This window comes from Klebsiella sp. CN_Kp104, assembly GCF_040064515.1.
In the GTDB taxonomy this organism is placed as follows: domain Bacteria; phylum Pseudomonadota; class Gammaproteobacteria; order Enterobacterales; family Enterobacteriaceae; genus Klebsiella; species Klebsiella aerogenes.
Map to the genome: position 1 here is coordinate 114976 of NZ_JBEAII010000029.1, position 57671 is coordinate 172646.

Here is a 57671-nt window from a genome sequence, read left to right on the forward strand (position 1 = left end):
AGGGCTGTTCGAACACGGAGGTTTTCGCGCGCTCAATAAAGGCAGCGTTGATTCCGCCTCTGCCGTGGTTATCCTCGAAAGCTATTTCGAACAGGGATACTGATCGGTAGCTCTGGGATGAAAGCGAAGCATAGATTCGCGTTTGCGCCGGGTGGCGGCTTCGCCTTACCCGGCCTACAAAACCCCCGCTGGAGTAACCCGTAGGCCCGCGCAAGCGTAGCGCCGCCGGGCAATCATGGCAGCGGATGCGGAGCCGCTTTTGCGCCGGGTGGCGGCTTCGCCTTACCCGGCCTACAACCCCCTCGCTGGCATAACCCGTAGGCCCGCGCAAGCGTAGCGCCGCCGGGCAATCAGTGACGCAGATGTTCATTCGCCCAGCTTACCGCCTGGGTACGGTTCTTCACGCTCAATTTGCGGAACACATTGTACAGATGAGTACGTACCGTGTTTTCGCTGATGAACAGCGCGCGGGCAATATCCATATTCGTTGCGCCGCAGCGCAGCTCGTTGAGGATCTCACATTCACGCTCGGTCAACGGTGAGTTCTCCGTCGGCGCCGTGACCTGATCCGCAGAATACAGCGCCGGGTGCATCACGCTCAATTCAGCCGTCTGCTCGCCATTTAATACGGCTTTGACGCCCTCAATTAAGCGCGATTGGTCATCGTCATGGCGGAATACGCCATATAACGCAGGCCATTGCGCCATTTCGTAAAGCTCATACTTTTGCGCGCTATTGATAATCAACAGACGCGGATTATCTGCCTGTACGCGAATAATATCTCGCCACACGCCATTCAATTTCTTATTAGAGACGGCAATATCAAACAATATTACAGAGTCTTTTGCCAGACGTTGAGTTAGCGGTTTGTTGATATTATGCAGAGTTACGTTTACGGATAGCTTCTCAGTCAACCACGTCGCAAATGCATTACTCTGAATGGACGGATGAGTAATGAAAGTCACCTGACGCGAATGCAGTAAATTCTCCGATAAATTAATCACTTGAAACTCTCCTTAGCAGTACCCCGCCATCTTAGCGGTTAAATTAACTGAAAATTAAACGTTCAATAATGTATTTATATTTTCAAATACACTTTGGATATTGAAACATCATTTCATGAGAATCTTCCTGTTCCCGTAAACAGCATAAATCGAACCCCGCAAAAGTGTCAAAAGGTAATCCCATTTTTTTCCTGGTTAAGCGGGGTAAATGTAAGCCCGCTGTCATAACATTCATTATTTCGGCTTAGGTCGTACCACTTATTTGTATTATGAAATCATTAATCAAAACATTAATTGAACACTGAATTAACAATTTAATGAATACCACCTTTGTTTCATCACGGCATGGGCTATAACTCACCTGCTAACGCACGTTGTTGAAAACTCTGCGCAAAGGTTTGCATTCCTGCCTGTTGACTGGTTTGCATCACGCCGGGTAGCTGATGCGTTTTTCCTTCGCGGATCAAATTTGCCACCGCTGGCGTGTTCACTAAAAGTTCGTATAGCGCAACCCGGCCACCGGAAGCATTTGGCAACAATTTTTGCGCCGCCACGGCGCATAAACTCCCCGCCAGCTGACTGCGAACCGGCTCTTTTTCCTCCGCCGGAAACACATCCACCAGCCGCTCGACGGCCTGCGCCGCGCTGCGGGTATGCAGCGTCGCCATCACCAGGTGCCCGGTTTCGGCCGCGGTCAGCGCCAGGCGGATGGTTTCGCTATCGCGCAGCTCGCCTAATAAGATGACGTCCGGGTCCTGACGCAGCGCCACACGTAGCGCCGCCGCGAAGGAGGAGCAATGGCGGCCGATTTCGCGCTGCTGGATCAGGCAGTTCCTGCTGGCGTGAATAAACTCCACGGGATCCTCAAGGGTTAAAATATGACCATGGCGATGTTGATTGAGGTAGTCCACCATCGCCGCCAGGGTGGTCGACTTGCCGCTACCGGTAGCGCCGGTAACCAGGATCAAACCACTCTCTTCATTTAACAGTTCGCTAAGCGCGGCGGGCGCGCCCAAATCACCCAACTGCGGGCATCGCTGCGGCAAAAGACGCAGCGCCAACGACAAGCCGCGCGCGTGGGCAAAAGCGCTGGCACGCAGCCGCGGCCCATCTGAGAGGGCCAGGGCAAAGTCCACCTGGCCATCGGCACGCCACTGCGCCAACTGTGGGTCGTTAAGCCAGCGAGTGAGGATTTCCTCAACATCCGGCGAAGTAAACGGTGCAGGCTCAAGCTTTCCCAAACGACGCCAGCGCGGCGGATACGCGCTGCACAGGTGTAGATCGGAGACGTTATGCTTTACACTAAGGGCCACGATTTCTTCCAGCTCCATAACTGATCCTCGGAATATGAACGATATTGCGCATAACCTGGCACAGGTCCGGGATAAAATCTCAGGCGCCGCCGCCCGCTGCGGCCGCGCTCCAGAAGAAGTTACGTTGCTTGCAGTGAGTAAAACCAAACCTGCGAGCGCTATCGAAGAAGCGATGGCCGCAGGACAGCGGGCATTCGGCGAAAACTACGTCCAGGAAGGGGTGGATAAAATCCGCTATTTCCAGCAGGCGGGCGCCAGCGGTCTGCAGTGGCACTTCATCGGCCCGCTGCAGTCCAACAAAAGCCGGCTGGTGGCCGAACATTTTGACTGGTGCCACACCGTCGACCGGTTGAAAATCGCCACCCGCCTGAGCGAGCAACGTCCGGCGGATTTACCGCCGCTGAACGTGCTGATTCAAATCAACATCAGCGATGAACAGAGTAAATCCGGGATCCCGCTGGCGGAGCTTGACGCTTTAGCCGCCGGTGTCGCCGCCTTACCGAACCTCCAGCTTCGCGGGTTAATGGCCATTCCGGCGCCAGAGTCAGAATATGAAAGGCAGTTTGCCGTCGCCCAACAAATGGCGGTAGCATTCGCGCAACTGAAAACGCTCTACCCTTCGGTTGATACGCTCTCTCTGGGCATGTCGGATGACATGGAAGCCGCTATCGCGGCGGGAAGCACTATGGTGCGCATCGGGACCGCAATCTTCGGCGCGCGCGACTACAGCAAAAAATAAGGAATCTGAGGAACGCCATGAAGACGTTGACCTTCCTGCTCTCAACGGTCATTGAGCTCTACACAATGGTCATGTTGTTACGCGTCTGGATGCAGTGGGCGCGCTGCGACTTTTACAATCCGTTTTCACAGTTCGTCGTGAAAGCGACCCAGCCAATCGTCGGGCCGCTGCGCCGGATTATCCCGGCAATGGGGCCGCTGGATAGCGCCTCCCTGCTGGTCGCCTTCGTGCTCTGCGTTATCAAGGCGATCGTGCTGTTTATGGTGGTCACCTTCCAGCCGATTATCTGGATTGCCGCGGTGCTGATCCTGCTGAAAACCATCGGTTCGCTGATTTTCTGGGTGCTGCTATTGATGGCGATCATGAGCTGGGTAAGCCAGGGCCGCAGCCCGGTGGAATACGTGCTGATGCAGTTGGCCGACCCACTGCTGCGCCCGATCCGCAACCTGCTGCCATCCATGGGCGGCATCGACTTTTCGCCGATGGTGCTGGTCCTGCTGCTATACGTGATTAACATGGGTATCGCCGAGCTGCTGCAAGCTACTGGCAATGTCCTGCTTCCGGGGCTGTGGATGGCGCTATGAGTGCCGTTGAAGTCTGCGCTGACGGGCTGGTGCTCAGGCTGTATATTCAGCCAAAGGCCAGCCGCGACAGCCTTGTTGGTCTGCATGGCGACGAGCTCAAAGTCGCCATCACCGCCCCACCCGTCGACGGCCAGGCAAATGCCCATCTGGTTAAATATCTCGCTAAACAGTTCCGCGTCGCGAAAAGCCAGGTGCTTATCGAAAAAGGCGAACTGGGCCGTCACAAACAGGTAAAAATCATTCACCCGCAGCAGATCCCGCCCGCCGTCGCGGCGCTGACTGACTAAACAGGATTGAATATGCAAAAAGTTGTACTCGCTACCGGCAACGCCGGTAAAGTTCGCGAGCTGGCCTCGCTGCTGGAAGATTTTGGGCTCGACGTCGTCGCCCAGACCGAGCTTGGGGTCGATTCCGCCGAAGAAACCGGCCTGACCTTTATCGAAAACGCGATCCTCAAAGCGCGTCACGCCGCGCAGGTCACCGGCCTGCCGGCCATCGCCGACGACTCGGGTCTGGCGGTGGATGCGCTGGGCGGCGCGCCGGGCATTTACTCCGCTCGCTACTCGGGTGAAAACGCCAGCGACCAGCAGAATCTGGAAAAGCTGCTGGATGCCCTGCAGGACGTGCCCGATGAGCAACGCCAGGCCCAGTTCCACTGCGTGCTGGTGTATCTGCGCCATGCCGAAGACCCGACACCGCTGGTGTGCCACGGCAGCTGGCCGGGCGTGATTACTCGCCAGGCGGCGGGTAGCGGCGGCTTTGGTTATGACCCGATTTTCTTTGTTCCGTCCGAGGGTAAAACCGCAGCGGAACTGAGCCGTGAAGAGAAAAGCGCCATTTCCCACCGTGGGCAGGCGCTGAAACTGTTACTGGAAGCATTACGTAATGGCTAATTTGCCGCCTCTCAGTCTTTATATTCATATCCCGTGGTGCGTGCAGAAATGCCCGTACTGCGATTTCAATTCGCATGCGTTAAAGGGCGAAGTGCCGCACGACGACTACGTCCAGCACCTGCTTGCCGATCTGCGCCACGATGCGCCATACGCACAAGGACGTGAAATTAAGACTATTTTTATCGGCGGCGGTACGCCGAGCCTGCTTTCCGGCTCGGCGATGCAAACCCTGCTGGATGGCGTGCGCGCCTGCCTGCCGCTGGCGGCGGATGCGGAGATCACCATGGAAGCCAATCCGGGGACCGTGGAGGCCGATCGCTTCGTTGAGTATCAGCGTGCCGGGGTCAACCGTATCTCCATCGGCGTACAGAGCTTTAGCGAGCCCAAATTGCAGCGTCTGGGACGTATTCACGGCCCGGAAGAGGCAAAACGCGCGGCGCGGCTGGCGAGCGGCCTCGGGCTGCGTAGCTTTAACCTCGATTTAATGCATGGCCTACCGGACCAGTCGCTGGATGAGGCGCTGGATGATTTGCGCCAGGCGATCGCGCTGAATCCGCCGCATCTGTCGTGGTATCAGTTGACTATTGAGCCGAACACGCTGTTTGGTTCGCGCCCGCCGGTGTTACCGGATGACGATGCGCTGTGGGATATTTTCGAACAGGGACATCAATTGCTGAGCGCCGCAGGTTATCAGCAATACGAGACCTCCGCTTACGCCAAACCAGGCTATCAGTGCCAGCACAATCTCAACTACTGGCGCTTTGGCGACTACCTCGGTATCGGCTGCGGCGCACACGGCAAAGTGACCTTCCCTGATGGCCGCATTCTGCGTACGGCAAAAACCCGTCACCCGCGCGGCTACATGGAAGGCCGTTACCTGGAGCGTCAGCACGACGTGGAGGCGGCGGATAAACCGTTCGAGTTCTTTATGAACCGCTTCCGCCTGCTGGAGGCCGCGCCGCGCGCGGAGTTCAGCTTGTATACCGGACTTGATGAGCAGGTTATCCGTCCGCAAATCGATGCCGCCATCGCCGAAGGCTATCTGCTGGAAGATACGCAAAACTGGCAGATTACCGAGCACGGTAAGCTGTTTTTAAATTCGCTGCTGGAGCTGTTCCTCAGCGAAGAGTAATCCCTGCGGGCGGCACGTCGTCGCCCGTATCTTTCCCCTTACATCCTCTCCCGCCACGGTCAAATAGACTGGCGTTTTTTTGTTCACTTATTTGCAGCGAATCACAAAATCCGATCGACTTTTTTCCTTTTCTTGACTCATTTTTTGCGCAGTGGTAATCCTGCTTCATCGGTTGAGCAAATGTAAAACCGACGTATCCTACATGTGAATTATTGGTAACTCTGATTAAAAAAAGTCTCTGTAACGTCGGCGCAACCCGGCGGGCTTAAGCCTATAAAAAAGAGGGTAACACAATGAATTACCGTAATATATTTATCACACTCGCCGCACTATCCGGCACCGTCACGGCTTCAGCCTGGTCTGCAGAGTCCGCCACCGTGGCCTTTTTAATGCCCGATCAGGCCTCTACCCGCTATGAGCAGCACGACTTCCCCGGTTTTAAGGCGGAAATGAGCAAGCTTTGCGCGGAATGTAAGGTCATCTATCAGAATGCCAACGCCAACGCGTCGCTCCAGCAGCAGCAGTTCAACTCGGTAATCGCCCAGGGAGCGAAAGTGATCGTCCTGGATCCGGTTGACTCTTCCGCCGCCGCCGCGCTGGTCGAAAACGCCCAGGCGCAGGGGGTCAAGGTCATCGCCTATGACCGCCCGGTGCCAAACAAACCGGCCGATTTTTATGTTTCGTTTGATAACGAGGGCATTGGCTACGCCATCGCGAAATCCCTCACCGACCACCTGAAAGCGAGCGGCGTGCCGCAGGATGCCGGCGTGCTGCAAATTAACGGTTCGCCAACCGATGCCGCCGCAGGGCTGATCCGCGACGGTATCCATCGCGGATTGAAAGAGTCCGGTTACAAAACGCTGGCCGAATTCGACACCCCGGAGTGGGCGCCGCCGAAAGCCCAGGAGTGGACCGCCGGGCAGGTTACCCGCTTTGGCGACAAAATTAAGGGCGTGGTCGCGGCGAACGACGGTACCGGCGGCGGGGCGATTGCCGCCTTTAAGGCTGCCGGCGTCCAGCCGCTGCCGCCGGTCACCGGCAATGACGCCACTATCGCCGCGCTGCAGCTGATCATCGCCGGCGACCAGTACAACACCATCTCCAAGCCATCGGAGATCGTTGCCGCAGCGGCGGCCAAAGTGGCGGTTGATTTTATTCAGGGCAAAAAACCGCAGGCCAGCACCACCCTGTACAACACCCCTTCCCAGCTATTTACCCCGGAAGTGGTGACCGCCAAAAACATCAAAGCGGAAATCTTCGATAAAAAAATCCAGACCTGGGATCAGGTGTGTAGCGGCGAATACGCCGCCGCCTGCCAGAAGTTAGGCATCAGCAAGTAACCTGTGACCCTGCGCCCGCCGCGGCGGGCGTGATTTCGCCATTATTGAGGTCGTTTTGTATGCCGCAACAACAACACAACTCCGCCGCCGGGCGGCCAATACTGCAACTGCGCAACGTCTCTAAACATTTTGGCGCGGTGTCGGCGCTGACGGATATCGAATTAGAAGTCCACGCCGGCGAGGTGGTCGCGCTGGTCGGCGACAACGGCGCGGGCAAATCCACGCTGGTGAAGATCCTCGCCGGCGTCCACCAGCCGACCTCCGGCACCATTGAGTTTGACGGCAACCCTGTCACCCTCGATAGCCCCGGCAAAGCGCTGGAATACGGTATTGCCACGGTGTTTCAGGATCTGGCGCTGTGTGAAAACCTTGATGTGGTAGCAAACCTGTTTCTGGGTCATGAAATTTCGCCGTTCCAGCTCGATGAAGTGGCGATGGAAGTGAAAGCCTGGACGCTGCTGCAGGAGCTGGCGGCACGTATTCCGTCGGTACGCGAACCGGTGGCATCGCTTTCCGGCGGCCAGCGGCAGACCGTCGCCATCGCCCGTTCGCTGCTGCTGAACCCTAAAATCATTATGCTCGATGAGCCCACCGCGGCGCTGGGCGTCGCGCAGACCGCGGAAGTGCTCAACCTGATTGAGCGCGTTCGCGAGCGCGGGCTTGGCGTCATCATCATCAGCCACAACATGGAAGACGTTCGCGCCGTCGCCGACCGTATCGTGGTGCTACGTCTCGGGCGCAACAAAGGGATCTTCACGCCCGATGCTTCCAATCAGGATCTGGTCGCCGCGATCACCGGCGCGACGGAAAACGCCGTTTCACGCCGGGTTGAACGTAAATCACAGCCAACAACTTCCGGAGCGATGTAATTTTATGAACAGTAAGACCGCATCCCACACCGCGCTGGATCGCAGCGATGAGCGCGTTCGTCACGACGAGGGGCTGTTTGGCGCCCTGCGCGCGCAGATAACCCGCATCAAAACCGGCGATCTCGGCACCGCGCCGGTGATAGCCGGGCTGATTGTGATTTCCCTGGTTTTCACCTTTCTCAACCCGGTCTATATCGCGCCGAATAACCTGGTGAACCTGCTGTTTGACTGCGCGACGGTCGGGTTTATCTCGCTCGGCATCGTCTGCGTGCTGATGCTTGGTGAGATAGACCTGTCGGTCGGCTCCATGAGCGGCCTGGCATCGGCTATCGTCGGCGTGCTGTGGGTGAACGCAGGATGGCCGCTGGCGGGAGCCATCGCCGTGGCGCTGGCCTGCGGCGTGGCCGTCGGGCTGGTCTACGCGCTACTGTATACCCGCGTCGGAATGCCAAGTTTCGTCGCCACTCTCGCCGGCCTGCTGGCGCTGCTGGGCATGCAGCTGTATATCCTCGGGCCGAGCGGCAGCATCAACCTGCCCTATACTTCGCCGCTGGTGCGCTTTGGCCAACTGCTGGTGATGCCCGGCTGGTTCTCACACCTGATGGCATTGCTGCCAGGACTGGCGATTATTGTCTTTGGTCTGAAAAAACGCTCGCGGCGGCTGGCGGCCAATCTTTCCGCCGAGGGAGTCAGCTCGCTACTGGCGCGCGCGATCGCGCTGACGATTATCTTCGAGGCCGCGGTGCTTTACCTCAATCAGGGGCGCGGTATTCCGTGGATTTTCGGTCTCTTTGTCGCCTGCGTGATGATCCTCAACTACGCGCTGAAACGGACAAAATGGGGTCGCTCGATGTTCGCGGTCGGCGGCAACCGTGAAGCGGCGCGCCGTTCGGGAATTAACGTGCGGGCGATTTATGTGAGCGCTTTTGTTCTGTGTACCACGCTTGCGACCTTCGGCGGCATTCTCGCGGCGTCGCGACTGGCTTCCGCCAGCCAGCAGGCCGGCACCGGCGACGTCAACCTCAACGCCATCGCCGCGGCGGTGATCGGCGGCACCAGCCTGTTCGGCGGACGCGGCAGCGCCTGGTCCGCGCTATTGGGGATCATCGTGATTCAGTCGATTTCAAATGGGCTGACGCTGTTGAACCTGCCGTCTTCGCTGCGCTATATCATTACCGGCGCGGTACTGGCGATTGCGGTAATCATTGATTCTCTGGCTCGCCGTTCACGCGTGTCGCACGGCCGCGCCTGAGTGGATAAGTGCGCGGCCCAAAGAAATGCGGGCCGCGAAATCTTGCTTACTTTAACGAACCAACCAGCGCTTTGCGGCTCTCTTCCAGCGAGACCACCCGGCTGCAAACATCTTTGCCGAACTGCTGGAAATCCGCTTCCTGGTTTTTCCACTCATCCTGGATTGCGGTTTGCAGGCCGCCAAGACTGCCGAGAATGCCCTGCAGCGGATTGCCGCCGCCTTTAAGCACCGCTTTGGCGCCCATCTCGTTAATGCTGTCCTGCAGAATGCCGCCCATCGCCTGATTCACCAGTTGTTGGCCATCGGCGCGAACCTGGTCGATGGCTTTATAGTGGAAAGTCAGGCCATCGCTGCGACGTTCGATAATGCGGTTCATCTGTTCTTTCAGCTGCGCGTCCAGCTTGGTCAGGCGGCTATGCATACTGCTGCTGGCGCCGACCTGTTCGGTGATGATTTTATCCAGCGCCTTGCGGCCCTTTTCGACCCGCGAACGCGCGCCATCATCAATCCACGGCAGACTGCTGCGCAGACCGGCCTGATAATCTTGCGCCTGTTCGCGCTGGGCGGCGCTAAGGGCATAGGCTTTACCGTTAAAGGTCAGATTACCGTCCGGCTTAATCACCAGATCGCCGTTTTCACCCTTCACCTGCACCTGCTGCGGGCTGAGGATCACATCGTCACGCGGCGTGACGCTACACTGGTAGTCCGCGTGGGCAGACAAAGCGGTGACGGAAAGCGCCACCGCCAGCAGCGTTTTGCGCATCATTTTACTCCCTTAAGACAAATCGGGCCGGCAATTGCCGACCCTTGTCAAACTTAGTCCCACCAGACGTCAAAAAGTTCGCTGGTGCGCACATCCGCTAATTTACGATCTTCCAGCCACTTACGAACGATGGCCTGATGCTCTTCGGTACATTTACCGATTTCCTGCATGCAGATGAGCCCTTCCCACGAGAGATAGCCGCTGCCGTCAAAGGCCAGTTTATTCGGCTCAATGACCTCTTCGATCAGATCGTTGACCGTCTGGTCGATCTGCTCTTCGCTGGTCCCTTCCGGGAAACGCCAGGCTACGGAGAAACCTAACTCCTGAAACTCGTCGATATGCATTTTTTTACGCAGACGACGGCTACGATTCTTGGCCATTATTTCACCCTCTCGAACATTAAGTCCCATACGCCGTGGCCAAGACGATGGCCACGTTGTTCAAATTTGGTTACCGGGCGCGATTCCGGGCGCGGTACGTAATCGTTACTTTCCGACCGGTTACGATAGCCTTCCAGCGAAGACATCACTTCCAGCATATGCTCAGCATAGGCTTCCCAGTCGGTCGCCATATGGAAGACACCGCCCAGCTTCAGTTTGCTTTTTACCAGCTCGGCGAAAGGCGGCTGCACGATACGACGTTTATTATGACGCGCTTTATGCCACGGGTCAGGGAAAAACAGCTGCACCATATTCAGCGAGTTATCCGGGATCATAGTGTGCAGCACTTCGACCGCATCGTGACACATTACGCGCAGGTTTTGTACGCCTTCTTCTTCCGCGGAAGCCAGGCACGCGCCGACGCCCGGCGAGTGCACTTCAATACCGAGGAAGTTTTGCTCCGGTTTAGCTTTCGCCATCGCCACCAGCGAGGCGCCCATACCGAAACCAATTTCTAAGGTGACCGGCGCTTCGCGGCCAAACAGAGCGGCGAAATCGAGCGGCGCATCGTTGAATTCAACGCCCATCACCGGCCAAATGTTATCCAGCGCATGCTGCTGCCCTTTCGTCAGGCGGCCCTGGCGACGGACGAAGCTACGAATACGGCGCAGCGGGCGACCGTTTTCATCGAATTCCGGAGAAATGACGTCGTTTTTCATAAAAGTTAAGTCTGCTTGTGAATGTGTTCGGAAAACGGGCATTATCCAAAGTTACCCGGCGGATGCAAGGGTTTACAGCCACTCGCCCTTGTGCTGCAATCTGCCACCCTGTAATCGCGATTCCGGAGCCGTAGCTTTGACTTTTCTCGCCGCGCAATTTTCAGCCCAGGTCCTGGACTGGTACGACAAATACGGCCGTAAAACCCTGCCCTGGCAAATCGCCAAGACGCCCTACAAAGTATGGCTCTCCGAAGTGATGTTGCAACAAACCCAGGTCACCACGGTTATTCCCTATTTTGAACGCTTTATGGCGCGTTTCCCAACGGTTGTTGATTTAGCCAACGCGCCGCTGGATGAAGTGCTGCATCTGTGGACCGGCCTTGGCTACTACGCACGGGCGCGCAACTTACATAAAGCCGCGCAGCAGGTTGCCACGCAACACGGCGGCGTGTTCCCGCAAACCTTTGAAGAGGTGGCCGCGCTTCCCGGCGTCGGGCGCTCGACGGCGGGGGCGATTTTATCCCTTTCGCTCGGTCAGCATTATCCGATTCTCGACGGCAACGTGAAGCGGGTACTCGCCCGCTGCTATGCTGTGAGCGGCTGGCCGGGGAAAAAAGAGGTGGAAAAACGGCTGTGGGAAATAAGCGAAGAGGTGACGCCGGCGCAGGGCGTAGAACGCTTCAACCAGGCGATGATGGATCTCGGCGCCATGGTTTGTACCCGCTCGAAGCCGAAGTGCGAACTGTGCCCGCTGAGTAACGGCTGCGTGGCCTACGCTAACCATTCATGGGCGGAATATCCGGGGAAAAAACCGAAGCAGACCATCCCGGAACGCACCGGCTACTTCCTGCTGATGCAGCACGGCGACGAGGTATTTCTTTCCCAACGTCCGCCGGTGGGTTTATGGGGCGGGTTGTTCTGTTTTCCGCAATTTGAGGATGAAGCCGGGCTGCGTGAGTGGCTGGCGCAACGTCAGATAAAGGCCGATAATCTGACGCAATTAACCGCCTTCCGCCACACTTTCAGCCATTTCCACCTGGATATTGTGCCGATGTGGCTTACAGTGCACTCATCTGGCGCATGCATGGATGAAGGTAACGCACTCTGGTATAACTTAGCGCAGCCGCCATCGGTCGGACTGGCGGCCCCCGTGGAGCGCTTGTTACAACAGTTGAAAGCCGGAACGCCGGTCTAGTTTTTTCGGCTATAAAAGAGGATTGATTATGAGCAGAACGATTTTTTGTACTTTCCTGCAGCGTGAAGCGGACGGCCAGGATTTCCAGCTCTATCCGGGCGAGCTCGGTAAGCGCATTTACAACGAAATCTCCAAAGAGGCCTGGGCGCAGTGGCAGCATAAGCAGACCATGCTGATCAACGAGAAAAAACTCAGCATGATGAACCCGGAGCACCGCAAGCTGCTGGAACAGGAGATGGTGCAGTTCCTGTTTGAAGGGAAAGACGTTCACATCGAAGGCTACACGCCGCCGGAAAAACAGTAAGGGCCTCACGGCCTTTACCAAACAAACACAACACGCACTCCCGGAATGATGAAAAAATACTTAGCGCTCGCGCTGATTGCGCCACTGCTCGTGTCCTGTTCCAGTTCCAATAAAAAAGGCGCCGAATATAACGAGGCCTGGGTCAAGGACACTAACGGATTCGATATCCTGATGGGCCAGTTTGCCCATAACATCGAGAACATTTGGGGGTATAACGAAGTTCTGCTCGCCGGGCCGAAGGACTACGTAAAATATACCGATCAATATCAAACCCGCAGCCACATCAACTTTGATGCCGGTACGATTACCGTCGAGACCATCGCCGGAACCGATCCGCAAGGACGGTTACGCCAGGCGATTATCAAAACTCTGTTGATGGGCGATGACCCCAACTCTATCGACCTCTATTCCGATGTCGATGATATTCAGATTTCCAAAGAACCGTTCCTCTACGGCCAGGTCGTCGATAACACCGGCGAATCCATCCGCTGGGAGTGGCGCGCCGCGCGCTATGCCGATTATCTGCTGCAAACCCGTCTGAAGAGCCGCAGCAATGGCCTGCGCGTGGTCTATAGCATCACTATCAACCTGGTGCCTAACCACCTCGATAAACGTGCGCATAAATATCTCGGCATGGTGCGCCAGGCCTCGCGTAAATATGGCGTTGATGAGTCGCTGATCCTTGCGATTATGCAAACAGAATCATCGTTTAACCCCTATGCGGTGAGCCACGCGGATGCCATGGGGCTGATGCAGGTCGTACAGCATAGCGCGGGGAAAGACGTCTTCCGCTCGCAGGGCAAATCCGGCCTGCCGAGCCGCAGCTATCTGTTTGACCCGGCGAATAACATCGATACCGGTACCGCCTATCTGGCGATGCTGAACAACGTTTATCTCGCCGGCATCGATAACCCCACCTCGCGTCGCTACGCGGTGATCACCGCCTATAACGGCGGCGCCGGCAGCGTACTGCGCGTCTTCTCCAGCGATAAAGTCCAGGCGGCGAACATCATTAACAGCATGGCGCCAGGCGACGTCTACCAGACGCTCACCACCCGCCATCCGTCTGCCGAATCGCGCCGTTATCTGTATAAAGTGAATACCGCGCAGAAAAGCTACCGCCGTAAGTAACGCTTCTTTCACCCAGGCCCGGACATCTCGCCGGGCCTCTCTTTTTTACGACATACTTCGTAATATCTTTCGATTTTCTGCGGCAGTTAACAGAAGCCTTCAACCGGTGAATGATAGAATCGCATCAAAATAACGGCGGTTATGTTATTTAAAAAACATCACCAGCCCACATTCGTGAGGATAAATACATGAATCTTAAGCTGCAGTTAAAAATACTGTCGTTCCTGCAGTTCTGCCTTTGGGGGAGTTGGCTAACCACGCTCGGCTCGTACATGTTCGTCACCCTGAAGTTTGACGGCGCGGCCATCGGCGCGGTGTATAGCTCGCTCGGTATCGCCGCCGTTCTGATGCCAACGCTGCTCGGGATCGTCGCCGATAAATGGATCAGCGCCAAATGGGTGTATGCCATCTGCCACCTGGTCGGCGCGTTAACGCTGTACCTCGCGGCGCAGGTCACTACGCCAGGCGAGATGTTCCTCGTGATCTTGCTTAACTCGCTGGCCTATATGCCGACGCTTGGCTTGATCAACACCATCTCCTACTACCGCCTGCAGTCGGCGGGGCTGGATATCGTGACCGATTTCCCGCCAATTCGTATCTGGGGCACCATCGGCTTTATCCTCGCCATGTGGGGCGTCAGCTTCTCGGGCTTCGAGCTTAGCCATATGCAGCTTTATATCGGCGCGACGCTGTCGGTCTTGCTGGCGCTGTTCACCCTGACGCTGCCGCATATTCCGGTCGCCAACGCCCAGCGCAACCAGAGCTGGACCGAGATGCTCGGCCTGAACGCCTTTGCGCTGTTTAAAAACAAGCGTATGGCAATCTTCTTTATCTTCTCTATGATGCTCGGCGCCGAACTGCAGATCACCAATATGTTTGGCAACACTTTCCTGCACAGCTTCGATAAAGACCCGCTGTTCTCCGGCAGCTTTATCGTCGAGCACGCGTCGGTATTGATGTCGATTTCGCAGATCTCCGAAACGCTGTTTATCCTGACCATCCCGTTCTTCCTTAGCCGCTACGGCATTAAGAACGTGATGCTGATTAGTATCGTGGCGTGGATGCTGCGCTTCGGCCTGTTCGCCTTCGGCGACCCGACGCCGTTCGGTACCGTGCTGCTGGTACTGTCGATGATCGTCTACGGCTGCGCCTTCGATTTCTTCAACATCTCCGGTTCAGTGTTCGTTGAGAAAGAGGTGCGTCCGGAAATCCGCGCCAGCGCCCAGGGAATGTTCCTGATGATGACCAACGGCTTCGGCTGTATCCTTGGTGGGATGGTGAGCGGCAAAGTTGTCGAGCACTTTACCATTGAGGGGATCACTAACTGGCAAAGCGTGTGGCTGATTTTCGCCGCCTACTCGCTGGTGCTGGCCGTCGCTTTCGTGGCGCTGTTCAAGTATCAACACGTCAGACAGCCTGCCGCCGCGCGCCAGAACGCCTGATCGTCATTGCCCGGTGACGGCTGACGCCTTACCGGGCCTACAGAATTTGTAGATACTGTTATCGGTTTGCAACGGTTTTGTCGCACAGGGGTTTTCCCGGAGGCGGCGCGTTGCGCCTTCTCCGGGCTACCAAACCGCACAGCGCTGTAGCCCCGGTAAGCGGCAGCGCCACCGGGGTTTTGAGGCCATTGCTACCGGCAGTTTCAGCCAGCACGATGATTAAATTAAAGGCAGGCCGCACGGACCGTAGGCCGGATAAGGCGCCAGCCGCCATCCGGCAAAATACGCGCACAATGCCTGGTCCCGGTTTACGCTTTCAACACATACCCATACAACCGCTTAATACCATCGGCATCCGTTTCGCTATAAACCCCCTGCAGCTCCGGCGAAAAGCCCGGCAGCATATTGACCCCCTCTTCCAGCGCGAGGAAGTAGCGCAGCACCGCGCCGCCCCAGATCTCGCCCGGCACCACGCACAGCACGCCCGGCGGATACGGTAGCGCCCCTTCCGCTGCGATGCGGCCTTCGGCCTCGCTCAGGCGCACCAGCTCAACGTTACCGCGGATAAATTCGCGGTTGGCGTCCTGCGGGTTCATCACCACCGGCGGGAAACTCTGCTTGCGGAACATCGCCTTTTGCAGGTCTTTAACATCAAAACTGACGTACAGATCGTGCATTTCCTGACACAGCTGGCGAATGGTGTAATCGCGGTAGCGAACCGGGTATTTGTTGTAAATAGTCGGCAGTACCTCGGCGAGCGGCGAATCCGCTTCGATATGCTGTTCGAACTGGGCCAGCATCGCCACCAGTCGCGCCAGTTTTTCCGCGCTTTCCGCCGGCGTCAGCAGGAACAAAATCGAGTTGAGATCGCACTTCTCCGGCACGATGCCGTTTTCGCGCAGGTAGTGCGCCAGGATGGTCGCCGGGATGCCAAACTCGGTATAGTCGCCGCTATCGGCATCGATGCCCGGCGTGGTCAGCAGCAGCTTACACGGATCGACAAAGTATTGATTGTCAGCATAACCGCTAAAGCCGTGCCAGCTCGCGCCCGGCTCGAAGCTAAAGAAGCGACGTTCGCTGGCGATAGTCGCCGTCGAATGCTCCTGCCACGGTTTCCCGCCGACCAGCGGCGGCACAAATGGCCGCAATAATTTACACTGCGCTAGTATCGCTTTACGCGCTTCGATACCCAGCTCCACGCACTCCGCCCACAGCCGCCGACCGCTCTCTCCTTCATGGATTTTGGCATTCACATCCAGCGAGGCGAACAGCGGATAAAACGGACTGGTGGAAGCATGCAACATAAAGGCGTTATTCAGCCGCTTATGCGGGCAGAAACGCGCCTGGCCGCGCAGATGGTTATCCTTCTTGTGAATTTGCGAGGTCTGCGAAAAACCGGCCTGTTGCTTATGCACCGATTGCGTCACAAAAATGCCCGGATCGTTTTCATTGAGATCCAACAGCAGCGGCGAGCAGTCAGCCATCATCGGGATAAACTGCTCGTAACCGACCCACGCCGAGTCAAACAGGATGTAATCGCAGAGATGGCCGATTTTATCGACCACCTGGCGCGCGTTATACACCGTGCCGTCATAGGTGCCCAGTTGGATCACCGCCAGGCGGAACGGGCGCGCCGCGTCGGCTTTTTCCGGCGCTGCTTCGCGGATCAGCTCGCGCAGGTAGGTTTCATCAAAGCAGTGGTCGTCGATGCCGCCGATAAAGCCGAACGGGTTGCGCGCGGCTTCCAGATAGACCGGCGTCGCCCCGGCCTGGATCAGCGCGCCATGGTGGTTTGATTTATGGTTGTTGCGATCGAACAGTACCAGATCGCCGCGGGTCAGCAGCGCATTGGTCACGACCTTGTTCGCCGCGGAAGTGCCGTTAAGCACGAAGTAGGTTTTATCGGCATTGAAGACTTTTGCCGCAAATTTCTGCGCGTGCTTCGCCGAACCTTCATGGATCAGCAGATCGCCGAGCTTGACGTCGGCGTTGCACATGTCAGCGCGAAAAACGTTCTCGCCGAAAAACTCGTAGAACTGGCGGCCCGCGGGATGCTTTTTAAAGAACGCGCCATGCTGATGGCCGGGACAGGCGAAAGTGCTGTTGTCCATCTCAACGTACTGGCTAAGCGTATTGAAAAATGGCGGCAGCAGTTTCTCTTCATAGCCGCAGGCGTCCGCTTCCAGCTCCAGCCACTCCTGCTCTTTGCCGCTAATCACCGCGACGACTCCTTCCGGTTTATCCGTTTGCGTTTCGCTAAATAGATAGACCGGCAGATTGAATCCGCTGCGCTTGAGCAGGGCCAGGATACCGCTGCGGCTATCCGCCGCGGTGATGACGACCGCTGCCGCATCGGTAAAATCAGTGCTGTCCAGCGCCACAACCTGACGATGGGTGGACAGACGGGAGACCAGCTCGCAGCTGGCGGCAATGTGCATAGATTTCATAAGCGCAAATGCCCGTATCGGGAGTGTAAAAATCTCAGGCAAAGGTGGAGCCTTGCCCAACGATGTGTCCGGGTCTGACGGAATTCAGCTCCGACCGCCGGACATCAGTAAAAGCAGACGCGTCCGATCTTACTGTTGTCCTACAGTGAGCATACGTGGCCTTCACCGCATGGTGAACAGGGAGAGTAAGGAACGAGGCATACCGCGCAGCAGTACGCAGCGGCAACGGCGATGTAATGGCGATGTCGTCATCCCGGCGGCCTCAGGGTAAAGAGGTGAAAATCCGCGCAATCATGGCACCTTTCCGAAAGTGGCGCAAGATGAAATCCATATGCATTATCCCCACGTATCCGCAAGCCTTAGCGGCGAAACAACGTCATAATAATGCGGACATCAGGAATACTTAACAGGAGTTTACTTTGGTTATAGGGCCATTTATTAACGCCAGCGCGGTGCTTGTCGGCGGCGTACTGGGCGCGCTGCTGAGCCAACGATTGCCGGAACGGATCCGCACCTCGATGACCTCGATTTTTGGGCTGGCATCACTAGGGATTGGTATTTTACTGGTCATCAAGTGCGCCAACCTGCCGGTGATGGTGCTGGCGACGCTGGTCGGCGCGCTGCTCGGTGAAGTGTGCAACATGGAGAAAGGCATCAATACTCTGGTGAGCAAACTCCAGCAACTATTGTCGCCAAAGGGCAGGAAAAAGGCCTCGGCCCACGAGTCTTATATTCAGAGCTACGTGGCGATCATCGTGCTGTTTTGCGCCAGCGGTACCGGTGTTTTTGGCGCCATGCGCGAAGGAATGACCGGCGACGCCAGCATCCTTATCGCCAAAGCGTTTCTCGACTTTTTCACCGCTACTATTTTCGCCTGCACGCTGGGGCTGGCGGTGTCGGCAATCTGTGTGCCGATGCTGCTGATTCAGCTGAGTCTGGCGGCCTGCGCCTCGCTTATCATGCCGCTGACCACGCCGATGATGATGGCCGACTTCAGCGCCGTCGGCGGTATGCTGCTGGTGGCGACCGGCCTGCGTATCTGCGGGATTAAGATGTTCGCGGTGGTCAATATGCTCCCCGCCCTGCTGCTGGCAATGCCGATTTCTGTCGCGTGGACGGCCTTTTTTGCCTGACGACGCGTGCTTTTACGGCAAAGTGGTGATAGATTGTGCAGTCTGCTGCGAAATTTATAAATTTCGTTGACGAGGCGCGGTGAATCAGGTTTAATGCGCCCCGTTGCCCGGATAGCTCAGTCGGTAGAGCAGGGGATTGAAAATCCCCGTGTCCTTGGTTCGATTCCGAGTCCGGGCACCACTATTCAAAGAACCCGCCCAAAAGGCGGGTTTTTGCTTTTCTGCAGCCGGACTCTTCATCTAGCTGCGTTCGATTATTCGCCGCAACGCGGCTCACCCCTTCGGGGCCAGCGCGACAAGCGCGCTGTTCAACGCCTGCGGCGTTAGTCCGAGTCCGGGCACCACTATTTAAAGAACCCGCCAAAAAGGCCAATACCGTTCAATTAAGCGGAGCGGCACGGGAGTTAACTGGATAGCGGTTTTTTGACATCTGAACCCGACTTCAATTTCCCATCAGGAGCGGTAAACCTCTACTACATCCTTTGCCTGGTACACGCCCACGTTAGCTACCAAATACATTTAGCCCTATTTTCTGTAATGATCTATAGTTTATATTTTATAAAAAATGTCGATTTATAATCGACAAATACGAAAATAACCAAACCGAATGTTGCGATAAAATCACTTCCGTTCTAAATTAGTTTAATAATTTACGTATTTGTCCACCCAGAGGCGACATTTGTCAAACTATCTAAACTGGCTGATGCAAAACACCCTACCCGGTCAGGTGTTGCTCCAGTCATGGCTTACCCGCAACGGCATAGATCGTAAGCTTTCATACCTCTATGTGCAGAATAGCTGGCTCAGGCGGATCGCGCACGGCGTATACTGCCGGACAGGCCGTGAACCAGACTGGGTGGACGCGGTTTATTGCCTGCAAACACAGTGGGAAAAACCGGTTCGCGTGGCGGGCCTTACCAGCCTTGCACTACAGGGCCATGCCCACTATACCGAACCGGGTAAACCTCAGGTCTGGCTCACACTTCCGGCCTACGCCAAACTGCCGGGATGGTTCGCCGCCTTTGAGCCATCCGCGACATTTGTCACGCTGTATACCTCTGGCCTCACCGTCGATGTAACACGATTTACGACAACACTGAATATCGGTGACCGACAGTTAATAGGTAGTGTCCCAGAACTGGCCGCGTATGAGATCGCCAGCGGCGTTCCTGCATTGATCTCATTCGAACATGCCGATGCCCTGTTTCAGGGGATGAACCTTCTCAGCCCGCGTAAATTACAGACACTGCTCTGCGCCAGCTATTCGGTTAAAACCAACCGGGTAATGCTCTATCTTGCCCGGCGCAATGAGCATCCTTATTTTCGGTATCTCGATCAAAGCGGTATAGAAATAGGTACGGGAAAGCGGCAAATCGTTCCCGGCGGCTGGCTGGAGCCGGATTATCAAATAACCGTTCCCCGCGCATTTAAACCGGAAGGAGTCGAAGATGGATCTGCGTGATAGTTATGCCCGACAGGTCAGGCTATTAATGGCTACCCTGCCGCATGTGGCAAAGGAGTCCTGTTTCGCCCTGAAAGGCGGCACGGCAATCAATTTGTTTGTACAGGATTTCCCTCGCCTGTCGGTAGATATCGATCTGGCGTATAAGACCTATACGGATCGCGATACCGATCTGGCTGCCATCAATGACGCCTTGATGCGTATTACTGAATCACTGAACGGCAGAGCGGGGATCACCGCTATCCGGCAGGAGAACAAAGCGGATGAAAAGCGCATCATCGTTAACACCGCTGATGCGAAGATAAAGATTGAAGTTAGTCCAGTCTGGCGTGGGCTGCTGTTGCCACCAACAGAAATGCCGGTATGTGAACAGGTGGAAATGGAATATGGCTTCACCACCATGAATGTCGTCTCGCAGGCGGATCTTTACGGCGGTAAAATCTGTGCCGCGCTCGACCGCCAGCATCCACGCGATCTGTTTGACGTACTGAATATGCTGGAGAAACCGGGCCTGACGCGCGAGATCTTTGACGGTTTTCTTTGCTATCTGGCTGGACATCCCCGCCCCATTGCCGAGCTGCTGTCACCGAACTGGGATACACCGCGGATCGCAACTCTTTACGCACAGGAATTTTCAGGAATGACACAGCAGGAAACGTCGCTGAAGTCCCTTTTATCAGTAACGACATTGCTGCCACAAGCGCTGCAATCGCATCTTACGAACAGAGATCGCCAGTTCTTGCTCAGCTATAAGCAAAATACCCCTGACTGGTCGCTGTATCGCTATCCTGAAATTCAACACCTACCGGCTATTCGCTGGAAGCTGCGTAATCTGGCGGTACTGAAGGAAAAGAACCCGGCCAAGTATGCGACGGCGGTGAGCAAGTTAGAAGGCGTTCTGGAGCAGTACTTTTAGCTCTGATTCTGAGGGAGTGAATTGAGCCATGATGTTTAGTTATCTCAACGGCCTCATAGTAATATCACTCACTAATTGCCGATTTTTCGTGAAAACCATCACAAAACTAAAGTGATTTTTTATGGTCCTTCGTGAGGGCTCAATTTGTAAGAAATACCAATAAAAAGAATGTTAATCGTAGATATGCTCCCGAGTCCGGCACCACTAATTCAGAGAACCCAGCCTATGGCTGGGTTTTTGCTTTTCTGCAACCGGACTCTCCATCGAACGTCGTCCCCTTCGCCGCCAACACAACCGCGTTAAAGCTGATGAACGACCTGCTGCAGAATGCCCATGTTAGCCTGGTCCAATACCCGTTCATCCCAACCCATTTCTGAGCTCGAAACCGCAACACTCCAGGCTGAATTTGTACCCTTCGGCAGAATTTTGGCTCTGATCTCGTGGTTTACGGTAACAAAGTCCTGAGTGACCAAACGTTGAATCGGGGCCAGGTTGGCATGTACTACCTGACTTCCTGAACCGACGCCAAAACGTAACGGATGTGACTTCATTTCATTGTTGAGCGCCGTTTCTGCTTTTGTCTTATCCGAATAGACCTTGTTGTTGAGGCCCTGGAAGAAATCATTCAGTTTGTTTCTTAGCTTGGCGATAGACTTGATGGTTTCGAGGAAATCTTTATTCGTCGCTACCTGAACATCGGAAAAATTATTACGGAGCAACGCCATCGCGCCAGCGGCCAGGCCGGTCGCGCCGACAGAAGATAACGCATAACGCGCCGCTATACCCGAAAGCGACGAACCCGCCTGCGAGGCGGCGATGGCGGCGGTACCTGCGCCAAAAGAAGCGAGACCGCCAATGCCTGCCAGTATTTTACCAGCCACATCGTAATAGCTTTTTGTCTGATCCCGGTAGACGTTGCCGCCGTAACCATACATATGCGCGGGCGTTGTTCTGAAGCGATCAAAAAACGCGGCATGATTGCTCATGGTGGTAGTACGACGACTGGCCCCCGTCAGAGATTCCAGTTCGTATTCTTCGTCGCGTTGTCTTCTGGCAGGCTCTTTACTGGCAGAAAGCAAGCGCTCATAGGTATCCATAATCGTGCGATCCGGAGCGTTCTCAAACTGACTCAAAGTTCCTTTATCCAGTTCATTGACGAATGAAATAATAATATCCAGCTGCTCTGCGTCAAACCGGGAATGATCGGAGAGAACCGCATTTATCTCGGAGGTAATATCTGGCATTGCAGGCGCTCCAGCGTCGATTAAATTTCTTTATTCTGTTTGATATCCCAACCCGATTTAGTTTCTGCGCCTTTGGTCCCTTGAGAAGACTGCTCCCAATAATGCAGATTAACTTTAGATGCCTGAAACAGGTAATTCACCATAATAGTGTCGGTATGACCCACACCGCTAAAACTGGTTTTCGTTACCAGAACATCTTCAAGAACAACACGCGAATACTCAATTTGCGAGCCGCCGGCTTTGCAAATTGATAGTTCGACTTTAGCGACATGTTTACCGCTAGCGCAAAACTTGAGAACTGCCGGCGTTGCTTTATCTATCAATGCTTGTACCGAAAGGTCCTGAAAATTAACTTTACCCGCCCCACCACCGCCGCCAACGCTCATATTCCCAGGTTGCTCAGCCGCCCAGCTAAATGACAAAACATCTATCCAATTTTTATGATTTGAGTCGTTAGATTCACCGGTTACCCCATCAACCTTCAGATACATATCAATAGCCATAACAGTCCCTATATTGCATGTTTTAAGAAAAGGAGCCCCCTAATAAGCTAGTTTAAATTTTGCAGATTTAAATGAAGAACACATTACACAAACAAAACCAGGAATAATCTCAGCATCAGTATTCGTTTTGCAAAAGGCTAACATTAACCTTAACGACTACCTTTTTAATCTCCTGCGGCAGTGTCGTAATACATCCAGGTTTATGCGGCTCACCAGGCATAAATATCACGAAATTACCAGGCCGTAGCGTAATGGCCTGCTGATTTTCAATCGCATTACACAACTGATAATCCTCTTCAACGTGTATCGCTTCGCACTGCTGTGCACAATTTACCATTCCCCACAGAATACGTTCTTCACCGCTTAGCAACAGTTGAATATCGATATATTGCGCATGCTGTTCCGATTTTTTACTTTCCGCTGGCTGGGTAGTAAATACCATGACGTTCATAAAAATATCGTCACCGCGTAGATTGAAACGTCCAGGAGATTTCTCCTGTGGACAAGCGGCTACCGCCAGCATCAACGCTTCGGCTAAAATGGGATGTATCCCGGAGGCGGTTAGCGTTCCAATATCACCTGCTATCATGAGTTATTCTCCCGAGCCAGTAACACCGCTCCCAGCAATCCCGCGTCATGTCGGTAATGCGCGGGTTGTAACATTACGTGATATACCGACGGTTCCTGCGCAAGGTAAGCTCTCACCATCTCCAGATAACCTTCCGCCAGGCCGATGCTGCCACCGACCACCACGCGCTGGCAATCCGTTGTCGCTTTTACATCAGCGATCAATCTCGCTAAGGTCTGTGCCGAACGGTGAATAAGCCCAATAGCCTGCTCATCATCCTGCCCGGCACGCATGAAAATCGTTTTCGCATCACATCCGCTGAGTTCTCCCTGAGCGGCGGCCGCCATTCCACGTCCGGAAGCAACAGCCTCTACGCAGCCGCGCCGACCACAACCGCATAGCGGTCCATTCGGGTCCGCTAACGTATGGCCCAGATGGCCGGCGAGACCGCCATTCCCGGTGATTAGCCGACCATTACTCACTACGCCGCCCCCTACACCTGTGGATACCGTGATGAAAACCATGTCGCGACATTCATCCCCCAGAGCATGGTATTCCGCCCATGCCGCAGCTTGCGCATCGTTAACCGCCAGTGTGGGTAGGCCGGTGATTTTTTCCAGGGTCTGCGTCAGCGGAAAATGCTGCAAACCGCCCAGATTGTGGGGATTGATGGCCGACAGCACGCCGCCGCTAATTATTCCGGTAGAGGCAATTGCCACTCGCTGGGCGCGAGCAAATAACGGCACGATCAGCTCTTGCAGCGCCGAACATAGCGCTTCCGGCATTTTGCTGGCGGGTGTCGGCAACTCACGGCGTTTAAGGAGGTTCAGGTCATCATCCACCAGCGCGGCGGCGAGTTTGGTTCCGCCGATATCAATAGCAAGCGTAGTCATGACACCGCCTTTTTTAACGCCGAGTTATACCACTGGCAGATATGCTCAAGACGAGTGATGGCAGAGCCAACGGTCACGGCCCATGCCCCCTGGCGCATCGCAGTTGCCGCCTGCGCCGGGGTATTGTAGCGCCCCTCCGCAATCACCCGGCATCCGGCCTCGCTGAGTGTTTTCACCAGAGCGAAATCGGGTTCTTCCGGCGTTTTTACCGTCGTGTAGCCAGAAAGCGTCGTCCCGATAATGTCGGCTCCCTGCTGCTGGCAAGCCATCCCATCTTCAAAAGTGGAACAGTCGGCCATCGCCAGCAAAGCATGCTGATGAATTCGCGCCAGCAGTGCCGCAACGGTAACCGGGCGCAGGCGATCGGTACCATCCACGGCGATAATATCCGCCCCGCCTTGCGCGAGCGCATCAACATCTTCAAGGAACGGGGTGATCCGGACTGGCGAATCGTCGAGATCGCGTTTCATAATCCCGATGATAGGAATAGAAACGACGGCGCGGGTGGCGCGTAAATTATCAATACCTTCAATACGCAGCGCGACCGCCCCTGCCTGCTCCGCCGCCAGGGCCATCGCAGCGACAATTTCAGGCTTATCCAGCGGGCTATTTGGTACAGGCTGGCAGGAAACTATCAAACCACCAGATTGCGCAATGTTTTGATTAAGCTGTTGAAGTAGAGACATCATCATATCCTTAGGCAAACATTCGTGATTGGCCGGGCGCCATGGTTAATTTTTACTTTTCGCTAATGTGCTTTTACCGCGACCAAACGGCCCTGCGCCGCTGAACGGTTTGCCATCGATCGCATCATGGGTACGCATGGCTTCCGGGCGGATCCACCGCTGGACGCGAGTTGGCATATCAAGCCCGATAAGTAAGATCACCACGAACGTCAGGCTAAAGGAGAGCGAACCCAGCGCGGTGCCTAAATCCAGGCGTTGAGCAATTAACGCCCCGAGAATCGGCGCTAACGCGCCGCCCAAAGCACCGACGTTGTAAGTAAATCCCAGACCCGCAGCACGCTGATCGGTTTCGAAATAACCGCCGATCAGCTTCGGTAAGATCCCTGAAATTCCTTGACCCAGCATTTGCTGGAAGAACAGTAACAAACCGAGCACCCAGACATTGGTGCCGCCTATCGCAAATACCGGAACGATCAGCAGTTGCGAAGCCAGTAAACTGCAAACGTAAGCTTTACGGGTCCCCAGCCAGTCGCCGAGGAAACCGCCGACGCAGCAGCCGACGGCTGCACCAAAACCGCTAAAGAACAATACGTTAGCAACAGTATGTGGATCATAGGCCAGTTCAGTTTTCAGATAAGTAGGCAGCAGCGCCTGAATCGGCCAAGAGTAGAGGAAAGCGAAGAGCACCACCACCATCAACATCACGCCGGTCGGCCAGCGTTTACCGCTGCTTTGCACCATGAAACTGATGAAAATAATGGCGCATACCAGGCCCAGCAGCGCAACCAACCCGGCGATACGCGCCTCGCCGGCAAAGCAGTACCATAACGACGCGCCGGCCACAAAGGTCATGATGATGTTTAGCACCCGATGCTGGCCGCGATAGAGAATATCGACCATCGTACGTACCGGCGCTTTACCTTCGTGCTTCTCTTTCCAGTCTTCCGCTTCCGGAATGTTTTTACGCAACCAGAGGGCAAAAACGATGGGGACAATGCCGATGAAAAAGAGCGCACGCCAGCCCCAAACGGGCACCACCAGACTATAAACCTGCGCGGCGACGACGGCGCCAACCGAGAAGCCAGAGATCAGAAATCCACTCGCCTTGTTCCGCAAGTGTTTCGGCCAACTTTCAATAACATAGGTGGCGCTGGAGCCATATTCTCCCGCCATGCCCATCCCAATAACCAGCCGGGCAATAAAGAGAGAGGTGTAGCCAGGGGCAAAACCGCAGGCCAGCGTACCCAACGAAAAAAGAACAATGCTGGTCACCATCGCCAGGCGGCGACCGTAGCGATCCCCCATTGCCCCGAGCATCAAGCCGCCAAACCAGCGAGAGATAAAAGCGGCGGAAATCAGGCTTGCCGCCTGTACCGTCGTCAAACCAAATTCCCCCTGAACCTCAGTGAGCACCAGGGCGATTAAGACAAAATCAAAACCATCAAGCAAATACCCTAACCAGGCGGCGGAAAATGCCCGCCACTGCGCCCGGTTAAGATGACGATACCACGGGATATTCTGGGTTGTTGTACTCATGGTGAGTCTCCCGCGATGGGCTGCGCCCACTCGCTTTGGTATGAATTGAATATCGTTGTTGCCGGATGACGCCCGCTTCAGATGTCTGATTAAATCTCTTATCGAAAGCGCAGTTTATGAGCGTCTCCGGCGAGAAATCAGCCACGCTCCTGCATTAACTGCTGCGCCAGCGCTTTCAATTCGGCCTGGAATTTATCCTCTACCGGCGCAAACGGTTTACGGCAGAGTGGTACGGAGAGCACATCCATATAGTGCAGCACCGTTTTCAGTCCACGGAATACGCCCACTTTGACTAACAGATCGATGACCTTATTACACTCATGCTGCAGCTGCTGCGCCTTCGCGGTGTCGCCCTCTTTCAGCGCCTGCACGATCCCCAGATAGCGCCAGGCCATAATGTTATAGGTACTACCGATCCCGCCGTCAGCGCCCGCCAGCAAGCCGGAAGCGAAAATTTCGTCATAGCCGTTGTAGAGCACCAGTTCCGGATGCGCGCGACGGATTTGCTCCATTTGATAGAGATCGCCAGACGTTTGTTTTAACGCGCCCACCCCCGGTAATGTCACCAGTTGGTTAATCTGCTCTAAGGTCAGTTTTACCCCACTCAGCGCCGGAATGTTGTAGACCACCATCGGTATCCCATCAGCAGAATCAATAATTGCGCGATAATGATCGCAGTGCTCTTCAAAGCTGAACGGGTAGTAGAACGGCGTTACCGCGGAAACCGCATCAAAACCATAGCGCTTAGCCGCCACCGCCAGCTGCTGGCTTTCCGCCGTACTGACGCAACCAACATGCGCAATTAAGGTAATTTTCCCTTTCGCCTCTTCCGCTACGATTTCAAGGACTTCTTCGCGCTCGGACAGGCTCTGAACGAAGGCCTCCCCGGTCGATCCGCCGACGTAAACCCCATCAACGCCCTGCTCAATATTGAAACGTACTAACCGACGCAGGCTCGCCCGATCGATGTTCTGCTGTGCGTCGAATGGGGTCAGAAGCGCGGGCATCACGCCACGTAAATGGCTAACCATATATACCTCGTAATGATATTTGACTGGATTAACTATGTACCTTTATACCTGTTATACCAGATCATTTTTAAAGCAGTACAATAGGGAAAGCTTATTGTGCGATCGAGTTCACTAAACCGATCGCGAAGCAGGGATCATTTAGCGGATTTTTTGGTTTTACCTAAGGCACGCCAGGTGGCGGAAACACTTTTGAGGTGGGTTTGCAACGCACGATCGGCTTCGTCCGGATCGCGATCGCGTATGGCGTTAAATATGGCGATATGCTCTTGAAAACTGACGTTATTGTGATGATGAAGCTCTTGCTCCGACACTTTCGGCCGCGCAGCGATTAGCCAGTCAAGCAAAGCAACATGCGTCGCCATAAAGATAGGGTTGCCGGGGATCTCCGCCAGCACGCGGTGGAAATCGACGTCTGAGCGAATAAATTGCGCGTTATCATCCAGCGACTGGCCGTTAATCTCCAGCGCCTTGCTTAACAGGGAAATCTGCTCATCCGTGGCGTTCTCAGCCGCATAGCGCACCAGGCTTGATTCGAAAAAAAGACGTAACTGCTCGAAATGCGCGATACCGCCAGGCGCGGAGAGAAAATCCTTCGCCAGCCCGGAAAGCTCGGAAATGATGGTGTCCGCCGACGGTCTCGAGACTCGCGCACGTTCGCCATTGTTGATTTGCACCAGGCCCTTACGCTTGAGCGCAGCCAGCGCTTCACGTACCGACGGGCGCCCGACGTTAAAAAACGCCATCAGCTCACGTTCGGAGGGAAGCTGTCCACCTTCGCCAAACTCGCCGCGACGAATCATCTGCTCCAACTCTTCTTCCACCATTTCAGACAACTTTTTGCGCGCCAGTGGGCGTCGGCGCAGGCTGTTGCCGATAGTTTCCTGGGTGTCATCTGACGAGTGATCGAACGCGCTCATAAGTATCGTTTAACCTGGAAAAAAGAGAAAAAGTTTCGCTTTTTCATCATATCACAAATCATACGCGGGTAATGAACAGCGGTAAGCAGCCGCTTTCCGCAATAAAAAAATAACCGATTGGCCTTTGTCCCAGCAGAACAACATCACTTACCGGAACCCATCGCCCCTCCTGAAAAGCTCACCTGCGATTTGTCCTATAAACGTTTACCCGTTCTATTAAGTTTTTACTTATCATTGCAATTTGCAAATGATATTGGTAATTATTCTCATTAGCATTTGCATTGGTGATTTCTTTGGCAAGGTATACCGAGGCCGTATGGGAACGAGCATCGCCTGAACAACGGCGCTTTGTCCCTTACCGACCCGCGAAGGCGACGCTATCAGGATGATGCGACACGGTGTCTTCAGGAATTACGGACATCGCCCAGCGCGTTGACCGGCCTCTCACCCGGCAAATGCGGTCTCACAAGCCGCCGTGGCAGTGCGGCGGCGCGTCAGGCCGTTCATCAGGACAATGACGCGCAAGCGTTAATGGAAGTCGGGACAGGGAATTCCCGATTCGTCAGCGTGCGCTACGGATTCACCGCCTGCGATAGGGTCGCCGGCGTTGCCGTGCGTCGCGCTGGCGAAACTAAAAAATGGCGCAGCGCCAGGCACAGCCGGGTTAACGATAGTTAACGTCGCGCTGGCCGGCATATTGACTGCGTCGACTTCCTGAATTAGTTCGTCAAGCGGAGAGGGATTTTCTCATGCGCATTCTGTTTGTTGGCCCACCACTCTATGGGCTGCTATACCCGGTGCTGTCTTTGGCGCAGGCATTTCGCGTTAACGGTCACGAAGTGCTGATCGCCAGTAGCGGTAAATTCGCCCAAAAGGCGGCCGAGGCAGGGCTGGTGGTGTTTGATGCCGCGCCCGGCTTCGATTCGGAGGCCGATTATCGCCGCCGCGAGGCGCAGCGGAAGGAAAGTAACATCGGCACCAAAATGGGCAACTTCTCGTTCTTCAGCGAAGAGATGGCCGACCAACTGGTGGAGTTTGCCGGACACTGGCGGCCCGACCTTATCGTCTATCCTCCCCTCGGCGTCGTCGGGCCGCTGATCGCCGCCAAATACGATATCCCGGTGGTCATGCAAACTGTCGGCTTCGGCCACACCCCCTGGCATATCAAAGGTGTGACGCGCTCGCTCGCTGACGCCTACCGCCGCCACGGCGTCGAAGCTCCGCCGCAGGATATGGCGTGGATCGACGTGACGCCGCCGAGTATGAGCATCCTGCAAAACGATGGCGAACCGATCATTCCCATGCAATACGTGCCGTATAACGGCGGTGCGGTTTGGGAAGAATGGTGGGAACGCACGCCCGATCGCAAACGGCTACTGGTCAGCCTGGGCACCGTCAAACCGATGGTCGATGGCCTCGATCTGATCTCCTGGGTGATGGATTCCGCCAGTGACGTCGATGCCGAGATCATTCTGCATCTCTCAGCCAATGCGCGCTCCGATCTACGCGCGTTGCCGTCAAACGTTCGCCTGGTTGACTGGATCCCGATGGGCGCCTTCCTCAACGGCGCCGATGGTTTTATCCATCACGGCGGCGCTGGCAACACCCTGACGGCGCTGCACGCGGGTATTCCACAGATCGTTTTTGGCCAGGGGGCCGATCGCCCAGTAAACGCCCGCGCGGTAGTCGATCGCGGCTGCGGGATCATCCCCGGCGACGGAGGTCTGTCGAGCAGCATGATCAATGCTTTCCTCGACGATCGCGCATTACGTACGGCCTCTGAAGAGGTGGCGGCGGAAATGGCGGCGCAGGCCTGCCCAACCGAGGTGGCGAAAGAACTGGCCGCCATGGCGCAAAAAGGGTAATGGCCGCCGTGGCGGATTTCATCTTTAAATTGACGGAGGAGGCTTAATGCCTGCGACTCACTCTCCCACACCCGCGCGGTCCTGGATAATCCGCCTTGCGCGCGTGTGCTGGGAACGTAAGAAACTTAGCGCTATCGTGGTGGTGGCGTCGGTGTCGACCATTCTGCTGGCCGCGCTGACGCCGCTACTGACGCGGCAGGCGGTAAATGATGCGCTGGCGGGAAATCCTACCCGCCTGCCGTGGCTGGCCTGCGGGCTGCTACTGATCGCCTTTTTTGATTTCATCGGTAACTATGTACGACGCGGCTATGCTGGCGAGCTATCGCTGTGGGTGCAGCACACCCTGCGAGGACGAGCGTTCGACAGTATTCAAAAGCTCGATGGCGCAGGCCAGGATGCGCTGCGTACCGGACAGGTGATTTCACGGACCAATAGCGATCTGCAGCAAATGCATACCCTATTGCAGATGGCTCCGGTACCGCTGGCGGTATTTACCTACTACATCGCCGGTATTGCCGTGATGCTGTGGATGTCGCCGGCCATGACGCTAATCGTGGTCTGCGTGCTGGCGTGTCTTGCCATTACCGCGCTGCGCGCCCGTCGTCGGGTATTCGCTCAGACGGGGCTGGCTTCAGACCGGCTGGCGAATCTGACCGAGCACATGCGCGAAGTTCTGGCGCAGATCTCGGTGGTGAAATCCTGCGTGGCGGAACTGCGCGAAACGCGCTGGCTGGATCGTCAGTCGCGGCAGATGGTGCGCGTGCGCATCGGCGCGGCCATTTCGCAGGCGATGCCTGGCGCTACCATGCTGGCGCTACCGGTACTCGGGCAAATCGTTCTACTGTGCTACGGCGGCTGGTCAGTGATGCACGGGCGAATTGACCTCGGGACCTTCGTGGCCTTTGCCAGTTTCCTCGCCATGTTGACCGGACCTACCCGTGTGCTGGCGTCGTTCCTGGTGATCGCCCAACGTACCCAGGCATCCGTAGAACGGGTATTCGCTCTGATCGACACCCGTTCGCAAATGGTTGACGGTAGCGAAGCGCTCAATGGTCGTGTTATTGGCCTGCAGCTAGAAAAAGTGAACTTCGGTTATGGCAGCGGCAGCCGTATCCTGAGCGATGTTTCCTTCTCCCTACAGGCGGGTGAAACGCTGGCGGTAGTCGGCGCGTCGGGCTCCGGTAAATCGACGCTGCTAATGCTGCTGGCGCGCTTTTACGATCCCAGCGCTGGCGATATTTGGCTAAACACCAGCACCGGTCGGCAGAACCTTCGCGATCTCAAGCTTGAGGCGTTACGCCGTCAGGTGGGGGTGGTATTTGAAGACGCCTTTCTGTTTGCCGGAACGGTCGCGGAAAATATCGCCTACGGCCACCCGCAGGCGACGATGGAAGATATTCGCCGCGCGGCGGCGGCGGCAGGCGCCAGCGAGTTTATCAATGCCTTACCGAAAGGCTTCGATACCCGCCTAACCGAGCGCGGCACTAACCTCTCCGGTGGACAGCGGCAACGCATCGCGCTGGCGCGGGCGCTGATTACCGCACCGGAACTGTTGATTCTCGATGACACCACATCGGCGGTAGATGCCGGCACCGAGGCGGAGATCAATGCCGCGCTGGGTCGTTACGCCGATGACCAGCACATGCTGCTGGTGATTGCCCGCCGCCGGGCAACGCTGCGGTTGGCCAGTCGAATTGTGGTGTTGGATAAAGGGCAAGTGGTGGACATCGGCAGCCAGGCTGAGCTTGAGTCTCGCTGCCCGGCGTTCCGCGCGCTGATGACCGGCGACGGGGATTTCCTCGAACCTGCCGCCGGCGGCTGCCGCGATCTTTGGCCAACAACGCCAGTGATGCATAACGAGGAGCCGCAAGCGTTGCCGGAAGTTGACGGCAACGGTTTTGTCGCCCGCATGACCCGCGTGCCGGAACAGGCGGTTCAACAGGCGCTGGCCGGAGAGGGACGTAGATTGACCTCGCTGCTGCGGCCGGTGGCGTGGATGTTCATCATCGCCGCCCTGCTGATCGCGCTGGATTCTGCCGCTGGCGTCGGCGTGTTAATACTGCTGCAGCGCGGTATTGACTCGGGGGTTGCCGCAGGCGATATGGCGACTATCGGCGTCTGCGCCCTGCTCGCCCTGTGCCTGGTGGTCATAAGCTGGTGTTGTTATTCACTACAAACCATCTTCGCCGCCAGAGCGGCGGAGTCGGTTCAACATACGGTACGCTTGCGCAGCTTCGGCCATATGCTGCGTCTTGCCCTCCCCTGGCATGAAAAGCACGTTGATTCACGCCTGACCCGGATGACCGTCGATGTCGACTCCCTCGCCCGCTTTCTGCAAAACGGCCTTGCCGGCGCGGCCACCAGCCTGGTCACGATGTTCGCCATCGCCGCGGCCATGTTCTGGCTCGACCCCATTCTGGCGTTGACGGCCTTAAGCGCAGTGCCGGTAGTCGCGCTGGCGACCTGGGTTTATCGTCGCCTGAGCTCTCCAGCCTATGCCCAGGCGCGCCTTGAAATCGGCAAGGTGAATAGCACTCTGCAGGAGAAAGTCTCCGGCCTGCGCGTCGTGCAATCCCATGGTCAACAGGAGCAAGAGGCCGCCCGGCTGCGCGCATTATCGGATCGCTTCCGCGCCACCCGCGTACGCGCGCAGAAATATCTTGCGGTCTACTTCCCCTTCCTGACCTTCTGTACCGAGGCCTCCTATGCCGCCGTGCTTCTGGTTGGCGCATCGAGGGTGGCCGAAGGCGAAATGACCGCCGGGGTGCTGGCGGCATTCTTCCTGTTGCTGGGGCAATTTTATGGCCCGGTACAGCAATTATCCGGGATTGTGGATTCCTTCCAGCAGGCGACGGCCAGCGGTAAACATATTGATGAACTGTTGGCGACCGAAGAGACAGAAAACGTCACCCCTTCCTCCACCCAGCCGGCCACGGGGGCATTACAGCTTGATGAAGTTACGTACCGTTATCCCGGCAGCGCTGAGCCCGCGCTGGACAAGCTCACCCTGACCATCCCCGAGGGCAGTGTCGTGGCGGTCGTTGGCCGCAGCGGCGCCGGGAAGTCGACATTGATTAAACTTATCGCCGGACTCTATTCGCCCACCAGCGGGACCATCGGCATTGGGGAACGACAGATGACGGCGACAACCCTTGCCGATTACCGCCGTCAGATCGGGCTGGTCGATCAAGATGTTGCGCTCTTTAGCGGCGATATTGCGGAGAATATACGTTATTCGCGGCCATCCAGCAGCAATGCCGAAGTTGAGATCGCTTCACGGCAGGCAGGCCTGTTTGAGCTGGTACGTCAGCTCCCGCAAGGTTTCCGCACGCCAGTCAATAACGGCGGCGCGGATTTATCCGCCGGACAACGTCAGTTGATTGCGCTGGCTCGCGCCCAGTTGGCGAATGCCCACGTCCTGCTGCTCGATGAAGCCACATCGCGCCTGGATCGCCGCGCGGAAGAGCGCCTCATGTCTTCGTTAACCGAAGTCGCCCGTGCCAGAAAACGCCTGGCGCTAATCGTGGCGCACCGCCTGACCACTGCCCAGCGCTGCGATCTGATCGCCGTTGTCGATAAAGGGCGGCTCGCAGAATACGGTACACACGAGCAATTACTTGCGGCAAACGGCCTCTACGCCCGCTTATGGCGCGATAGCGTCGGCCCGGCAGATGCACGCAACCAACACGACATAACGGGAGAAATCGTGGGATAGTGATGGTAAGCGTTAGACCTTAATCAACACGCCTAAAGCGGCTGTTCGCTGAACAGCCGCTTTAGCTATTTTTACTGGTAGCATGATTTTTCAAAGAGATAGAATGTTCAATATCAATCCACATCCGCCGGTTTCAGCGGCTATCGCCGGCCTGCGCCGCCAGTTGGCGACCGGCAACATTACCGATCTTTCTCATTTCTGGCAGCAGGCCACATCGCTGCCGGTACCGCTAGTAACAACGGTGGACGGCGCAGCCGATGAACGTGAAGTCACTTTTTTGTGGCGCGCCCGCCATCCGCTCAGAGGCGTTTATCTGCGATTAAACCGGGTAACCGACAAAGAAAAGGTGTCACAGGGATTGATGACGCCGGTTCCCGCAACGGATATCTGGACCCTGACGCTGCGCCTGCCGGCCAGCTATTGCGGCTCTTATTCACTGGTGGAGATCCCGCCCGGCACGCCGGAAGAGGTTGTTAACCAGCTTGGGAGCCGCTTTGCCGCTCTCGCCGGACAGGCCGATCCGCTCAATAAGACGCCGGGGATCGCTATTCGCGACGGCGTGCGGGAGTCGGTGCTGGCGCTTGATAACGCCCCCGCTCAATCCGAATGGCGCGGAGGCCGCCACGCCGGCACCTTGCTGACCTCAGAACGGATCGTTGCCGGGCAATCACGGCAGGTGCGTCTGTACCTGCCCGCGGTTGATAAGTCGCAGCCGTTGGGGCTGGTGGTGCTACCCGATGGCGAAACCTGGTTCGATCATCTTGGGGTGTGCGCAGCCATCGACGCCGCGATCGATAGCCGTCGCATTGTTCCCGTGGCGCTGCTGGGCATCGACAATATCGATGAGCGCGAGCGCACCACGATACTCGGCGGGCGCAGCGAACTAATACGGGACGTCGCGGAACATCTCCTGCCGACCATTCGCCGCGAACAGCCGCGACAAAAATGGGCGGATCGCTCACGCACCGTCCTGGCCGGGCAGAGCCTCGGCGGCGTCAGCGCGCTGATGGCCGCCCGCCATGCGCCGGAAACTTTCGGTCTGGTGCTCAGCCATTCGCCTTCCATGTGGTGGACGCCAGATGGCGGCAGTCGCCCCCATTTATTTAGCGCAACCGATACTTCTTGGGTCAGCGAACATGTGTTGTCTGCGCCGCCGCGTACTGTCCGTATCCGCCTGTGTGTGGGCTCACTGGAAGGTTCGACGGTGCCTCACGTCCAGCAGCTTCATCAGCAGCTACAGGCGTCCGGCGTTGATAGTCATTGCGCCATTTACACCGGCGGGCACGACTACGCCTGGTGGCGCGGCGCCTTGCTTGATGGGCTCGGCTTACTGCAGGGTTGACTTGACCAGCAAGCGCTTTCAGGCAACTGTATGTGCTTTCTGAATAACGAAAATTTCACCTGCGGAAAAGGAATAATCATCAGATGTATGCCCGCGAGTCTCGCTCTACGCGCCCGCGCAAGGCGCTTTTTGCCGTTCTTTCTTGCCTCACCCTCAGCTATAGCGCTTCAGGCTTAGCAAAACCGGATATGCAGCCGTTGGGGCCCAATATCGCCGATAAGGGTTCAGCGTTTTACCACTTCAGCGTCAATCAGTTCGATTCCGCCGACGGCGCTCGCCACTATCGGGTATGGACGGCCATACCGAATAAAGCCGCGCCACCAACGGGCTATCCCGTGCTATATATGCTTGATGGTAATGCGGTAATGGATCGCCTGTCTGACGAACTACTCAAGCAGCTGGCGGCGCAATCGCCGCCGGTGATCGTCGCGATCGGTTATCAGACCAACCTGCCATTCGATCTTAACGGCCGGGCCTACGACTATACGCCGGCAGTCAGAAAGAATAATGAAACATATGCTGGCCGCAAAAGCGGCGGCAGTGAAGACTTCCGTCAATTACTGGAAACGCGTATAGCCGCTAAGGCGGAGCAAGGGCTGAAAATCAACCCACAGCGCCGCGGCCTGTGGGGCCACTCATACGGCGGCCTGTTCACGCTCGACTCCTGGCTTTCGTCCTCGTTCTTCCATTCATATTACAGCGCCAGTCCTTCGCTTGGCCGGGACAACTTTGCCCTGCTGAACCGAATCACGGCGGTCGAGCCTGCATCATATTGCGCCAAAAGCCTGGCCATTATGGAGGGTTCGGCGACGCCGGGTGATAACCGGGCAACGCACGCCGCTGAAGTGCTAACTAAAGTACATGCCACCCTCGCCACGCTGAAAGAGAAAGGGGTTAATGCCGCCTTTTGGGATTTCCCTGGCCTGGGGCACGGGCCGATGTTTAACGCCTCATTCCACAGCGCGCTGCTGGATATGAGTCGCGAAAAAGCGTCCAACCAGCATAGTTGTCCTTAACCCAGCGTTGATACTGCCCGCGCGGTTGCGGGCAGTATACTGATGACGATGCGATCAGAATGTCGCCGTCACTCCGGCATAATAGGCCCGACCGGGTTCGTTATAGGTATTCGCCCCTTCGGATGAACGATAAATCTGTTTATCGAAGATATTGCTGACCCCCACGTTCAGACGCAGATTTTTATTAATATCGTAATTAAAGTTGGTACCAACCAGCGAATAAGCCCCCAGCTCTTTACCCGACAGGCCGCCGGTATCTTCGCTGCGCGACTCCGCATGGGTACGCGGTTTTTGTCTACCATACAGCGTCCAGTTGACGCTGGCGGAAAATGCCTGGGTAATCGTCCAGTCCAGGGAGTTGTTGATGGTGTATTTCGGAATAACCGAGAGCGGATTGCCGGTATCTTTTTGTTCCGAGGTAATCATGTAAGTGGCGTTGGTATTCCATTTCAGACGATCCTTCACCAGCGGGAACGCCATACTGGCTTCAATGCCGTCCACTAACGCTTTACCGCCGTTCTGCCACTGGAGGATATAAGCGCCGGAAGCGGTTTGCCCGATAATATCATCGCCGGCCACAATCTTATTCTGATAATCGTTACGGAAATAAGTCACGCTGGCATGATAATCGTCGAGGGCAAACTCCAGGCCGATCTCTTTATTCACGCTGATTTCCGGATCGAGATCTTTATTACCAATCAGGTAGCAGCCGCCTGAAGTAATATCTTTAGGGCAACCGTTGCCTTTCGAATAGAGCAGATAGCCTTCGCTGGATTGATAGAGGTTTGGCGCTTTAAAGGTTCTGGCAATCCCGGCTTTAATTTTGAAGTAATCACCTAATTCCTGCGACAGGTTCAGGCTGGGGCTAAAGTTGCCGCCGGACTCATTAAGATAATCAAAACGCAGGCCGGGAATAATATTGGTTCCGGGCGTCGGTTCAATATTATCTTCAAAATAGATGGCGCTAATTTGTGAATGATTTTTACTGCTGCGATCCGCCGCTGAACCGGGAATACCGCCAATGTTATTATCATTTACCGATAAACCAGTGGAAGAGGGATCGTCAAGCTCATCGCGGTTCCACTCCGCCCCAACGGTCAGAGTCTGATCGACCCATAGATCCAGCGGAATATTGAGTTCGCCGCTGGTGCGCCAGGAGGTCAGGCGGTTAGTGGTGAATTTCTCATCCGCCGAAATACGCCCTTCGCCGCCGCCGGATAAACCTTCATCCATACGGGTGTTATTGGTTTTTTCGTAATAGACTCCAAAGCGGCTTTGCCCCCAATCCCAGACCCCATTATGGGTAATACCGTAATTCTGCCGATACAGGCGGTTAGTCTCTGCGCCAGATTTCGCCAGGCTTTCGGTCACCGCGCTGGAAGAGCTATTTTGCGTATCGCCGGCGTAGATATTACCCTGACGGCTATATCCGGCTTCAAAATCGAGAATTTGCTGCGGATTCACCTTCCAGGAGACGACACCGTTAATATCTTTGTTGCGTACCCCTTCGTGGCCGGCGGCGTTTTTCGTCCCCGCGGAAGAGTTAATATCCCAGCTGTCGGCATCGGTTTTATTCAGGTTGCCGTACAAACGCATCGTCAACGCATCGCCGGCCAGCGGCCCGCTCAGGCTAAAGTTGGCGCGTCGGGTGGCCCCTTCATCGCTGCTTTCCGGTTGGTTGGTGTATAACGAGAGCGAGCCATGCCAGTCATTGGTTGGGCGTTTAGTAATGATATTCACCACCCCGCCCGCCGCGCCGGAGCCATAGCGCGCCGCCGCCGGGCCGCGAATGACTTCGATACGTTCAACCTGTTCCGGCGGTACCCAGTTAGTATCGCCGCGGGTATCACGCTCGCCGCGCCAGCTATAGCGTACGGAGTTACGCGAGGTCACCGGGACGCCATCAATGAGGATTAAGGTGTTTTCCGGCCCCATACCGCGAATATCGATTTGGCGGTTATTACCGCGGGTGCCTGACGCGCTGTTGCCGGTGAGGTTCACCCCCGGCATTTTGCGAATAATATCGGAGAGGTCGTTGACCGGAGGGTCCTTTTTAATATCTTCGCTGGTAATAATTGAAACGCCCGGCTGCTGCTTAAGTACTTGTTCTGCGGTGGCTTCAACGACCAGCGTTTCATCGCTATCATCGGAAGATTTGGCGGCGGATAGCGGGCTATTCAACCCTACCACTAGCGCGGTGAGCGGCCAGAGGATCTTGTTAATTCTCATACCTATTCCCTAATTCATGCCTAACTTAAAGTGGTTGTTCGTTAAGCTCACATCCTTGCCAGGTATTAATATTGTTATTATGTTTTTATTATGAGAATGATAATTAATATCATTTAAGTGAGATTAAGGCAATCCTTGACGCGCTAATAACCAGGCGACATGAGAGGGCGCTACAAAAGTAAAAGGCGCCACTAAGGCGCCTTTAGCAGTCACTGGCTATTTTCCTCTACCACGGATAATAAATATGTTCCGCCTGTTCGCGCGCCGGCGCTTCATCACCCTGTAACCGCGCCGCCAGGGTGAAAGCAAAATCAAATACCTTGCCCAACCCCCGGCCGCTGAGCAGATTGCCGTCTTCCACAACGTCGGCGTCCACGTACACGCCATCGCTCACCTGCTGCCAAAGATCGCCGGAACAGACATAGCGACGCCCCTTCAGCAGCCCATTGCCGCCCAGCACGCGGGCGGCGGCGGAGCAAATCGGGCAGATATATTTACCCGCTTCATCGTGGCGGCGAACGAAGGCAATGACCTCCGCGCTTTTCGCCAGATTAACACTGCCTTCCGGGCCTCCCGGCAACACCACGGCATCAAATGTTTGATCGAAGCTGGCCTTCAGGGTGCTATCCGCTATCATCGGGATAGCGTGGTAGCTCACCACTTCGCGACTCTCACCGCAGGCAATTGTCTGCACCGCAATATTCAGTCGGCGCAGGATATCGATAGTGACTATCGCTTCCCCCTCTTCAAATCCGGGGGCTAATAACACGGCTACGCTTTTCATCTCGCTCTCCATTCCTTGAGGGTTACCAGTACGGGTACCAAATCTGTCGCAGCCGCGCCAGCAGCTCAAGATAGAAATAGTCCCCCCAGCTACAGCATTGATCGACGCCCTTGCCGCTGCCCATGTGATATACCGAGTGCTGCAGCAACCCTTCGGTAGGGTCATCGTCGTGGGCCAGGTAGTTGTCGGTCAGCGACAGCGCAATGCGCAGCGCCATCTCTTCGTAATACGCGCGGTTGGCGTCGAGCGTTGGCAACGCCTTGACCAGCTCCAGCAGGCCGCAGGCGGCAATCGCCGCCGCCGAACTGTCGCGCACGGCATCGGTGCCCAGCAACGCCAGATCCCAATGGCAGACATCATCTTCCGGCAGGCGGTTGAGGAAGTAATGCGCCAGGCTGCGCGACAGCTCAACCATCTGCTTATCGCCGGTGTGCTGATAGCTCAGCAGGAAACCGTAAATGCCCCACGCCTGGCCGCGCGACCAGCATGAGGTATCGCTGTAGCCCTGATGAGTGTTACCAAAGCGCGGCTCGCCGGTCTGCACATCCATATAGTAGGTGTGATAAGTCGAAGCGTCTTCACGCACGATATAATTCGCCGCCTGCCCGGCGTGGGCCGTTGCCGCCTGCGCGTAGCGCGGGTCGCCGGTCTGCTCGCTGGCCCAGTACAGCAGCGGCAGGTTCATATTGCAGTCGATGATCATTCGCCCCTGCTGCTCCGGATCGTTTAAGTCGCCCCACGCCTGGATAATTTTGGCCGTCGGGTTAAAACGCTCCATCAGGCGCTCGGCAGCCAGCAGCGCCGACTGGCGAGCGGCTTCATTGCCGGTGAGCCGCCAGGCGCTGATGCAGGAGAGCGAATAAAGGAAGCCGAGGTCGTGAGTCGCGGTGTCGATACGCTGCTCAATACGCCGGGCGAACGACGGTAAATAGCGCTCGGCGGCTTCGCGGTAGTGCGCTTTGCCGGTCATCTCCCACGCCAGCCACAGCTGGCCCGGCCAAAAACTGGTGGTCCACTCTACGTTATCGGTACGCGGCCAGATGCCGTTTTCACAAGCTTCGCCGGGGAACTTATCGCCGAAGGCAACGATATTTTTGTCCAGCTTGCGCGTCACGCGGGCCAGCGCGTCTTCCAGCTTCTGGCTCAACGCCAGGCGGTCGACCTGATGCAGTTCTATCGGCCGCAGCGCTTCGGTGATAACAGATTTGGTCATAACAACTCCTGAATTAATGTTTGGCCGGTTCAACCGAGGCGGTATCTAAAGCCGGAGTAAAGGGTCGTGAGGCATCGCGCTTCGACTGGCAGCGCGATAGCGTAAAAGCGGAAATCAGCGTAAACGTCAGGGCGCAGCAGCCCATCAGCAGATAGGTATGCTCAAAGCCGATTTTGTCGTACAGGTAACCCGCCGGCGGCGCGACCACAATCGATCCGACGTAAATCATTGCCTGGTAACCCAGCAGGTACATCGTGGCGTTAACCCGACGATGGAAGTGTTCGGCGATGTATTTGAAAACTGAAATCAGCAGCAGCGCGATCTCAACACCGTAAAAAGGTTTGATAATGGAGATGACAATCGGGTCGTTGGTCAAGCCGGAGGCAATCAGCCGCGCCCCCACCACGCAGCCGCAGAACAGCAGGCCGCGCTTGGCGCCATAATGGTTCACCAGCCACGGGATAAACATCATCATCACGAACTCCATCCCCGACTGGACGGTACTGAGATAGCCGTACCAGGCGTTGCCCTGCTCTTTGGTGGCAAAGAACGAGACGAAATAGCGCGGGAACTGCTGCTCGGCGATGAACATCATCCACGCGACTCCGGCGACGTAGAGGCTGAACATCCAGAATTTGCGATTTTTCAGCAGCATCAACACATCGGCAAAGACGATCTTATTCGCGGAAATGACGTTGTTATTGCGCAGCTGTTCATCACCAATTTTGAGGCTAATCAGCACCAGCAGCATCAGTACCGAGGTGCCGCTGCTGAGCAAAAAGTTAGCCAGCGGCGTGAAGTTAAACAGCAGTCCGGAGACCGAAGCCGCCATCGCCCAGCCCAGCGAACCCCACATTCTGATACGGCCAAACTCCAGCCCGTACAGACGGCTAAAGCGGTCGGCATAAGATTCGGAAGCCGCCACCCCGGCGTACCAGCCAAGGCTCAAATACAGCGCGCCGATGATAATCCCCAGCGTCGCGTGGCTTTGCAGCAGCGGCTGGTACACCAGCGCGAAGAACGGCGCCATCAGCGCGGAAATGGCGCAGACAAAATAGAGCAGCCACTTGCTCATGCCGATTTTGTCCATGATGTAGCCGTACACCGGTTTCAGGACCACCGCGAAAACGCCATTAATGGCGAACACGCTGCCGATGGTAATGCTATCGAGACCTACCTTCTGGCTCAGCCACAGCGCGTACAGGCCAAAGCTGGATGACCAGGTGAAAAAATAGAGAAAAATAAAGGTACTCATTTTGTACTGCGCGGCGCGTACGGACGATGATGTGCTCATAGCGATGCCTCCGGGGCCAGAACGAGCGTCGTTTCTTGTCGTGCCGTCACGAAGCGTACCGCGTCATCGCTAATGAAGGCCTGTGGGCAGTGTTGCGGTTCGAAGTCGGCGGCATTCCCCGCCCATACCGCGCTTACCAGGCAATGCGTCCCCGCATCAAGCTCGCCGCGCAGCACTGGCACCGCCGCGCGTTCGGCGAACAACAGATTGCTGTTCGGCGGCGTCAGTACCGTCTCGCCACGGCGGGCGTGCGGATGTAAACAGAAAATTGCCGAGATATCGCGGGCGTTGCGTAAGCAGCTGGCGCCGTCACGCTCCTGCGCCTGCGGCAGCGGACGGTTCGCCAGGCTAAAGCCGCCTTCCGCGCAATCCAGCGCGCGCTGGGTAGTTATGCGATGGACGCGCAGCTGCCAGTCGCCCAGCGCCAGTAGCCAGCTATCAATCACCACGTCACGCCATGGCAGCCAGCGGCTGTAAATGGTGCCATCAGCGGTGACCACCTGCTGGCATTCGCGGCGGCCGCGCCAGTAATTATCCTTTTCGGCCAGCAGCAGCATCGAATCGGGGGCGGCATGGTTCAACCCGTAGCGCCCCCGCTCAATGGTGAAACCAAAGCGGGTGGAGTAGGCAAATTTGCAGTATTTCGCTTCGGTATTAACGAAGTTGTTCAGCTCCAGCTGGCCGGAAGTTAGCATCCACAGGTGATCGGCCTGATGTACCAGCACCTGATCCGCATGGGCTATTGTGTGCTGCGCGGGCAGCGGCGGCAGCGGCAACTCAGCCGCCTGCCAGAAGGCGTCGCCCTCGCCTAACGCCAGCACCAGCATGGTTTTCAGCCCCCAGTATGGTGAACCCGGCGCGTTGTAATCTTCCGCCATCGCCAGGTTCGGGTAGGTGTAGCCAACGCTCAGTACGCCGTCGCGGTCGAACATCGGCTGCTTCAGCCACCAGCGCAGGTGGCGCAACACGATGCCTTTCATCACGCCCGGCGAAAAGACTTCCAGCCCGGCGAAGGCCGCCGCGCTCCAGAACGCCGCTTCGGCAAAGCGATAGGTCAGACTACGGCCGAACGGGATCGCCGCGCCGTCATCGGCAAAGAAATGGATGAAGTCAGAGGAGAAACGCGCGGCCCGCTGACGCAGTTCCACACAGCGCTGCGGATCGACATCGGCCATCAGCTTCGCGTAAATCAGGCCATAGAAATGGAAGCCCATCGAGATGTAATAGTCGCGCGGGCGGCCCGGACCATCCGAATACCAGCCATCGCCGAGGTAATAACGTTCCATGGCGGCAAAATGATCTTCCAGCGCCTGCGGATTGGTCGGCATTCCGCAATAATGAAAGCCAACCTGTACCAGAATCGGAAAGAAGTGCCAGTTATTATCCGGGATATCCTGGGTCTCGCACTGCTTTAACCAGCGCCATAAGTTCTCTTTTTCCGCAGCAGTGAAGTGCGCCAGTACGGTTTCGCCCGCCAGCGCCAGCAATAGTCCGTAAGCCGCCATCTCGACAATGCGTTGATCGTAAGGCGCGACTTCGCCCCAATAATCGGCATGCTGCGGATTGGTGCCGTTTTTTATCGCCTGTAAATAGAAGGAGAAATGCTGCGGCTCGCTGCCACCAGCCAACAGCGGCGTCACGCCCCACAGCAGACGGGAAAAGGTTTCCATGCTCGCGACCTGCTGGCCGTAGTGAGCGGTGAAGTTCGCTAAATCAATGCGGCTGGCGTCGTTTTTAAAATAAGGCGCTACCGCATTCAGCATTTCATTGACCAGCCGTAGCACCTCTTCCCGGCTTGTCAGTGGGTTATCCAGATGAATATTTTCAGGTTGCACAGGGTCCTCCCGTATAACACGAGGGTAGAGGTAAGTTATTGTTATTAAGCTTTTATCAAGCCACGTGTGCGACGTCTGGATGAAGAGTAACCGCTTTTATTCCCGGCGCTGAGTGAGCAGACTCACAAAATTAAACCGCCATTTCATTTTTGCTGGATTTTGTCGACCGCGCGGAGGATAAATTGCAAATGATGGCGTAAAAATTTAAATCTGTTGTCCTGGAGGCAAAATGGGCGAAGCGCAACTGCTGGAACGTATTACGCTCGATCGGCAGGCCATTTCGTTTAATCGCATGTACACCACCAGCGTGCTTTACTACCACTGGCATCAATGCGTTGAATTGCTTTATATTTCCAGCGGCTATGGCATCGTGGTGGTGGATAACCAGCACTACACCGCCCGTCCGGGGCGATTATTTATCTTCCCGCCCTTCCGTTTGCACAAAGTGCAGGTCGATCATAGCGATAAAAATCCTTATCACCGCACCACCATGCACATTGAGCAGTCGGTCGTCGAGAGCGCGCTCAGCGCTTTCCCGCGCCATCAGGCCCAGTTCGCGGCGCTGGCCGCCAGCAATCTGCCGGCGCAAATTTACGACCTCAGCGAGCACGCGGCATTTATCGAAAGGATCCTTGAACAGTTTCAGCGTCTGGAGGATAACGAGCAGACCACCGCCTGTGAGGTGGCGTTTTTGATGATGCAGCTAATGACGTTTCTACCCGAGCAGCCGCAACGCTACCCGCCGCGCCAGCAGACCGTCGCCTCGCGGATTATGAACTGGATCGAAGCCCACTATGCCAGCAAGTTTTCCCTTGACCAGCTGGCTTGCGACCTCGGACTTTCGCGCAGCTACACCTCGCGGGTTTTTCGTCAGCAGACCGGCGGCAATATCCATGAATATTTGCTCACCCGGCGAATAAAACGCAGTTGCGATCTGCTACGTAATAGCGATGAGAGCGTTGATGCCATCGCAGTGGCGGTGGGATTTGGCGAGGTGACCTACTTCATTACCTGTTTTAAAAAGATGATGCGCCAGACGCCGCTGCAGTACCGTAAGGCCAGCCAGCGGCGCTCCGCTTTATAACTTAATCCATCGCCTGCTTGAGGCCAACCTGACGGCGACGCCAGGCGCTATCGCGGCTCGCCAGCCAGTAGTACAACGGCGAGGTCACCAGCAGGCCGACCAGCCAGGAGAGATCGGCGCCGTTAAACCACGCCGAGACCGGGCCAACGTACAGCGGGGTATTCATAAACGGGATCTGCACCAGGATGCCAATGGCGTAGGCCAGCAGTGCGTGCGGGTTATAACGACCATAGATACCGCCATCCACCTGAAATATCGAGTTAATATCGTAGTTGCCCTTGTGAATGGCGTAGAAGTCGATCAGGTTAATCGCGGTCCACGGCACCAGCACCACCAGCAGGGCCAGAACCAGATCGATAAAGTGGCTGATAAAGTCCGCCGAGGCGAAGATCGCCGCCGCCACGCAGCAAATAAGCACGATGACCGACAGCAGCGCACGACTACGACTGCCGGGGATCCAGCGCCACAGGAAGGTTTGCACCAGGGTTATCACCGACATCACCGCGCCATACAGATTAAGCGCGTTATGGCTGATGACGCTCAGCAGGAACAGCACCAGCATCAACGGGCCTATCGCGCCGGTCGCCAGCTTTACCGCATCCATGGTTTCCAGCCCCACCGGCGTTGCCAGCACCGCTACCGCGCCAAAAATAAACGACAGGCTGGAACCGAGCGTCGAGCCAAGGTAGGTGGTCCAGAACGTCGCGGCGACGGGCACATCCGCCGGCAGGTAGCGCGAATAATCAGAAACATACGGGGCGAAGGCAATCTGCCACAGCGCCGCCAGCGACACGGTGGCCAGCCAGCCCGAGAAGGAAAACCCGCCGCGAGTTAAGAAATCGGCGGTATGCAGATGAGTGAAGATGTAGCCAAAGCCGACCATAATGCCAATGCCCAGCACCCAGGTGCCGATCCGGTTGAGAATATGAATACATCGGTAGCCGATGATGCCAATCACGCAGGATCCCACCGCGCCGATCGCAATCCCCACCGGTAGCGGAACCGCGGGAGCGATGCCGTGCAGCGACTGCCCGGCCAGCACGATGTTCGAGGCAAAGAAACCGACGTACATCACCCCGGCGATCGCCACCACCAGCAGCGAACCAAAAGATCCAAACTGCGCGCGGCTCTGGATCATCTGCGGGATCCCCATCTGCGGCCCTTGCGCCGAGTGCAGCGCCATCAGCGCCCCGCCGACCAGATGGCCGACTAAAATCGCAGCGATCCCCCACAGCAGATTCAGGTGAAAGATCTGTACTCCCAGGGCGCCTGTAACGATCGGCAGCGGCGCGATGTTGCCGCCAAACCACAGGGTAAAGAGATCGCGGGTTTTACCGTGGCGATCTTCTGGCGGAATATAGCCAATGGTGTGCTTCTCAATAAGCGGCGGCGATGATTCTTTGGTCGGCATAGCATTCTCCAAAGTCAGGAACCATTAATAATGGTTGTGATGTGCAGGTGTTTTTATGTTTTGGAGATAATGCGCATTATTTAGCGAAAGGGTAAATTACTTTGTTTATGGCTACAGGAAATAAAAAAACTAATTAGCCAGGCAGAAAGCCGATAAATATCATAAAATTTTATCATAACCGTTCCGGTAAGATAAAATAATGATATTTTCAACGCAGCGGTAAATTGTCAATTAGGAATACAGAATAAATAATCGTGATGAGATGAATTTATGGCTGATAATAAAATACGGGCCGCTATTCAGGCCCGTATTATGTGATAAGTTAAAACTCAAACGGCTAGCGCTTAACTAAAAAACTTACCTTTCAGTAGATTAAGTCCTGCGGAGACCAGGTCGCCCTGGGCCGGCGCTTCGCCCTGCGGCGACAGGCCATCGACGATTTTTGGCAGGTATTCCGCAATCAGCGATGAGGCGGTTTGCGAATCAACGCCCAGTTTGGCGCCGAGTTCCTGCAGGGCAGGCGAGCCGAATACCGAGGTAATCTGATCGCTGTTCACCGACATATTACTCTGCTGGCTAAGCCACGACTCGACGATTTCACCTAAGCCGCCGCTGCGGAATTTTTCCAGGATTCCCTGGATACCGCCCTGCTGTTCAATCCAGGTCATGATCGCCTGAAGTTGTTCAGCTTTGCCAGCCTGCCCGCCAAGCACGCCGCCGATTTGATCTAATAATCCCATTACAATCTCCATCAAAACGTTGCTATTAATCCCTGATTCACGGCTTACTTCGCCGGGATAATCAGCACCTGCCCCGGATAGATCTTATCGGGATGCTTCAGCATCGGTTTATTGGCTTCAAAAATACGCTGATAGTCATTGGCGGAGCCATACATCGCTTTTGAGATGGCGCTGAGGGTATCACCGGATTTAACCGTATAGTAACGGCTTTCTGCCCCGCTCTGCGTCACAGTAACGCTATCGTTGACCTGGCCAATCCCGGTTACGTTACCTACCGCCACCAGAATTTTTTCCTTATCTTCCTGTGAACCGACATCGCCCGTTACCGTCGCGGTACCATCGTCCGCTACGGCAATATTGACCTTTTCGGCACCAGGCAGGTTAAGACTATCAATATGTTTTTTCAGCTTGTCGGCCTGATCTTCCTTGCTGGAGCCCGACACGGCATCCCAGATCTTCTCGCCCGCTTCTTTCACAAAACTTAATAATCCCATCTATCCATACCTCCATTACTGTTTCACGATGAATGCTTTCATCAGACACGATAATCATAGCTTATAAATACCGTTCACTTCCTTTAACAAATGCTCGACGAAACGGGTAAGTTTCGGTAAGGGGCGCAGATCCTGGCGCCACAGCAGGTGTATCGGCCTCGGTTCCGGCGTGTAATTTTGCAAAATACGCACCAGTCGGCCATTGGCTAAATCTTCCGCCAGCAGCACTTCCGGCTGCAATAACAGCCCGGCGCCGGCCACCGCCGCCATACGCAGCGCGTAGCCATCGTTGCAGCGCAGTACCGCGTCGCGCTTCCAGCGCACCTCTTCCGCAGCGCCCGGCAGCCGCCACTCGTTGCGCGCGGTCCATACCGTATGCGAAAGACACTGATGTCCGGCTAAATCAGCGGGCGTCTGCGGCGTGCCGTGGCGCGCCAGATAATCCGGCGCCGCGCAGATCGCCATACGATAGGGAGCGAGATACTTCGCCACCAGATCGGTACGCTGGATGTCACCGATACGAATCGCCAGATCGATTCCCTCATCCACCAGGTCCACCATGCGGTTCGTCAAATCAAGCTCGACGCGTACCTCCGGCCAGGCCTGCAGAAAGGAGGCGGTCAGCGGCGCGATAATGCTGGCGCCGAAAGAAACCGGCGCGCTCACCCGTAGCGTACCGGCAGGGGCCAGCCGTAACCGTTCAACCGAACGCTCGGCATTCGCCACCTGCTCCAGTACCCGCCGCGCCTCGTCAAAATAGACTCGCCCGGCATCGGTCAGGCTTTGCCGACGGGTATTTCGCTCCAGCAGGCGGGTGCCGAGCTGGCCTTCAATTAAGGCGATATATTTGCCGACCATCACCGCCGACATCTCAAGGCGCGTCGCCGCGCCGGTAAAACTGCCGCACTCTACCACCGCGACAAACGTCTCCATTCCACGCAGCTTATCCATATTGCAAACCTCTGGTTAGTAATCATCTAACTTTTAGCCAGTTTATCCGACAATCGATTAATTAAAGAATAGAGGCTCACTTCACTGAGGAGTTTGCGATGAAAATTATCGTTATTGGCGCCAGCGGTACCGTTGGCCGCGCGGTTGCGGAAGAACTGAGCCGCCAGCATGAAGTTATCCGCGTTGGCCGCACCCACGGCGACGAGCAGGTTGATATTACCTCGCAGCACAGCGTGCAGGCGTTGTTCGAGAAAGTTGGCCCGGTCGATGCCATTGTCTCAGCAGCCGGCAGCTTATACTTTGGCCCGCTAAGCACGATGACCGACCGCGATTTTGACCAGGGACTGCAGGATAAACTGTTGGGGCAGATTCGCCTCGCCCTCACCGGCCAGCATTATCTTAACGATGGCGGCTCCATCACCCTTATCAGCGGCATCGTCGCCGATGAACCGATCGCTCAAGGGGTGAATGCCACCACCGTCAATGCCGGGCTGGCAGGTTTCGTTCGCGCCGCCGCCTGCGAATTACCGCGCGGGATCCGCATTAACCTGATAAGCCCCACCGTGCTCAGTGAGTCTGTCGAGACCTATGATGGTTTCTTCCCCGGTTTCGCCAGCGTACCGGCCGCAGCGGTGGCGCAGGCCTATCGCCGCAGCGTCGAAGGGATCCAAAGCGGGCGGGTTTATAAAGTCGGTTATTAATTATTTTCGGGCAGGATGTCGTATTCCTGCCCTTATATTAAATATCTGTTGGTTATTGTGAAGCGCCTCGCATAACGCACTTCACCCTGTTATTTGTGCGCCTTTAGGATACACAACACGATAATACTAATGTCATGATGTATCAGCTAATTATTTTATTTCTCCATTATTTTATCGGGCCAATCATCTATCTCACTAAACCATAATAAAAACAGGGAATTGTTATTTCTCTCTACGGTTCATCATTCTAACCCCCTCGCAATATGGCAGAGTTTTATCTGCCCGATAAAAAACCATCAGCGGGTTTGCCAGTAAAAAATTAAGCACAAAGCATAAAACTCTAAAAATAGCGCAACGCACAAATGCAGCGTTTTTCCAGCGCCGGGTAAAGCATTTTTTTTATATCCAGCACCGATATTTTTTGTCATTTCGCAAATGATACGGAGTTGTAAAAATGGTGAATGAAATGTTGTGATGAGTAGATTAGCTGTACTCCTCATTGAAATATCACTCTTACGCTGATGAAGACCAAAATAATGAGAGAGCACCATGACAAAACATCAATCTGTTAATGTCGAGAATCTTGAAAGTAATACCATCAGACCTATCCCCTTAAATATGCGCCACGGCAAACCAGGCGATCTTTTTACCATTTGGTTTGGCTCCAACATTATGCTGTTAACGGTCATCACCGGCGCGATGTCGGTGACGATTTTCCACCTTTCCTTTTTATGGTCAGTGATTGCGCTATTTATCGGCAGCCTGGTCGGCGGGCTCTTTATGGCGCTGCATTCGGCGCAGGGGCCAAAACTCGGGGTACCGCAAATGGTCCAGACCAAGGGGCAATTTGGCTCCTATGGTTCGGTACTGGTGGTCTCCATCGTCGTACTGATGTATATCGGCTTTACCGCCTCCAGTCTGGTGCTTGGCGGGCAGTCGATGCACGCGATTTATCAGCCGATGAACTCGGACATTGGGATTATCGTGGTTGGCGCGCTAAGCCTGTTCGCCACCATCTTTGGCTATAAGATCATCCACTCCTACGCGCGGATCATGTCGTGGATTTCAGGCATTGTACTGGCGGCAACCTTCGTGTGGATTGTCTTCATCCATGGCCTGCCGGGCGACTTTGTCGACCGCGGCGGCTTCAACATCGTCGGCTTTCTCGGTGCCGTCTCTATCGCCGCGCTCTGGCAGCTGGCCTATGCGCCGTATGTCTCTGACTATTCCCGCTATATGCCCTACAGCACCAACGATAAAAGCGTCTTTTACGCCAGCTATTTTGGCTGCATTCTCGGCTCCTATCTGCCGATGGTGCTCGGGGTGCTGGTGGCGATTTGTATCGGTAATGACGATATCATTCAAGGGATTATGGATCTGACCGGCAGCATGGGGGCGATAGTGATTATCGTACTGGCGCTGGGGATCGCCGCCACCAACTCGATGATGCTGTACTGCGGCGTACTCTGTACCCTGACCCTCGGCCAGACTTTTATCGACGGCTGGTCGCCGATGGCGCGGGCACGCATTATCACCGCTATTTTGACCATGCTGCTGGAGATATTCCTCGCTATCTATGGCCAGGAAAATTTCCTGCTAATCTACACCAACTTTATTACCGTGCTGTTGTATGTGCTGGTGCCGTGGACGGCGATTAATCTGGTCGATTATTATTTAGTGGCCCACGGCGAATATCACGTTGAATCGTTCTTTAAACGCGATGGCGGTATTTACGGTTACTTTAATGCAACGGCGATATCCTGCTATATCCTCGGTATTCTGGTCGAAGTACCGTTTATGTCGACCTCAATTTATACCGGGCCAATCGCCCTCTCCTTTGGCGGCGCGGATCTCTCCTGGATTGTGGGTTTATTGGTGGTCTCGCCGGTCTATTATTATTTCTCGAAAGCGAAGAGTGTTAAAAGCATGGCTTTTGCAAAAGAGAAGGTTTAAGGCCTACAAGAAAGCGCGCCCCCTACGCCGCGCGCCGGCGGTTAAGCTGACATCCAGCGGCAGAGATTTTTCAACATCTGCTCGCACTTTTCCAACTGCGCCTCGCTAACAAACTCATCCGCCTTATGCCCCTGCTCCATGCTCCCCGGGCCACAAACAAGCGTGGCCACGCCGGCCTCATCAAACAATCCGCCTTCGGTGCCAAAAGCGACCGTTGAAAAATCCTCGCATTCGGCCCACTGCGCCAGCCAGCCGGCGAACGCCGACTGCGGGTCGCTCAACAGGCCGGGATACTGGCTGAGCGGTTGAAAGGTAATAGCCGATCCCGCCGCCGTCGCGCGCATTTTTGGCAGCAGTTCGCCTTCGGCATACGCCTGCAGCGAGGACAGGGTGTCATCGAGCGAAACATCCGGTAAATGGCGAATTTCAAAATCGAACTGACAGTGCTGAGGTACAATATTCAACGCCGCGCCACCCTTAATCACCCCCACCTGCAGGGTGCTGAAAGGCGGATCGAAACGCGTATCCTGGCGAAGCGCAAGCTGCTCGCCCAGCTCATCCAGGCGGCCAATCAGCTTTGCAGCCCAGGCAATCGCATTCACGCCATCGGGCGCGTAAGCGGAGTGGCAAGCGTGGCCGTGAACATCGCAGCGCATCGCCAGCTTCCCCTTGTGACCATAGACCGGGCGCATCTCCGTCGGCTCGCCGATAATGCACATCGCCGGTTTCTCTGTAGACGCCTGCAGATGGGCGACCAGGCTGCGTACGCCAAGACATCCCACCTCTTCATCGTAGGAAAAAGCCAGGTGCAGCGGCATGCGTAACGGTTGGGCGAGAAAATCAGGAATGGCGGCCAGTACGCAGGCGAGAAAGCCTTTCATATCGGCACTACCGCGGCCGTAGCAGCGGCCATCGCGTTGCGTGAGGGCAAAAGGGGGAACCGTCCATGGCTGGCCGTCAACCGGCACCACATCGGTATGGCCGGAGAGCATAACGCCGCCGGGCCCCGCAGGGCCCAGTCGTGCATAAAGATTAGCTTTTCTCCCTTGCGCATCATAAAAGCGCTGCGTTTCGATTGCGAAGCCGTGGAGATAATCGGCAATATCGTCGATCATCGCCAGGTTCGATTCGCGGCTGGTGGTGTCAAACGCCAGCAGCCGCGCCAGAATATCCTGTAATCGACTATTCATCACCGGGTACTCCGTAACTGGGAGCCTCCCGCGGGTCGAGGGCGCGCGTGACATAGGCCTGCATTTGCGGTTCATAGGCCTGCCACAGCGCCGCCAGCTCGCCAATCGGGTCCGTTTCACTCCAGTCGACGCGCAGATCCACCAGCGGCCAGGAGTAATCATCCACCACTTTCACCGCCGCCGAATGGACCGGCCCGGCCTCGCCGCCCTGGGCGACGCCAGCCTGCAGCGCGGCAACCAGCCGCGTCGCCAGCTCGCCTTCGGTTTGCGAAAACGTTGCCGCCATCGAGGCAATCACCTCTTCCGACGCCAGCATATTACCGCCGGCAATACAGTTATCGCCCTGCACAACATGCCAGGTCCCCAGCGTTTTATCGCCGCTGAACCACGCGGTCTGGCCGCTGGCGTCGATGGCGATAATCTGCCGATAGCGGCTAAAGTCGTCTTCCGCCAGCGCCCGACGCATCGCTTTCTCCGCCGTCAGCCCCTGCTCCATCTGCGCCAGAGTGAGTTGCCCCAGCGCCGGTAAGGTAATGTTCTGGCTCGATACCGCCCCTACCCCCGCCTGCAGCCACGGACAGCGGGCGCCGACGGCAATGCTTGAAGAACTAATCGCGATACCAAACTGCCCGCTTTCCGGGCAGCGTGCGGCAATCGAAAATGTCATCCTGCCTCCTTATTTCGCCGCGTCATCAGGGATGACGGCAATAACATCGATCTCCATTAGCCACTGCGGCTGCGCCAGCGCGGAAATGACCAGTCCGGTGGAGATCGGGAACACGCCTTTTAACCACTTGCCTACCTCTTGATAGACCGGTTCGCGATAGCGCGGGTCGATAATATAGGTGGTCGTTTTCACGATATGCGACAGGTCGCTCCCCGCCTCTTCCAGCAGCTGTTTGACGTTTTTCATCGCCTGTTCCGCCTGCGCCCGCGGGTCGCCAAGGCCTACCAGATTGCCTTCAAAATCCGTCCCTACCTGGCCGCGAACGTAGACGGTATTACCGGCGCGTACCGCCTGACATAAGTCATTGTCCAGCGTCTGATTAGGGTATGTCTCTTTGGTATTGAACATCCGAATACGAGTATGGGTAGGCATAAGGGTTATCCTGTTCAGTAAGTCATGATTAACGCTGGCTGGCGTCTTTGTACTGGCTGTATTTACGGCGGGTGGCGATATGGTCGGCGATATGCTTCGCGTCGTGCCAGACGCCCCAGATAAAGGTTGATCCCCGGCGCGATAACCACGGCAGGCCGAGGAAGTAGACGCCCGGTTCGCTGGAGACGCCGCGCTGATGCTGAGGACGGCCCTGTTCGTTGAAAGCGTTGACGTTGAGCCAGCTGTAGTCCACCGCATAGCCGGTAGCCCAGATAATGGTGTTAATCCCCGCCTGCACCAGATCGAGCGAGAGGATCGGCGACGTCATGCAGTCCGGGTCCGCTAAGAATTGCCGTGCGGCGGGCTCTTCCGGTAAATCCAGGCCATTGGCGGCGATGTAAGCATCGGCGGCATCCAGCAGCGCCAGATAGTTTTCATCGCCGAGGCGAATGTTTTCGACGAGATTATTTTTAAAGGAGACGGTTCCCCCGGCGAAGGATTCGGTGAGACCAACCAGCGTGATACCACGATGCGCCAGCTCGCGGAAATCAACCGTGTGGCCGCCGTGCGCGCCGCTAACCGCGATGGTGACGTGCTCTTTACCGGGTTCGCTGGCCGGGGCATCCCACAGGCCTAATACCCCCAGCCACCAGCAGAAATCCCGGTTACGATAGGCACGCGGCGGGCGATCATGGGCGCCGACCGACAGATAAACCTTGCGGCCCGCGCGCTGCAGTTCATCGGCGATTTGCACGCCGGACGAGCCCGCGCCCACCACCAGCACCGCGCCTTCCGGCAGTTGCTGCGGGTTGTAATATTTCGCCGAATGAATTTGATGGATGGCGCTGTCGCGCGGAGCGATCGGCGGGATAACCGGCTTCTGGAACGGCCCGGTCGCCGCGACAATATTCAGCGCTTCAATCACGCCGTCGGTGGTTTCAATGGTAAACCCCGGACGCCCGTGGTTACGCACCGCACTTTTGACTTCCACGCCGGTACGGACCGGAAGATTAAACTCGCGCACATAATCAACAAAGTATTGCGCAACATCATCCTTGGCAATAAAGGCATCGGGGTCGCCACCTTTAAACTCCATGCCCGGAAAACGGTCATGCCACGCCGGGCCGTTCGCCACCAGCGAATCCCAGCGGCCGGTACGCCAGGCTTCGGCAATGCGATTCTTTTCCACGACCAGATGCGAAATACCCTGTTTGCTCAGGTGCTCGCTCATGGCGATACCGGCCTGCCCCCCGCCAACAACCAGCGTCTCGATTTGTATTTTTTCTACGGTCATAAATATGTCCTTCGGTGATGTTCTGCTCATGACCGAGGTTAATAAACCGTTATGCACAGGTAAATTATTATAAATTTAGCACCTGAGAATAAAATAATGATGCAGCGGATTCGCCCCGCCGCCAGGCCATTTCCGCCACGCTAATACGCAGTATTTATTTTTCAGGCATGAGATTTTGAAAGGAAAAACAACCATGACTTTCGAGGCTCATAAAAATATCGTCAGAGCTTCGTTTTTTTATAGGCAATAAAACGCAGAAAATACCACATGAATATATTTACCCGCGCTAATCGCGGGTAAATTTTCTCATTCAGGCGACTTTCACTTCTTGCTGCGGCGGGCTCAACACCGCATTGCGGCAATATTCCATAAACAGTTTGGTGGGTTTAGTCGGTTCACTACTGCGCAGGTGCGCCATTACCAGCGCCGAATTCGCCATCTCATCCTGAATTTCCACACAGCGTACCTGCTGGCCGTCATAGGTCATGTCGTTCACCGGGCGCGTCACCAGCACCGAGAAGCCCAGCCCCTGGCCGACCATGCAGCGCACCATCTCAATCGAAGGCGAACTGTAGGCCACCTGCGGGTTGTAGCCCTTATCTTTGAAAATGCTGATGAAGTAGTTTTTGCTTGGCACCACATCCAACAGGATCATTGGCAGATTGCTCAGCTCGGACAGCCGTACGGCGTGCCGCTGGGCCAGTGGGTGGTCCGCCGGTAGCAACGCATAGGGTTTCTGCGGCGCGTTGAGGCTCTCGGTATAAATCGAGGTATCCAGTTCGAGGTCGTAGAGAAAAGCCAGGTCAAAACGCCCGCGGTGCAGACCGTGAGCAATCTCGTGCTGCTCGCCGTCGTAAATTTTAATGGTGATTTCGGGATAAATTTTCTTAAACCCGGCCATCAACGACGGCATATACAGCGGCGCGGCGGTCTCAAAACAACCGATGGAAATAATTCCGGAGACCAGCTCATTATCGGCTTTCGAGTTTTGTTCAAATTGATAAGAGAGCCGCAGCAGTTCTTTGGCTTTTTCATAAAAACGCTGCCCGCTCGGGGTCATTGATACCCCCTGGGCGTGGTGGCGAATAAAAAACTGCTGCTCAAACATATCTTCCAGCGTCTTCACGGCGATGGAAATTGACGGCTGCGCGATATGCAGCTGACGTGAGGCTTCAGCAATACTTTCCGCCTCGACGACGGCAACAAAGTATTTGAGCTGTTTCAGGGTGAAATGGGGCATGTGATACCTTATTTTTTTATCATCAAGGAGGCAGGCTGATTAGCTTTAAACGATGAACACCCTGGCCTGCAACCCTCTGCCGAGAAAAAGATCAACAATCCGACTGCGATCAGATTTTTACAGAAAATTAACAGATACCTGGCGAAAAAATTGCGAGCGCCGGAGGATAGTACTTCGGCCAGTATAAGCAGGATGAGAAAAAACAAGGCATATAACTACCTTATATTACAACGTATTAATCGTACTGCCGCTCACGAAAACAGGCTGATGAACTCGATCGTTTCACCGTTGTTCATTTCCCCTTAAGTAGTATTTATATTCTCAACGCCTTAATTTGAGAATATTTAATATCACCAAAAGCACGCAGGCTCCGGGGTTGTAGAAAACTGACCGCAAATAAAAACTCTTTGCATTACAGCCTATTGAAAAATTGCACGTCCCCGATTTTTGAACGCCATCACAACGCACGACCTCCCGCCCTGGATCACAGAAAATAGCCAATCCAGGCTAACAACGATTTTTATAGAGGTTGCCTAGATTTTTAGTCCTTTCTCGCCGCATTGGCCTACTGCATCATGAACTCAAAGAAACAAATAAATAACAATTACGCAACATGCGAAGGAGAAGGTTCATGTCTGATAGAAACTTTTGGCAGCGCAAGCTGCAGGAGCAGCGCTTTATCAGCCACGCCATTATCGATGGTCAACCGTACGTCGCGAAAAGCCGTAAAACCTGTCCCGCCATTAACCCAGCCAGCAATACGCTGCTGGCGGAAGTCACCTCGCTGCAGACGGAAGATATCGATATTGCTGTCGCCTCCGCGCGCCGCGCGTTTACTTCCGGCGTCTGGTCGGGGCTGGCGCCGCAGGAGCGTAAACGCGCGCTGCTGCGCCTCTCGGCGCTGATCCTTCAGCATCGCGAAGAGCTGGCGCTGCTGGAGAGCGTCAGCATGGGGAAACCGGTCAACGATGCGCTGAACATTGATGTCCCCGGCGCCGCGCACATCCTCAGCTGGTATGCCGAAAGCGTAGATAAACTCTACGATGAAGTGGCTCCCGCCAGGCCCGGCGCGCTGGCGACCATTACCCGCCAGCCCATCGGCGTGGTTGCCGCCATCGTGCCGTGGAATTTCCCGCTCGACCTCGCCTCCTGGAAGTTGGGTCCGGCGCTGGCCGCCGGCAATAGCGTAATCCTCAAGCCCTCGGAAAACTCGCCGTTTAGCGCCCTGCGTCTGGGCGAACTGGCGCTGGAGGCCGGTATTCCGCCAGGCGTGCTTAACGTGGTGACCGGGCTGGGAACCGAAACCGGAAGCGCGCTGGGACTGCATCACGATATCGATGTCATCGCCTTCACCGGCTCAACCGCCGTCGGCAAAGCCTTTATGGCCTATTCGGCCCAGTCCAACCTGAAACAGGTATGGCTGGAGTGCGGCGGCAAGAGCGCCAATATCATCTTCGCCGACTGCCAGGATCTCGACCTGGCCGCTGAAAAAGCAGCCTTCGGCATCTGTTTTAATCAGGGCGAAGTCTGCTCGGCAAACTCCCGCCTGTTGGTTGAGCGCCCGATTTACGCGGCCTTCATTGCCAAACTACAGGAAAAAATGCAGGCCTGGGCTCCGGCGCATCCGCTCGAACCGCAAAGCCGCATGGGGGCCATGGTCAGCGCCGCCCATGCCGAAAAAGTGATGGCGGCTATCCGCCGCGCGCAAGACGAGGGCGCAACGCTGCTTACCGGCGGCCGTACGGTGGAAATAGACGGCGTCGCCAACTATGTTCAGCCGACGCTACTGACCGACGTGAACGAAGAGATGGCGCTGTGGAAAGAG

Annotated in this window: 53 protein-coding genes and 1 tRNA gene (2 of these 54 only partly in view); 25 read left to right on the forward strand and 29 right to left on the reverse strand. The window is 55.8% G+C overall.

Annotated features, from left to right (window positions below):
• A protein-coding gene (gene ruvX / locus ABLU80_RS15490) for a Holliday junction resolvase RuvX (protein WP_015369733.1) crosses the window boundary here: on the forward strand, positions 1-103 show its 3' portion. It extends 314 nt beyond the left edge of the window; the window shows 103 of its 417 coding nt (coding positions 315-417); its start codon lies beyond the left edge, outside the window; its stop codon occupies positions 101-103.
• Positions 104-350: 247 nt separating this feature from the next.
• Here the strand turns inward: ruvX and ABLU80_RS15495 are convergent, their stop codons facing one another.
• On the reverse strand, positions 351-1004 hold the full coding sequence (locus ABLU80_RS15495) for a LuxR C-terminal-related transcriptional regulator (RefSeq protein ID WP_015369732.1): 654 nt from the start codon (positions 1002-1004) through the stop codon (positions 351-353).
• 350 nt (positions 1005-1354) lie between these two features.
• Positions 1355-2335, reverse strand: coding sequence for a type IV pilus twitching motility protein PilT (locus tag ABLU80_RS15500; protein ID WP_015369731.1), 981 nt, complete (start codon positions 2333-2335; stop codon positions 1355-1357).
• 16 nt (positions 2336-2351) lie between these two features.
• Here ABLU80_RS15500 and ABLU80_RS15505 point away from each other — a divergent pair, with 16 nt between their 5' ends.
• From ABLU80_RS15505 to ABLU80_RS15540, 8 genes are all read left to right on the forward strand, one after another.
• Positions 2352-3056 (forward strand): YggS family pyridoxal phosphate-dependent enzyme, encoded by a 705-nt coding sequence (locus tag ABLU80_RS15505; protein WP_047043378.1) that lies wholly within the window; start codon positions 2352-2354, stop codon positions 3054-3056.
• Positions 3057-3073: 17 nt separating this feature from the next.
• Positions 3074-3640, forward strand: coding sequence for a YggT family protein (locus ABLU80_RS15510; protein WP_015369729.1), 567 nt, complete (start codon positions 3074-3076; stop codon positions 3638-3640).
• Positions 3637-3927, forward strand: coding sequence for a DUF167 family protein YggU (yggU, locus tag ABLU80_RS15515; protein ID WP_015369728.1), 291 nt, complete (start codon positions 3637-3639; stop codon positions 3925-3927). The genes ABLU80_RS15510 and yggU overlap by 4 nt, the downstream gene beginning before the upstream one ends.
• 12 nt (positions 3928-3939) lie before the next feature.
• Positions 3940-4533: an XTP/dITP diphosphatase gene (locus ABLU80_RS15520; protein ID WP_015369727.1), complete on the forward strand. Its 594-nt coding sequence runs from the start codon at positions 3940-3942 to the stop codon at positions 4531-4533.
• Entirely contained in the window at positions 4526-5665 is a 1140-nt protein-coding gene (hemW, locus tag ABLU80_RS15525) for a radical SAM family heme chaperone HemW (RefSeq protein ID WP_348850155.1), read from the forward strand. Before ABLU80_RS15520 ends, hemW begins: the two co-directional genes overlap by 8 nt.
• Positions 5666-5958: 293 nt before the next feature.
• Positions 5959-7005, forward strand: a complete 1047-nt coding sequence (locus ABLU80_RS15530; protein WP_015369725.1) for a sugar ABC transporter substrate-binding protein — start codon at positions 5959-5961, stop codon at positions 7003-7005.
• 59 nt (positions 7006-7064) lie between these two features.
• Positions 7065-7874, forward strand: coding sequence for an ATP-binding cassette domain-containing protein (locus tag ABLU80_RS15535; RefSeq protein ID WP_004181271.1), 810 nt, complete (start codon positions 7065-7067; stop codon positions 7872-7874).
• 4 nt (positions 7875-7878) lie between these two features.
• The gene (locus ABLU80_RS15540) at positions 7879-9126 is read left to right on the forward strand and encodes an ABC transporter permease (protein ID WP_015369724.1); all 1248 of its coding nucleotides are present in this window, start codon (positions 7879-7881) and stop codon (positions 9124-9126) included.
• 46 nt (positions 9127-9172) lie between these two features.
• On the opposite strand, the gene ABLU80_RS15545 is transcribed toward ABLU80_RS15540, so the two are convergent.
• The 3 genes from ABLU80_RS15545 to trmB are packed head-to-tail and all read right to left on the reverse strand — an operon-like array spanning position 9173 to position 10988.
• A complete protein-coding gene (locus ABLU80_RS15545; RefSeq protein WP_032709145.1) occupies positions 9173-9892 on the reverse strand; it encodes a DUF2884 domain-containing protein in 720 nt (239 codons plus the stop codon).
• 50 nt (positions 9893-9942) lie between these two features.
• The gene (locus ABLU80_RS15550) at positions 9943-10269 is read right to left on the reverse strand and encodes a YggL family protein (protein ID WP_015369722.1); all 327 of its coding nucleotides are present in this window, start codon (positions 10267-10269) and stop codon (positions 9943-9945) included.
• Positions 10269-10988 (reverse strand): tRNA (guanosine(46)-N7)-methyltransferase TrmB, encoded by a 720-nt coding sequence (trmB, locus tag ABLU80_RS15555; protein ID WP_015369721.1) that lies wholly within the window; start codon positions 10986-10988, stop codon positions 10269-10271. Before trmB ends, ABLU80_RS15550 begins: the two co-directional genes overlap by 1 nt.
• Positions 10989-11124: 136 nt before the next feature.
• Here trmB and mutY point away from each other — a divergent pair, with 136 nt between their 5' ends.
• From mutY to ABLU80_RS15575, 4 genes are all read left to right on the forward strand, one after another.
• Positions 11125-12183 carry an A/G-specific adenine glycosylase gene (gene mutY, locus ABLU80_RS15560; RefSeq protein WP_058649586.1) on the forward strand — a complete coding sequence of 353 codons (1059 nt, stop codon included), beginning with the start codon at positions 11125-11127 and terminating at the stop codon, positions 12181-12183.
• Between the two features lie 28 nt (positions 12184-12211).
• Positions 12212-12487 (forward strand): oxidative damage protection protein, encoded by a 276-nt coding sequence (locus ABLU80_RS15565; protein ID WP_004105744.1) that lies wholly within the window; start codon positions 12212-12214, stop codon positions 12485-12487.
• 48 nt (positions 12488-12535) lie between these two features.
• Positions 12536-13618, forward strand: a complete 1083-nt coding sequence (gene mltC, locus ABLU80_RS15570) for a membrane-bound lytic murein transglycosylase MltC (protein WP_015369719.1) — start codon at positions 12536-12538, stop codon at positions 13616-13618.
• 188 nt (positions 13619-13806) lie between these two features.
• Entirely contained in the window at positions 13807-15060 is a 1254-nt protein-coding gene (locus ABLU80_RS15575; RefSeq protein WP_020077944.1) for a nucleoside permease, read from the forward strand.
• A gap of 308 nt (positions 15061-15368) precedes the next feature.
• On the opposite strand, the gene ABLU80_RS15580 is transcribed toward ABLU80_RS15575, so the two are convergent.
• Complete coding sequence (locus ABLU80_RS15580) at positions 15369-17507, reverse strand: ornithine decarboxylase (RefSeq protein ID WP_348850157.1); 2139 nt, start codon at positions 17505-17507, stop codon at positions 15369-15371.
• A 419-nt stretch (positions 17508-17926) separates the two neighbouring features.
• Between ABLU80_RS15580 and ABLU80_RS15585 the strand changes: the two genes are divergently transcribed.
• The 4 genes from ABLU80_RS15585 (at position 17927) to ABLU80_RS15600 (ending at position 21018) form a co-directional block, all read left to right on the forward strand.
• The gene (locus tag ABLU80_RS15585) at positions 17927-18640 is read left to right on the forward strand and encodes a DUF554 domain-containing protein (RefSeq protein WP_015369715.1); all 714 of its coding nucleotides are present in this window, start codon (positions 17927-17929) and stop codon (positions 18638-18640) included.
• Positions 18641-18745: 105 nt separating this feature from the next.
• Positions 18746-18821: transfer RNA gene (locus tag ABLU80_RS15590), tRNA-Phe, on the forward strand.
• Between the two features lie 498 nt (positions 18822-19319).
• On the forward strand, positions 19320-20102 hold the full coding sequence (locus ABLU80_RS15595; protein WP_348850158.1) for a type IV toxin-antitoxin system AbiEi family antitoxin domain-containing protein: 783 nt from the start codon (positions 19320-19322) through the stop codon (positions 20100-20102).
• Positions 20089-21018: a nucleotidyl transferase AbiEii/AbiGii toxin family protein gene (locus tag ABLU80_RS15600; protein ID WP_047079767.1), complete on the forward strand. Its 930-nt coding sequence runs from the start codon at positions 20089-20091 to the stop codon at positions 21016-21018. Before ABLU80_RS15595 ends, ABLU80_RS15600 begins: the two co-directional genes overlap by 14 nt.
• A 299-nt stretch (positions 21019-21317) precedes the next feature.
• On the opposite strand, the gene ABLU80_RS15605 is transcribed toward ABLU80_RS15600, so the two are convergent.
• The 9 genes from ABLU80_RS15605 to ABLU80_RS15645 form a co-directional block, all read right to left on the reverse strand.
• A complete protein-coding gene (locus tag ABLU80_RS15605) occupies positions 21318-22262 on the reverse strand; it encodes a hypothetical protein (protein WP_015369714.1) in 945 nt (314 codons plus the stop codon).
• 20 nt (positions 22263-22282) lie between these two features.
• Positions 22283-22765 carry a type VI secretion system tube protein Hcp gene (locus ABLU80_RS15610; RefSeq protein ID WP_015369713.1) on the reverse strand — a complete coding sequence of 161 codons (483 nt, stop codon included), beginning with the start codon at positions 22763-22765 and terminating at the stop codon, positions 22283-22285.
• Between the two features lie 115 nt (positions 22766-22880).
• Positions 22881-23354 carry an N-acetylneuraminate anomerase gene (nanQ, locus tag ABLU80_RS15615; protein WP_348850159.1) on the reverse strand — a complete coding sequence of 158 codons (474 nt, stop codon included), beginning with the start codon at positions 23352-23354 and terminating at the stop codon, positions 22881-22883.
• Positions 23351-24226: an N-acetylmannosamine kinase gene (locus ABLU80_RS15620; RefSeq protein WP_348850160.1), complete on the reverse strand. Its 876-nt coding sequence runs from the start codon at positions 24224-24226 to the stop codon at positions 23351-23353. Before ABLU80_RS15620 ends, nanQ begins: the two co-directional genes overlap by 4 nt.
• Complete coding sequence (locus tag ABLU80_RS15625) at positions 24223-24912, reverse strand: N-acetylmannosamine-6-phosphate 2-epimerase (protein WP_047079769.1); 690 nt, start codon at positions 24910-24912, stop codon at positions 24223-24225. Before ABLU80_RS15625 ends, ABLU80_RS15620 begins: the two co-directional genes overlap by 4 nt.
• Before the next feature lie 45 nt (positions 24913-24957).
• Positions 24958-26448, reverse strand: a complete 1491-nt coding sequence (locus ABLU80_RS15630; protein WP_020077939.1) for an MFS transporter — start codon at positions 26446-26448, stop codon at positions 24958-24960.
• Positions 26449-26585: 137 nt separating this feature from the next.
• On the reverse strand, positions 26586-27479 hold the full coding sequence (gene nanA / locus ABLU80_RS15635; protein ID WP_015703468.1) for an N-acetylneuraminate lyase: 894 nt from the start codon (positions 27477-27479) through the stop codon (positions 26586-26588).
• 134 nt (positions 27480-27613) lie between these two features.
• Positions 27614-28396, reverse strand: a complete 783-nt coding sequence (gene nanR / locus ABLU80_RS15640; protein WP_042897796.1) for a transcriptional regulator NanR — start codon at positions 28394-28396, stop codon at positions 27614-27616.
• Between the two features lie 528 nt (positions 28397-28924).
• Positions 28925-29092, reverse strand: a complete 168-nt coding sequence (locus tag ABLU80_RS15645) for a hypothetical protein (protein WP_015369706.1) — start codon at positions 29090-29092, stop codon at positions 28925-28927.
• 53 nt (positions 29093-29145) lie between these two features.
• On the opposite strand from ABLU80_RS15645, the gene iroB reads away from it, so the two are divergent.
• The 4 genes from iroB (at position 29146) to ABLU80_RS15665 (ending at position 36334) form a co-directional block, all read left to right on the forward strand.
• The gene (iroB, locus tag ABLU80_RS15650) at positions 29146-30261 is read left to right on the forward strand and encodes a salmochelin biosynthesis C-glycosyltransferase IroB (RefSeq protein WP_047076545.1); all 1116 of its coding nucleotides are present in this window, start codon (positions 29146-29148) and stop codon (positions 30259-30261) included.
• 46 nt (positions 30262-30307) lie between these two features.
• Positions 30308-33976 (forward strand): salmochelin/enterobactin export ABC transporter IroC, encoded by a 3669-nt coding sequence (iroC, locus tag ABLU80_RS15655; RefSeq protein WP_348850162.1) that lies wholly within the window; start codon positions 30308-30310, stop codon positions 33974-33976.
• 103 nt (positions 33977-34079) lie between these two features.
• Positions 34080-35318, forward strand: a complete 1239-nt coding sequence (locus ABLU80_RS15660; RefSeq protein WP_032715827.1) for an alpha/beta hydrolase-fold protein — start codon at positions 34080-34082, stop codon at positions 35316-35318.
• An 83-nt stretch (positions 35319-35401) separates the two neighbouring features.
• Positions 35402-36334, forward strand: a complete 933-nt coding sequence (locus tag ABLU80_RS15665) for an alpha/beta hydrolase (RefSeq protein ID WP_348850163.1) — start codon at positions 35402-35404, stop codon at positions 36332-36334.
• A gap of 54 nt (positions 36335-36388) precedes the next feature.
• Here the strand turns inward: ABLU80_RS15665 and iroN are convergent, their stop codons facing one another.
• The 5 genes from iroN to ABLU80_RS15690 all read right to left on the reverse strand — a co-directional run bounded on the left by iroN (position 36389) and on the right by ABLU80_RS15690 (position 43689).
• Positions 36389-38563 carry a siderophore salmochelin receptor IroN gene (gene iroN / locus ABLU80_RS15670; protein ID WP_015703473.1) on the reverse strand — a complete coding sequence of 725 codons (2175 nt, stop codon included), beginning with the start codon at positions 38561-38563 and terminating at the stop codon, positions 36389-36391.
• 226 nt (positions 38564-38789) lie between these two features.
• Positions 38790-39347 carry a DJ-1/PfpI family protein gene (locus tag ABLU80_RS15675; protein WP_015369700.1) on the reverse strand — a complete coding sequence of 186 codons (558 nt, stop codon included), beginning with the start codon at positions 39345-39347 and terminating at the stop codon, positions 38790-38792.
• 22 nt (positions 39348-39369) lie between these two features.
• Positions 39370-40560: a glycoside hydrolase family 88 protein gene (locus ABLU80_RS15680; RefSeq protein ID WP_032712521.1), complete on the reverse strand. Its 1191-nt coding sequence runs from the start codon at positions 40558-40560 to the stop codon at positions 39370-39372.
• A 13-nt stretch (positions 40561-40573) separates the two neighbouring features.
• Positions 40574-41854, reverse strand: coding sequence for an oligosaccharide MFS transporter (locus ABLU80_RS15685; protein ID WP_015369698.1), 1281 nt, complete (start codon positions 41852-41854; stop codon positions 40574-40576).
• Positions 41851-43689, reverse strand: coding sequence for a DUF2264 domain-containing protein (locus ABLU80_RS15690; protein WP_348850164.1), 1839 nt, complete (start codon positions 43687-43689; stop codon positions 41851-41853). Before ABLU80_RS15690 ends, ABLU80_RS15685 begins: the two co-directional genes overlap by 4 nt.
• 229 nt (positions 43690-43918) lie before the next feature.
• On the opposite strand from ABLU80_RS15690, the gene ABLU80_RS15695 reads away from it, so the two are divergent.
• A complete protein-coding gene (locus ABLU80_RS15695; RefSeq protein WP_047065659.1) occupies positions 43919-44773 on the forward strand; it encodes an AraC family transcriptional regulator in 855 nt (284 codons plus the stop codon).
• A gap of 1 nt (position 44774) precedes the next feature.
• On the opposite strand, the gene ABLU80_RS15700 is transcribed toward ABLU80_RS15695, so the two are convergent.
• The 4 genes from ABLU80_RS15700 to ABLU80_RS15715 form a co-directional block, all read right to left on the reverse strand.
• Entirely contained in the window at positions 44775-46184 is a 1410-nt protein-coding gene (locus ABLU80_RS15700; RefSeq protein ID WP_047042982.1) for a cytosine permease, read from the reverse strand.
• 344 nt (positions 46185-46528) lie between these two features.
• Positions 46529-46924 carry a YidB family protein gene (locus tag ABLU80_RS15705; protein WP_049060911.1) on the reverse strand — a complete coding sequence of 132 codons (396 nt, stop codon included), beginning with the start codon at positions 46922-46924 and terminating at the stop codon, positions 46529-46531.
• Between the two features lie 44 nt (positions 46925-46968).
• Positions 46969-47418 (reverse strand): peptidoglycan-binding protein LysM, encoded by a 450-nt coding sequence (lysM, locus tag ABLU80_RS15710; RefSeq protein ID WP_015369692.1) that lies wholly within the window; start codon positions 47416-47418, stop codon positions 46969-46971.
• Between the two features lie 54 nt (positions 47419-47472).
• Positions 47473-48369 (reverse strand): LysR family transcriptional regulator, encoded by an 897-nt coding sequence (locus ABLU80_RS15715; RefSeq protein WP_032712524.1) that lies wholly within the window; start codon positions 48367-48369, stop codon positions 47473-47475.
• A gap of 98 nt (positions 48370-48467) precedes the next feature.
• Between ABLU80_RS15715 and ABLU80_RS15720 the strand changes: the two genes are divergently transcribed.
• Positions 48468-49070, forward strand: a complete 603-nt coding sequence (locus ABLU80_RS15720) for a short chain dehydrogenase (RefSeq protein WP_049061496.1) — start codon at positions 48468-48470, stop codon at positions 49068-49070.
• 549 nt (positions 49071-49619) lie between these two features.
• On the forward strand, positions 49620-51023 hold the full coding sequence (locus tag ABLU80_RS15725; protein WP_063447600.1) for a cytosine permease: 1404 nt from the start codon (positions 49620-49622) through the stop codon (positions 51021-51023).
• Positions 51024-51064: 41 nt separating this feature from the next.
• Here the strand turns inward: ABLU80_RS15725 and argE are convergent, their stop codons facing one another.
• From argE to ABLU80_RS15750, 5 genes are all read right to left on the reverse strand, one after another.
• Positions 51065-52213 carry an acetylornithine deacetylase gene (gene argE, locus ABLU80_RS15730; protein WP_348850166.1) on the reverse strand — a complete coding sequence of 383 codons (1149 nt, stop codon included), beginning with the start codon at positions 52211-52213 and terminating at the stop codon, positions 51065-51067.
• Positions 52206-52880: a DUF1028 domain-containing protein gene (locus ABLU80_RS15735; protein WP_348850167.1), complete on the reverse strand. Its 675-nt coding sequence runs from the start codon at positions 52878-52880 to the stop codon at positions 52206-52208. The genes argE and ABLU80_RS15735 overlap by 8 nt, the downstream gene beginning before the upstream one ends.
• Positions 52881-52889: 9 nt before the next feature.
• The gene (locus ABLU80_RS15740; RefSeq protein WP_047042999.1) at positions 52890-53312 is read right to left on the reverse strand and encodes a RidA family protein; all 423 of its coding nucleotides are present in this window, start codon (positions 53310-53312) and stop codon (positions 52890-52892) included.
• Positions 53313-53340: 28 nt separating this feature from the next.
• A complete protein-coding gene (locus ABLU80_RS15745) occupies positions 53341-54606 on the reverse strand; it encodes an NAD(P)/FAD-dependent oxidoreductase (protein ID WP_348850168.1) in 1266 nt (421 codons plus the stop codon).
• 310 nt (positions 54607-54916) lie between these two features.
• Positions 54917-55846, reverse strand: coding sequence for a LysR substrate-binding domain-containing protein (locus ABLU80_RS15750; RefSeq protein ID WP_015703484.1), 930 nt, complete (start codon positions 55844-55846; stop codon positions 54917-54919).
• Positions 55847-56477: 631 nt separating this feature from the next.
• Here ABLU80_RS15750 and ABLU80_RS15755 point away from each other — a divergent pair.
• Positions 56478-57671, forward strand: the 5' portion of a protein-coding gene (locus ABLU80_RS15755) for an aldehyde dehydrogenase (protein ID WP_015369681.1). It continues 315 nt past the right edge of the window; the window shows 1194 of its 1509 coding nt (coding positions 1-1194); its start codon is at positions 56478-56480; its stop codon lies beyond the right edge, outside the window.

Bases quoted from the DNA above. Each gene is read 5' to 3' on its own strand.
- ABLU80_RS15500 (WP_015369731.1), bottom strand. From the start codon at position 2,335: ATGGAGCTGGAAGAAATCGTGGCCCTTAGTGTAAAGCATAACGTCTCC.
- ABLU80_RS15505 (WP_047043378.1), top strand. From the start codon at position 2,352: ATGAACGATATTGCGCATAACCTGGCACAGGTCCGGGATAAAATCTCA.
- ABLU80_RS15510 (WP_015369729.1), top strand. From the start codon at position 3,074: ATGAAGACGTTGACCTTCCTGCTCTCAACGGTCATTGAGCTCTACACA.
- yggU (WP_015369728.1), top strand. From the start codon at position 3,637: ATGAGTGCCGTTGAAGTCTGCGCTGACGGGCTGGTGCTCAGGCTGTAT.
- ABLU80_RS15520 (WP_015369727.1), top strand. From the start codon at position 3,940: ATGCAAAAAGTTGTACTCGCTACCGGCAACGCCGGTAAAGTTCGCGAG.
- hemW (WP_348850155.1), top strand. From the start codon at position 4,526: ATGGCTAATTTGCCGCCTCTCAGTCTTTATATTCATATCCCGTGGTGC.
- ABLU80_RS15530 (WP_015369725.1), top strand. From the start codon at position 5,959: ATGAATTACCGTAATATATTTATCACACTCGCCGCACTATCCGGCACC.
- ABLU80_RS15535 (WP_004181271.1), top strand. From the start codon at position 7,065: ATGCCGCAACAACAACACAACTCCGCCGCCGGGCGGCCAATACTGCAA.
- ABLU80_RS15540 (WP_015369724.1), top strand. From the start codon at position 7,879: ATGAACAGTAAGACCGCATCCCACACCGCGCTGGATCGCAGCGATGAG.
- ABLU80_RS15545 (WP_032709145.1), bottom strand. From the start codon at position 9,892: ATGATGCGCAAAACGCTGCTGGCGGTGGCGCTTTCCGTCACCGCTTTG.
- ABLU80_RS15550 (WP_015369722.1), bottom strand. From the start codon at position 10,269: ATGGCCAAGAATCGTAGCCGTCGTCTGCGTAAAAAAATGCATATCGAC.
- trmB (WP_015369721.1), bottom strand. From the start codon at position 10,988: ATGAAAAACGACGTCATTTCTCCGGAATTCGATGAAAACGGTCGCCCG.
- ABLU80_RS15565 (WP_004105744.1), top strand. From the start codon at position 12,212: ATGAGCAGAACGATTTTTTGTACTTTCCTGCAGCGTGAAGCGGACGGC.
- mltC (WP_015369719.1), top strand. From the start codon at position 12,536: ATGAAAAAATACTTAGCGCTCGCGCTGATTGCGCCACTGCTCGTGTCC.
- ABLU80_RS15575 (WP_020077944.1), top strand. From the start codon at position 13,807: ATGAATCTTAAGCTGCAGTTAAAAATACTGTCGTTCCTGCAGTTCTGC.
- ABLU80_RS15580 (WP_348850157.1), bottom strand. From the start codon at position 17,507: ATGAAATCTATGCACATTGCCGCCAGCTGCGAGCTGGTCTCCCGTCTG.
- ABLU80_RS15600 (WP_047079767.1), top strand. From the start codon at position 20,089: ATGGATCTGCGTGATAGTTATGCCCGACAGGTCAGGCTATTAATGGCT.
- ABLU80_RS15605 (WP_015369714.1), bottom strand. From the start codon at position 22,262: ATGCCAGATATTACCTCCGAGATAAATGCGGTTCTCTCCGATCATTCC.
- ABLU80_RS15610 (WP_015369713.1), bottom strand. From the start codon at position 22,765: ATGGCTATTGATATGTATCTGAAGGTTGATGGGGTAACCGGTGAATCT.
- nanQ (WP_348850159.1), bottom strand. From the start codon at position 23,354: ATGATAGCAGGTGATATTGGAACGCTAACCGCCTCCGGGATACATCCC.
- ABLU80_RS15620 (WP_348850160.1), bottom strand. From the start codon at position 24,226: ATGACTACGCTTGCTATTGATATCGGCGGAACCAAACTCGCCGCCGCG.
- ABLU80_RS15625 (WP_047079769.1), bottom strand. From the start codon at position 24,912: ATGTCTCTACTTCAACAGCTTAATCAAAACATTGCGCAATCTGGTGGT.
- ABLU80_RS15630 (WP_020077939.1), bottom strand. From the start codon at position 26,448: ATGAGTACAACAACCCAGAATATCCCGTGGTATCGTCATCTTAACCGG.
- nanA (WP_015703468.1), bottom strand. From the start codon at position 27,479: ATGGTTAGCCATTTACGTGGCGTGATGCCCGCGCTTCTGACCCCATTC.
- nanR (WP_042897796.1), bottom strand. From the start codon at position 28,396: ATGAGCGCGTTCGATCACTCGTCAGATGACACCCAGGAAACTATCGGC.
- ABLU80_RS15645 (WP_015369706.1), bottom strand. From the start codon at position 29,092: ATGCCGGCCAGCGCGACGTTAACTATCGTTAACCCGGCTGTGCCTGGC.
- iroB (WP_047076545.1), top strand. From the start codon at position 29,146: ATGCGCATTCTGTTTGTTGGCCCACCACTCTATGGGCTGCTATACCCG.
- iroC (WP_348850162.1), top strand. From the start codon at position 30,308: ATGCCTGCGACTCACTCTCCCACACCCGCGCGGTCCTGGATAATCCGC.
- ABLU80_RS15660 (WP_032715827.1), top strand. From the start codon at position 34,080: ATGTTCAATATCAATCCACATCCGCCGGTTTCAGCGGCTATCGCCGGC.
- ABLU80_RS15665 (WP_348850163.1), top strand. From the start codon at position 35,402: ATGTATGCCCGCGAGTCTCGCTCTACGCGCCCGCGCAAGGCGCTTTTT.
- iroN (WP_015703473.1), bottom strand. From the start codon at position 38,563: ATGAGAATTAACAAGATCCTCTGGCCGCTCACCGCGCTAGTGGTAGGG.
- ABLU80_RS15675 (WP_015369700.1), bottom strand. From the start codon at position 39,347: ATGAAAAGCGTAGCCGTGTTATTAGCCCCCGGATTTGAAGAGGGGGAA.
- ABLU80_RS15680 (WP_032712521.1), bottom strand. From the start codon at position 40,560: ATGACCAAATCTGTTATCACCGAAGCGCTGCGGCCGATAGAACTGCAT.
- ABLU80_RS15685 (WP_015369698.1), bottom strand. From the start codon at position 41,854: ATGAGCACATCATCGTCCGTACGCGCCGCGCAGTACAAAATGAGTACC.
- ABLU80_RS15695 (WP_047065659.1), top strand. From the start codon at position 43,919: ATGGGCGAAGCGCAACTGCTGGAACGTATTACGCTCGATCGGCAGGCC.
- ABLU80_RS15700 (WP_047042982.1), bottom strand. From the start codon at position 46,184: ATGCCGACCAAAGAATCATCGCCGCCGCTTATTGAGAAGCACACCATT.
- ABLU80_RS15705 (WP_049060911.1), bottom strand. From the start codon at position 46,924: ATGGGATTATTAGATCAAATCGGCGGCGTGCTTGGCGGGCAGGCTGGC.
- lysM (WP_015369692.1), bottom strand. From the start codon at position 47,418: ATGGGATTATTAAGTTTTGTGAAAGAAGCGGGCGAGAAGATCTGGGAT.
- ABLU80_RS15715 (WP_032712524.1), bottom strand. From the start codon at position 48,369: ATGGATAAGCTGCGTGGAATGGAGACGTTTGTCGCGGTGGTAGAGTGC.
- ABLU80_RS15720 (WP_049061496.1), top strand. From the start codon at position 48,468: ATGAAAATTATCGTTATTGGCGCCAGCGGTACCGTTGGCCGCGCGGTT.
- ABLU80_RS15725 (WP_063447600.1), top strand. From the start codon at position 49,620: ATGACAAAACATCAATCTGTTAATGTCGAGAATCTTGAAAGTAATACC.
- argE (WP_348850166.1), bottom strand. From the start codon at position 52,213: ATGAATAGTCGATTACAGGATATTCTGGCGCGGCTGCTGGCGTTTGAC.
- ABLU80_RS15735 (WP_348850167.1), bottom strand. From the start codon at position 52,880: ATGACATTTTCGATTGCCGCACGCTGCCCGGAAAGCGGGCAGTTTGGT.
- ABLU80_RS15740 (WP_047042999.1), bottom strand. From the start codon at position 53,312: ATGCCTACCCATACTCGTATTCGGATGTTCAATACCAAAGAGACATAC.
- ABLU80_RS15745 (WP_348850168.1), bottom strand. From the start codon at position 54,606: ATGACCGTAGAAAAAATACAAATCGAGACGCTGGTTGTTGGCGGGGGG.
- ABLU80_RS15750 (WP_015703484.1), bottom strand. From the start codon at position 55,846: ATGCCCCATTTCACCCTGAAACAGCTCAAATACTTTGTTGCCGTCGTC.